Consider the following 57671-nt stretch of genomic DNA (forward strand, 5'->3'; position numbering starts at 1 on the left):
TTCCTCTGTTGTAGGTTGCATGTTGATGCGTGATTGGGACTGGTGCGGGTGCCCTGAATCCAAATGCTGGTCAGGGCCCAAAGCAGTCCGGCCCCTCCACCAAGAGATGGTGGAGGGGCCGGACGTTAAGACAAGTGTTGCAGGCGCGTTACCGGCGGCGGTCGGTGTCGACGACGTCGACCCTGACCTGCTCGCCATCTGCCAGCGCCGCCACGACCGTGCGCAGTGCACGCGCGGTGCGGCCCTGGCGTCCGATTACCCGTCCCAGGTCTTCCTGGTGAACGCGCACCTCGAGGGTATCCCCGCGGCGGTTGTTCTTGGCACTGACCTTGACGTCCTCAGGGGAGTCGACAATGCCGCGGACAAGGTGTTCGAGCGCTTCTGCCAGCAATTTACTCAGCCTCGGTGGTCTCTGCTTCAGCCTCGGCGGGGGCTTCCGATGCCTTGGCCTTCTTGGTGATGGCTTCCGGGATGATCACGGAACCCTTCTCCGGAGCAACGAATGCTTCCTTGTCGGCCTTGGTCTTCAGGGTGCCTTCCTGGCCCGGCAGACCCTTGAACTTCTGCCAGTCACCGGTGATCTTGAGGATCGCAGCAACCTGCTCCGACGGCTGCGCGCCGACGGACAACCAGTACTGTGCACGCTCGGAGTTGACCTCGATGTACGAGGGCTCCTCGGTGGGGTGGTACTTGCCGATCTCTTCGATGGCACGGCCATCACGCTTGGTGCGCGAGTCGGCAACAACGATGCGGTAGTACGGTGCGCGCATCTTACCGAAGCGCTTAAGGCGAATCTTTACGGCCACTTTTGTGGTCACTCCTGTTTCTGAAACGGGGTTGAACCCGCGTTCTGCACCCGTGGGGCGGGCCGTACTTGGGGGTTCGAAAAGGACAGGATCCGGACGCGGAGAGAGGGGCCACGCAGATCGAGTACCTGTTTATTGTGCCAGATCGTCCGCGTTATTTCGACTTGACATGCGGACGGACTCTTATTGCAGGCTAGGAAGACCAGACGTAGAGGCCGGTCCTGCTGTTTTCGTCCACGGTGCCGGCGAGTTCCGCCAGTTGCTGGACGTACTTCCGGGCCTCCGAAGCACCGAACGGCATGTCGTCCTCGGCCGCCCAGCGCTCGGCCACGTCGTCCAAAACGTTGCCCTCGCCCTCGGATTCATAGGTGAGGAGCTCAGCCAGCGCCCGGACCATCGCCGCGGGCACGCCGAGCAGGGAGTCGCTGGCCACGTCCACCATGGCCAGCTCGTAGTCCGCGCCCGCGGCATGCACCGCGGCGCCGGCGAAGTCGCCGAGCTGTTCGATCTCAAAATCACTGATGCCCGCAATCCGGATGCCGTCTCCGGCAGCGGCGCCGCCTTCCAGCGCCGCTGCGCGCTTGAGGGCGTCATTGTGGGTGGCAACAAACACTTCGGTGAAGGCCATGGATTCGTCCTCATTCCGTCGGCGGCGCATGCCCCGGCAGCGCCGGGGCTCTTCGAATGCCAGCCTAACCCAACCGGGTTCGCCGGGCTTATCGAACGGCGACGCGGAGCCGGTTCCGCCAGGGATCCTCGAAGCGGAGCTCGGCGCCGGTGTGGTGGGATTCGACGCCGGCGATCCTGAGGCGGTCGGCGAGGGCGCCGACGTCGTCGCCCGAGGGAACCTCGATCAGGACCTCGCCGAGACCGAGAGTGTCGCGGCGCGGCCCGGCGCCGCGGCTGTTCCAGACGTTCATGGCCATGTGGTGGTGGTAGCCGCCGGCCGACACGAAGAGGGCCTGGCCGTGCCAGCCCGCCGTCTTTTCGAACCCCAGGGTTCCGACGTAGAAATCATGGGCGGACTGCACGTCACCCACCTGCAGGTGGACGTGCCCCACCTCCGCGTCGGCGCCGCGCTGGCCTGCCACGGATTCCTGGGTGAGGTGGTCCTGCAGGTACTTCTGCGGCGGCAGCGCCACGTTGTCCATGACGACATTCTTGCCATCCCAGGACCAGGCCTCGCGCGGGCGGTCCCAGTAGAGTTCGATCCCGTTGCCTTCCGGATCGGTGAAATAGAACGCCTCACTCACGAGGTGGTCAGCGCTTCCCACAAAGGACTGCGGCTCGTACCGGGCCGCGCTGGCAATGGTGGCGGCAAGGGAGGACTGGTCCTCGAACAGGAGTGCGGTGTGGAAGAGGCCGGCCTCGCCGCTGCCAGGGATGTTGAGGCCCGGAGCGGGAGCGAGGTGCACCAGCGGCGTCGCCAGCCGGCCGAGGTAGAGGCCGCCGTCCTGCTCGGCGACGACGTCGAGGCCGAGGGCGCGCTGGTAGTAGTCGGTCATGACCTTCATGTCGCCCACCTTGAGCATGACGGTGCCCATGGTGAGGTCGGCAGGAAGCAAGTCCTGGCTGCTGTCTGCTGCTGTCATTGAATACTCCCGAAATGTCCGGACCACCGGATTTCGGTAGCCTCTACATCTCTAAATTACTTGAAGCTTCAATTTATTCCTAACGGACAATCCTGCCGCGCAGAATCACATGGCTGAGGTTTCGGATGGTCTCCGGCACGGCGCGCGGGTCCTCGCGGCAGACCACCACGTCGGCGTCCGCGCCCTCCGCCACGCCCTCGGCTCCCAGCCAGCGGCGCGCCCGCCAGCACGCCGCGTCCAGTGCCGCCGCTGCCGGCAGCCCGGCGGCGTGAAGTTCAAGGATTTCGTCCGCAATGCGTCCGTGCCGAATCACGCTGCCGGCATCAGTTCCCGCGTAGATTTCGACGCCGGCCTCGTAGGCTTCCAGGACACGCTCGCGGCGCCGGGCCCACAGTGCGCGCATGTGCCCGGCATACTCCGGGAACTTCGGCTCCGCCTGGGCCGCAATGTCGGGGAAGGTGGCGATATTGATGAGGGTGGGCACGATGGGCACCCGCTGCTCGACGAACCGGGGAATGTGCCTGGGCAGCAGCCCCGTGGCGTGCTCAATGCAGTCGATGCCGGCGTCGAGCATGTCATCCAGGGCGTCCTCGCCAAAGCAGTGCGCCGTGACCCTGGCCCCCTCGTCGTGGGCTGCCCGGACGGCGTCCCGCACGGCCGCGGCAGGGAAGGAAGGCGCGAGGTCGCCGGCGGCCCGGTCGATCCAGTCCCCCACCAGCTTGACCCAGCCGTCCCCTTCCCTCGCCTGCTTGCGTACCGCCTCCACCAGCCCCTCCGGTTCAACTTCGACGGCGAAGTTCCGAAGGTAGCGGCGGGACCGGGCAACGTGCCGGCCGGCCCGGATGATCCGCGGCGCATCAGGCCGCTGCTGCAGCCAGCGGGTGTCGCTGACGACCCCCGCGTCCCGCACCAGCAGGGTTCCGGCGTTGCGGTCCGTCATGGCCTGGTCATACGCCACGTCATCCTCAACGGCCCCCTCCGGGCCCAGCCCGATATGGCAGTGCGCATCCACGAACCCGGGCAGCACCCAGCCCTCCAGGACGGCGTCCGGCCGCTGGGCCGGCCGGCTGAACGTCAGTTTCCCGTCCACGGCCCAGAGCCCGCGGCGTTCCTCATCCGCTGCTGTGAGCACGGGTCCGCTGAATTCGATGATGTGAGCCATGGCACCAGCTTAATTGGCCGGCTCCAGCCTAATTGGCCCCCTGCACCCCCTCCTTCACAGATGGACAGGCACAAACCGGGCTGTGGTAGCTTCGTCTAACGACCACACGGGGGCCCCTGCAGGGGCTGAGATCAGGCTGGCGCAGCCTGCGACCGTTGAACCTGTCCGGGTAATGCCGGCGAAGGAAGTGAGCAGTAAATTGAGTACCCAGAAATCACAGCTGAGCCCTGCCCAAAATGAAGCGGCCCAAAATGACGCGGCCCAAGACGACACCGTCGCCGTCACGCAGTCGCTGAAATCCCATTCTCTGGCCTATCTGGAGGGCGACGGCCTGCGGGTTCCGGTAACGGAAATCGCCTTGGAGCCCTCACCGAACGGCGAGCAGAACGAGCCGCTGCGCGTTTACCGCACGGCGGGTCCGGGCAGCGACCCGGTGGTGGGCCTGGCACCGTTCCGTGCGGAATGGATTGAGGCGCGGGCGGACACGGAAACGTACGGCGGTCGTGAGCGCAACCTGCTCGACGACGGCAAGTCAGCCGTGCGCCGCGGCGCGGCTTCCGCCGAATGGAAGGGCGCCAGGCCGGTGCCCCGCCGTGCGGCGGACGGCAAGACGGTGACGCAGATGCACTATGCGCGCCAGGGTGTCATCACGCCCGAAATGCGCTTCGTGGCCCTCCGCGAGAACTGCGACGTGGAGCTGGTCCGCAGCGAACTCGCCGCCGGACGGGCCATCATCCCCAGCAACATCAACCACCCTGAATCCGAGCCGATGATCATCGGCAAGGCGTTCCTGGTGAAGATCAACGCCAACATCGGCAACTCGGCCGTCACCAGCTCCATCGCGGAGGAGGTGGACAAGCTGCAGTGGGCCACCCAGTGGGGCGCGGACACCGTGATGGACTTGTCCACGGGCGATGACATCCACACCACGCGCGAGTGGATCATCCGCAACTCCCCCGTGCCGATCGGCACGGTGCCGATCTACCAGGCGCTGGAAAAGGTCAACGGCGAAGCGAACGCGCTGACGTGGGAGATCTTCCGTGACACCGTCATCGAACAGTGCGAGCAGGGTGTGGACTACATGACCATCCACGCCGGCGTGCTGCTGCGGTACGTGCCCCTCACGGCGAACCGCGTCACCGGCATCGTCTCCCGCGGCGGTTCGATCATGGCCGGCTGGTGCCTGGCACACCACCAGGAAAACTTCCTCTACACCCACTTTGACGAGCTCTGCGAGATCTTCGCGAAGTACGACGTCACCTTCTCGCTGGGTGACGGCCTGCGGCCGGGCGCGACGGCGGATGCCAACGACGCGGCGCAGTTCGCCGAACTGGACACCCTGGCCGAGCTGACCCAGCGGGCCTGGGAGTTCGACGTGCAGGTGATGGTGGAGGGGCCGGGCCACATTCCTTTCCACCTGGTGCGTGAGAACGTGGAGCGCCAGCAGGAACTCTGCAAGGGTGCTCCCTTCTACACACTGGGCCCGCTGGTCACGGATGTGGCACCGGGCTACGACCACATCACCTCGGCCATCGGCGCCACGGAAATCGCCCGCTACGGCACGGCCATGCTCTGCTACGTCACCCCCAAGGAACACCTGGGCCTGCCCAACAAGGACGACGTGAAGACCGGCGTCATCACGTACAAGATCGCCGCCCACGCCGCCGACCTTGCCAAGGGGCACCCCGGCGCAAACGAGCGGGACGATGCGCTGTCCAAGGCCCGGTTCGAGTTCCGCTGGCGCGACCAGTTCGCGCTGTCGCTCGACCCGGTGACGGCCGAGTCCTTCCACGACGAGACGCTCCCGGCGGAACCCGCCAAGACGGCTCACTTCTGCTCGATGTGCGGACCCAAGTTCTGCTCCATGCGGATCAGCCAGGACATCCGGAACGAGTACGGCTCAGCCGAAGCGCAGGCCGCCCTCGCGGAGATGGCCGAGGGCATGCGCGAGAAGAGCGAGGAGTTCCTCGCTGCCGGTGGGAAGGTGTACCTTCCGGAGCTGCGGCTTCCCGAGTCAACCCGCAAGTAATTCTTCTAAGAGGCTCTCGGCGTCTGGCGCCGGCTGACCTCTGCGATGAATGACCTGATGTAGCGGTCACCTTCCGGTGAGTCGTGGGGCCGGTGCCCTCCCGCAGCAATGTGGTGGAGGGCACCGGTTTCGCGCAGGTAGCCGGCGATCTCCTCGTACAGCGGCTCCCAGCCGCCGGTGAGGACCAGGGTGGGCACGCCCGGCACGATCTGCAGCGGTGCCTGCCACGGCGGTGCCTGCAGGCGCAGCCGCCTGGCAGCGCGTTTCGCCTCGGGGGTACTGGGCTCCGGGGTGTCCGCGGCGAACGCGCGGCGTAAAAACTCACGCTCGTAGTCGTCGTCGCCGAGCTGGTGCCGGACCTCGAACAGCGGCTCCATCAGCGCCCGGTGTGCGGCGGTCGCCGGCAATTCGGCGGTGAGCGACAGGCAGGCCGGCTCCACGAGCGTCAGCGAGAAGACCAGGTCCGGGCGTTCGACGGCGGCCATCATCGCGGCGATCGCGCCCTGCGAATGCGCCACCACGTGGCCCCCGGCGGCTCCCCGGCCGTCGTCGGCCAGGGAACGCAGCACGATGCGGGCATCCTCGGCAAAGTCGGACTCCAGCGGCTCTGCCTCGGCGTCAAAGCCGTGGCGCCGCAGAAACAGGGCGTCGTACTGCAGGGCCATGCCGTGCTGGCGCGGCCACGCCGCGGAGCCGAAGGTACCGGCACCGTGGACGAAGACTACCCGCTGCTTATACATGACCCAACCTTATGGCAGCGGTCTGACATCGGCGCCGGCCGACATGACCGTGCGCCCTATTTGCCGCCCAGGAACTTGTCGAAGCCCTTGGGAAGGTTCAGCTCGGACGGATCGAAATCGCCCGACTGCTGGCCGAAGGCAGCTCCGGTGGGCACTGCCTTGGTCCCGGCGGCCCGCCTGGCCTCCGCTTCGCGAAGCTCCTGCGCCGCCTTGGCGGGGTTGCCGGAGCGGGCCTTCTTCTTGGGCGCGTTCTTGCCGCCCTTGCGGGCACCGCCTGCCCCCATGCCCGGCATGCCGGGCATTCCCGGCATCCCGCCGCCCTGGGCCATCTTCTTCATCATCTTCTGGGCCTGGGCGAAGCGCTCAAGCAGCCCGTTGACCTCGGACACGTGCACGCCCGAGCCGCGGGCGATGCGGGCCCGGCGGGAACCATTGATGATCTTGGGCGCCACGCGCTCGTGCGGAGTCATCGAGCGGACAATGGCCTCCACCCGGTCGATCTCGCGCTCGTCGAACTGCTCCAGCTGCTGCCGGATGTTCTGCGCACCGGGCATCATCATGAGCATCTTCTTCATGGAGCCCATTTTGCGGATCTGCTGCATCTGGGCGAGGAAGTCGTCCAGGGTGAAGTCCTCCTGGTCGGCGAACTTCTTCGCCATCCGGGCGGCTTCTTCCTTGTCCCAGGACTTCTCGGCCTGCTCAATCAGGGAGAGGACGTCACCCATGTCCAGGATGCGCGAGGCCATCCGGTCCGGGTGGAACAGTTCGAAGTCGTCCAGGCTCTCACCGGTCGAGGCGAACATCACTGGCTTGCCAGTGACCGACGAAACGGACAGCGCGGCACCGCCGCGGGCATCGCCGTCGAGCTTTGACAGCACGATACCCGTGAAGTTCACGCCTTCATCGAATGCCGTGGCCGTGTTAACGGCATCCTGGCCGATCATCGAGTCGATGACGAAGAGGACTTCGTTGGGCACGATGGCCCGGCGGATCTGGCGCGCCTGCTCCATCATGTCGGCGTCAACACCAAGACGTCCGGCGGTGTCCACGATCACGACGTCGTGCAGCTTCTGGCGTGCTTCTTCGACGCCGGCCCGTGCCACGGCGACGGGGTCGCCGGCCGGGTGCTCGAGTTCGGAGGTGGCACCCGGGTGCGGCGCGAAGACGGGAACGCCGGCACGCTTGCCCACAACCTGCAGCTGCGTCACGGCGTTGGGGCGCTGGAGGTCGCAGGCGACGAGGATGGGGCTATGTCCCTGCGCCTTCATCCACTTGGCGAGCTTGCCGGCAAGGGTGGTCTTGCCGGCGCCCTGGAGGCCGGCGAGCATGATGACGGTGGGGCCGGTCTTGGCCATCCGGATCCGGCGGGTCTCGCCGCCGAGGATTTCAACGAGCTCCTCGTTGACGATCTTCACGATCTGCTGGCTGGGGTTCAGCGCCCCGGAAACCTCGGCGCCGAGTGCCCGCTCACGAACCCGCCCGGTGAACTCGCGGACTACCGGCACGGCAACATCCGCGTCCAGCAGGGCGCGCCGGATCTCGCGGACCGTGGCGTCGACATCTGCCTCGGTGAGGCGGCCCTTGCCGCGGAGGTTCTTGAAGGTTGCTGTCAACCGGTCAGAGAGTGAATTGAACACGCGCCGTGCACTTCTTTCAGTGGATGTACGGGACTCGACTATCTAGGGTATCAAGTCAGCCTTGCAGGTGGCATGCTGGCAGGGTGACGGGCCAAACGACTGTGAAGACTCTGCTCATCCTCGGCGCCTCCGGCGATCTCACCGGCCGGCTCCTCCTCCCGGGCCTTGCCAGGCTGGTGGCCACAGGGCGAGCCGGCGGCCTGAAGCTTGTGGGGGCGGGTTCGGATCCATGGTCACCGGAACAGTGGCAGGAACGTGTGCACACAGCCTTTGAGTCCGCCGCCCAGGCGTCGGACGACGCCGGCAAGGACGCGCTGGCGGCCATGGAAAAGTCCACGGAGTACCACCAGGCCGACGTCACCGCGGACGGCCCGCTCGCGCAGCTCCTGGCCAACCTTGAGGGGCCCGTTGCCGTCTACTTCGCCCTGCCGCCGCAGGTGAGCCAGAAGGCCTGCGAAATCCTGCGCCCGGACCAGGTCCCCGCCGGCACCCGCCTCGTCATGGAGAAACCCTTCGGCTCCGGCGAGGAATCGGCGCGTGAACTCAACCGGACTCTGCTGACGCTGGTCCCGGAGGACCACATCCACCGGGTGGACCACTTCCTGGGCAAGGCCACCGTCCTGAACATCCTGGGCCTGCGGTTCGCGAACAACTTCCTGGAACCGGTCTGGAACCGCCACCACATCGCCAAGGTGGAGATCATCTTCGAGGAGGACCTGGCCCTGGAGGGGCGCGCCCGCTACTACGATTCCGCTGGCGCACTGCGCGACATGATCCAGAGCCACCTGCTGCAGATCATGGCACTGCTGGCCATCGAGCCGCCGGCAACCATCGGCGAGCGCGACCTACGCGATGCCATTGCCGCCGTGCTGCGGGCCAGCAGCATCAAGCCGCCCTACACGGACAGTACGCGGCGGGCGCGCTACCTGGCGGGAAGCCTCGGCGGGAAGGACGTCCCCGATTACGCCGCGGAGGAGGGTGTGGACCCGGACAGGAAAACCGAAACCCTGGCCGAGGTGCGGGTGGACATCGACAACTGGCGCTGGAAGGGCGTGCCGTTCATCCTGCGCTCCGGCAAGGCCCTGGGGACCAAGCGCAAGGAGGCGGTGGTCACCTTCCGGCCGGTCCCGCACCTGCCCGCCGGCTTCACGGGCAGGGACACTCCGAACACGCTCCGGATCGGGTTCGGCCCGGACACCCTGGAACTCGACGTCGATGTCAACGGGCCGGGGGACATCTTCAGCCTGGACCGGGCCGCGCTTGTGGCCGAGCTCAACGCCTCCGAACTGCTGCCCTACGGCGAAGTCCTGGAAGGCGTCCTGGCCGGGGATCCCCTGCTGTCCGTCCGGGGCGACACCGCCGAGGAATGCTGGCGGATCGTCGAGCCGGTGCTGGCGGCCTGGGCGGCAGACAGGGTTCCGCTGGAGGAATACCGGGCGGGCTCGGCCGGACCGGCTTAAAACGCAAGGGAGGGCCGGTCACCGTTGCAAGGTGACCGGCCCTCCCGTGGCGTTGGGCTGGTGGGCGGTGCTAGATGGCGGCTACGCCGCGTTCACCCGTCCGCACCCGCACTGCTTCGAAGACATCGACCGTCCAGACCTTGCCGTCACCGGCGCGGCCCGTGTTGGAGCTGGCGATGATGACATCCAGGATGTCGTCAGCCTGTTCGTCCGTAGCGAGTACCTCGACGCGGATCTTGGGCAGCAGGTCCACGTTGTACTCGGCGCCGCGGTAGACCTCGGTGTAGCCGCGCTGCCGGCCGTAACCGCTGGCCGCGCTGACCGTCAGGCCCTGGACCCCGTAGGCCTCCAGGCCTTCGCGGATCGATTCGAGCTTCTCCGGACGAACGATTGCTGTGATCAGTTTCATGCCCCCACGCTTTCCTTACCTGTTGCTTCTTCTGCCTTCTTGCCATCCGCGCCTGCCGGAACCGTGTCCGTGCCGCTGGTCTGGCCGCCGGCGGCCGGGACCTTGCCGGTGATCAGTTCGTGCAGGGGGTGGAAGCTGCCGCCGTGGCCGGCGACGCCGAACTCGTAGGCGGTCTCTGCATGCAGGCTCAGGTCCACGCCCACCACTTCCTGCTCCTGGGAAACCCGGAAGCCCATCGTCTTGTGGATGGTCAGGGCGATGATCGTGGTCAGGATCGCGGAGTAGGCGATGGAGATGCCGGCTGCCGCCAGCTGCGCCCAAAGCTGCGTGAAACCGCCGCCGTAGAACAGGCCGCCGCCGACGCCGTCGGTGGGGAGGGCGATGAAGCCCAGGGCCACGGTGCCGATGATGCCGGAGACGAGGTGGACGCCGACGACGTCGAGGGAGTCATCGAAGCCCCAGCGGAACTTGAGGCCGACGGCGAGGGCGGAAGCCACACCGGCAACCACGCCGAGTCCGAGGGCGCCGACCGGGCTGACGTTTGCACAGGCCGGGGTGATGGCGACGAGGCCGGCGACCACACCGGAGGCAGCACCCAGCGAGGTGGGGTGGCCGTCACGGATGCGCTCGGTGACCAGCCAGCCGAGCATGGCGGCGGCCGGAGCAGCCAGGGTGTTGATCCAGATCAGGCCGCCCTGCTCCGCCGTGGTGGCGGCGCCGCCGTTGAAGCCGAACCAGCCGAACCACAGGATGGCCGCGCCGAGCATGACGAACGGGATGTTGTGCGGGCGGTGGTTCGGGTCCTTGCCGAAGCCCTTGCGGTTGCCGATGATGAGGACCAGGATCAGCGCGGCCACACCGGCGTTGATGTGCACCACGGTGCCGCCGGCGAAGTCGATCGCGGGGCCGAGGGCCTTGCCGATGGCGCCCTCGGGGCCGAAGAGGCCGCCGCCCCAGACCATGTAGGCCAGCGGGCAGTAGACCAGCGTGACCCAGACGGGCACGAAGACGCTCCAGGCACCGAACTTGGCGCGGTCTGCGATGGCGCCGCTGATGAGGGCAACGGTGATGATGGCGAACGTGGCCGCGTAGCCGACCTTGATGAGGCCGTCAGGGGTGGTGATGCCCTCGAGGCCGAAGGTAGCGAACGGGTTCCCGACAATCTGCAGGAATCCTTCGCCGGAGCTCATCGATGCGCCCCAGAGTACCCACACCACGCCGACCATGCCGATGGAGATGAAGCTCATCATCATCATGTTCAGTGCAGCCTTGGCGCGCGTCATGCCGCCGTAGAAAAATGCCAGACCTGGTGTCATGAACAGCACGAGTGCCGCCGCCACCATGAGCCATACGTGACCTGCGGTAAGTTCCATGGTGCACGTCCTCTCTTGATCGAATGCTGCGGAGTAATCCGCCTGCCCAACGCCTTTTGCGTCCTGGATCAAGTTTTGCCGCGGTGTGTTTCGCTGGCTGAGGATTTAGATTGCCGGTCTGTTACAACAACCTCCCTGACGTAAATGGTGCATATCCTGCTTGTTACGGTTATGTTTCAGCCGCCCCAAACGCCCGTCCCGCCCGTTTCGCAAGGATTCCCCGCAACATGTCGCCACTCCCCCGTAACCCCGCGGGCAAACTCCGTTTCCCGGCGGTCCGCCGCCCCGATGGCGCACCGCTTCCCCGTGACATTAAGGTGATGCTCGTCGCAGCCTTCCTGATAGCGCTGGGCTTCGGCCTGGTGGCTCCGGTGCTGCCGCAATTCGCCACCACGTTCGACGTCGGCGCGACGGCGGCCGCCGTCATCGTCAGCATCTTTGCGTTCATGCGGCTGCTGTTCGCCCCCGCCGGCGGAGCGCTCATCGGCAGGCTCGGCGAGCGGCCCGTCTACGTCGCGGGCCTGCTCATTGTGGCGGCGTCCACGGCGGCCTGCGCCTTTGCCCAGAACTACTGGCAGCTGCTGGTGTTCCGCGGGCTGGGCGGCGCGGGTTCGGTCATGTTCACTGTGGCATCGATGGCGCTGGTGGTCAGGCTGGCGCCGCCGGAGAGCCGCGGCCGGGTTTCGGGCGCATACGCGTCGGCGTTCCTGATCGGCAATGTCTGCGGGCCGGTCGTCGGCGGCCTGCTGGCCGGCTTCGGCCTGCGCATTCCCTTCCTGGCCTACGCCGGGGCGCTGGTCCTGGCGGCCCTCGTGGTGCAGACGCAGCTCAGCCATGTTCCCGGTTCAGCCCGCGGCCAGGCGGGCGGCGCGCCGGCCATGAAACTCGGCGAGGCCCTCGGTGACAGCGCCTACCGGGCAGCCATGCTCTCCAGCTTCGCCAATGGCTGGGCGACGTTCGGCGTGCGGATGGCCACGGTGCCGCTGTTCGCCGTCACAGCCCTGGGCTCCGGGCCGGGCGCAGCCGGCTGGGCACTGGCAGTCTTTGCCGCGGGAAACGCCCTCGCCCTGACTGTCTCGGGCAGGCTGGCGGACAGCCTGGGCAGGAAGCCGATGATGGTGGCCGGGCTCGTGGTCACCGGTGCGGCCACGGCGGGAATCGGGCTCACGCAGGGGCTGGGGTGGTTCCTGGCGGCGTCGATGCTGGCGGGCGTGGGCGCGGGCATGCTCAACCCGGCGCAGCAGGCGGCGGTGGCCGATGTGATCGGCCGCGAACGCTCCGGCGGGCCTGTGCTGGCGGCTTTCCAGATGACATCCGACATCGGCGCCATCCTCGGACCGGTGCTCGTTGGCCTGCTGGCGGACCGGTTTGGTTACGGCTGGGCGTTCGGCGCGACGGGCGCCGTGCTGCTCGTCGCCGCCCTGGGCTGGCTGGCCGCTCGGGAGCCGGTGCAGAAGCAGCCAGCCTAGCCTGCCCTCAGTTCAGCAGGGCGTCGACAAAACCCTCGGTCTCGAACGGTGCGAGGTCGTCCGCGCCCTCACCGAGGCCGATGAGCTTCACGGGCACGCCGAGGCTCTTCTGGATGGCGACGACGATGCCCCCCTTGGCGGTGCCGTCCAGCTTGGTCAGAACGATGCCGGTGATGTTGACGACTTCGGCGAAGACCCGCGCCTGGTTCAGGCCGTTCTGGCCGGTGGTGGCGTCGAGGACCAGGAGGACCTCATCCACCTCTGCCAGCTTTTCCACGACGCGCTTGACCTTGCCGAGCTCATCCATCAGGCCGGTCTTGTTCTGCAGGCGGCCGGCGGTGTCGATCATCACGACGTCGACCTCCTGCTCGATGCCGGCCTTGACCGCCTCATAGGCCACGGACGCCGGGTCGGCGCCGTCGATGTCGGACTTAACCGTGGGAACCCCCACGCGCTGTCCCCAGGTGGCCAGCTGCTCGGAGGCGGCGGCACGGAAGGTGTCCGCGGCACCGAGCAGCACGTCCTTGTCCTCCGCGACCAGGACACGGGCCAGCTTGCCCACGGTGGTGGTCTTGCCCACGCCGTTGACGCCGACCACCATCATCACGGCGGGCCGGTCCGCGTGCCGGTCGATCCGCAGGCTCCGGTCCATGGAGGGGTCCACGATCTTGATGAGCTCTTCCCGGAGCAGGGCCTTGACGTGTTCGGGGTCGCGGGTGCCAAGGACCTTCACACGTTCGCGGAGCGCGTCCACCAGCTGCATGGTGGGTTCCGTGCCAAGATCGGCCAGGAGGAGCGTTTCCTCCACCTCATCCCAGACGTTCTCATCGATCTTGTCGCTGGAGAGCAGTGCCAGCAGTCCCTTGCCGAGGACATTGTTGGACTTGACCAGGCGTTCCCGGAGGCGGGTGAGCCGTCCGGCCACGGGCAGCGGGGTCTCTACCGGGATGGTCTCCAGGCCGGCGGCGTCATCAGGGACCCCGGCTTCCAGGCCTTCAAGGTCGACGGCGTCCGGAGCCTGGCGGTCGGCAGGCGCCGCCGGTGCGGCCGGGCGGTCCTCGAGGAGGGTCCCTCCGCCTGCGCGGGGCTCAACGGGATCGTTGGCGTCCCGGGTGCCGGGGTACTGCGTGCCGGATTTCCGGGCCTTCATGAGGACGGGGATCAGTCCGCCGATGACCACCAGGGCAGCAAGAATGGGCAGAAGAACGGGGAGGATGTCATTCACACCCCTAGCTTCTCACAAGCAGCAGGAGCTGCTTAGACGTCCGCTCCCAGCCGCTGACTGATGACCGTGGACACGCCGTCGCCGCGCATTGTCACGCCATAAAGCGCGTCGGCCACCTCCATGGTCCGCTTCTGGTGCGTGATCACGATCAGCTGGCTGGATTCCCGGAGCTCTTCAAAGATCGTAATGAGCCTGCCCAGGTTGGTGTCGTCAAGGGCCGCTTCAACCTCGTCCATGACGTAGAACGGCGACGGCCGGGCCTTGAAGATCGCCACCAGCAGGGCCACCGCGGTCAGGGACCGCTCGCCGCCGGACAGCAGTGACAGCCGTTTGATCTTCTTGCCTGCGGGCCGGGCCTCCACCTCGATGCCGGTGGTGAGCATGTCCGTGGGGTCGGTCAGGACCAGTCTGCCCTCGCCGCCGGGGAACAGCCGGCCGAAGACCCGCACAAACTGGGCCGAGGTGTCGGCAAAGGCCTCCGAGAAGACCTTCTGAACGCGGTCATCGACTTCCTTGATGATGTCCAGCAAATCCTTGCGGCTGGCCTTCAGGTCCTCCAGCTGCGTGCTGAGGAACTGGTGGCGTTCCTCCAGCGCGGCGAACTCCTCCAGCGCCAGGGGGTTGACCTTGCCCAGGGATGAGAGGTCCCGTTCAGCCTTGCGGAGCCGCTTCTCCTGCTCCTCCCGGACGAACGGCACGCCCTCCACCACAGGCTGGCCCCCGGCGTCGACCGGCGCCCGGAGCGCGGCCCACTTGTCCGTGGAGGCGGCAGCGGGCAGGGGCACCGGCTGGTCCGGCCCGTAGTCTGCCACGAGCTGGTCCGCGGTCAGCCCCAGGTCGTCCACCGACTTCGTTTCCAGCGCCTCGATCCTGAGCCGCTGCTGGGCGCGCGCCAGCTCGTCGCGGTGCACTGAGTCGGTCAGCTCCGCCAGTTCGCGGGCCAGGGCATCGTTGGCCGTGCGGATGCCGGCAAGTTCCCGGTCGCGCTGCTCCCGGACCTGCTCGGCGTGGTCCCGCTCGCGGCCGGCCAGCTCCACGGACACGTCACTGAACCGGATCAGCTGTTCGGCAGCGGCGCCGACTGCCGCCGCCCGCTTGGCCTGGATCCTCCGGCGGCGGGCCCGTTCGGCTGCCTGCTCCCGGGCCCGGCGTTCGGAGGCGGCCGCCCGTTCCAGCGACGCGGCCCTGTTGCGGATGGCCGTCAGCTGCTCCTCGCGGCTGCGCAGCGAGAGCCGCGCTTCCATTTCGGCGGACCGCGCCTGCGAGGCGGCCAGGGCGAGTGCGTCCCGCTGCCCGCTGGACGGTTCCTCCTCCTCAGGGGCGTCCTGTGCCGCGGCGAGGCGGGCGGTCACCGCCGCCAGCGCCTCCTGCTCGGCGACGATGTTGGCCTCTGCGCGGGCCAGCGAGGCGGCCAGCCTTTCGCTTTCGCCGACGGCGCTGCGCAGGACGGAGTTGAGATGGCCCAGCCGTTCGGCCACCGCTGCCAGCCGCGCATCCGATTCGTGCAGGCGCTCCAGGGCGGCGTCCGCCCGTTCCTGCGCGTCGGCGCGGCGGGCCCCGGCGGCGGCCAGGGCGAAGCGGCACTGTTCCAGCGCGGCGGTGACCGCCGCCAGGCGGGACGCGGCGTCGTCGACGGCGGCCTGCACCTCGAGCAGTGAGGGCGCCTTCGCGGACCCGCCGGTGACGGTCCAGGCGGAGAACACGTCGCCGGCAAGCGTCACGGCGGTGAGGCCGGGATGCCCGGCGACGAGGTCCGCGGCAGCGTCGTGGTCCTCGACGACGGCGGTGGCGGCAAGCAGTGTTCGCACGGCTGCCGCCGTGGCTCCGGAGGCCGCCACCAGGTCCGCCGCCGGGCGGGCGCCGGGCGGCAGGGCTGCACCCGCGGCGGCGGAAGGGGCAGCGGCGGAAGGGACAGCGGCGGGAGGGCCGTCGGCTTCCGCGGCCTCGAGCAGCAGCGTGGCCCGGCCGGCGTCGTCGTCCCGAAGGAGGCGCACCAGTTCCGCGGCCGTCCCGGCGTCCCGCACCACGATGGCGTCCGAGGCGCTGCCCAGGGCGGCGGCAACGGCCGCCTCGTAGCCCGGTTCAACAGTCAGGGCCGTGGCGAGGGGGCCAACTGTCCCGGCCACGCCGGCGCCGAGGACATGCTCGGAGCCGTCCTTGCGGTTGAGGCCCAGCTGAAGGGCCTCGTGCCGTGCCTTCAGCGCGTCCCGTTCGCGGACGGCATCGCGTTCCGTGCTTTTCAGGGCATCGATTTCCGCGAGGATGCCGTCGAGAGACGCGCTGGCGTCCTCGTATTCGGCGTCGAGGGTTTCCTCGCCGTCCTCGACGCCTGCCACCTGCGATTCGAGCGCCGTGAACTCGGACTGGGCATGCCGGCGCCGCTCGTCGCCGGCGGCCAGGGATTCACGCAGCCTTCCCACTTCCGCCTGGGCCGATTCCACCTTGGACCGCGCCGCACCCACCTGGCCGGCCAGCCGTGCCAGGCCCTCACGCCGGTCGGCGGCTGCGCGCAGCGCGGCAGTGAGCCGCTTCTCCTCGGCAGCGGCGGCGTCCTCGGCAGCTGATTTGGCGGCAGTTGCGGCTTCCAGCGTGGCGCGACCGTCGAGGATGTCCTGTTCCAGGTCCGCCTGCTCGCCGCGCACCCGTGCGGCCTGGCGCTCCAGCTGCTCGGGATCCCGGCCGGGCTCCGGCGCGGGATCCGCAGAGCCAAGCAGGCGGCAGCGTTCCTGGGCCAGGGAGGCCAGGGAACGCAGGCGCTCCCGTCCGGCGGACAGCTGGTACCAGGTGTCCCGGGCTGCGTTCAGCCGCGGAGTGGCCTCCGCCGCGAGATGCTCCAGGGCAGCCTGCCGCCGGCGTCCCTCCTCAAGCTGGGTTTCGACGACGGTGCGCCGCGCCTTGAGCGCGGACTCGTCGGCGATGTCCTGGGCCAGGGTGTTTTGGAGCTGGACCAGGTCATCGGCCAGCAGCCTGGCGCGGGCATCCCGGACCTCGAACTGGACGGTCTGTGCGCGCCGGGCCACCTCTGCCTGTTTGCCCAGCGGTGTGAGCTGCCGCCGGATTTCCGCGGTCAGGTCGCTGAGCCGCTGGAGGTTGGCCTGCATCGCCTCCAGTTTGCGGACGGTCTTCTCCTTGCGCCGCCGGTGCTTGAGGATGCCGGCGGCTTCCTCAATGAAGCCCCGGCGGTCCTCGGCAGTGGCGTGCAGGACCCGGTCCAGCTGTCCCTGCCCCACGATGACGTGCATTTCGCGGCCGAGCCCGGAGTCGGAAAGAAGTTCCTGGATGTCCAGGAGCCGGCACGCCGAGCCGTTGATGGCGTACTCGGAACCGCCGGTACGGAACAGCGTCCGCGAAATGGTGACTTCGCTGTACTCGATCGGCAGGGCGCCGTCGGCGTTGTCTATGGTGAGCGAGACGTGTGCGCGGCCCAGCGGCGGGCGGCCGGAGGTGCCGGCAAAGATGACGTCTTCCATCTTGCCGCCGCGGAGGGTCTTGGCGCCCTGCTCCCCCATGACCCAGGCCAGGGCGTCCACCACATTGGACTTGCCCGAGCCGTTGGGCCCGACGACCGCTGTCACGCCGGGCTCAAAGTCGAACGTCGTAGCCGACGCAAACGACTTGAAGCCCCGTACGGTCAGACTTTTGAGGTGCAAGGTTTTTCAGATCTCCATAGGTGGCGGCAGCGGCTGCTTGTCCACCAAATCTAGCGGCAAGGAGGCCGGGAACCCCGGATTTGCGGCCTTGGCGGCCCTCCGGAACTCCGTGGCAATGGTCACCAGCGGCCGTTGCGCGGCCGCGGCTGGCAGACAGGGCAGGTGTAGGAGGAACGGTTCATGAACTGCTCGCGCTTCATGATGCTGCGGATCCCCGCGGCCGCACAGCGCGGGCATTCCTCACCCTCCCGGCCGTAGGCGTTGAGGGACCGTTCAAAGTAACCGGAGGCCCCGTTGACGTTGACGTACAGGGAATCGAAGCTGGTGCCCCCGGCGGCCAGGGCATCGGTCATCACATCGCGGGCAGCCGCGAGGACGCGCTCGGCGTCGGCCCGCCGGAGGGTGTCGGTGGGCCGCGCATAGTGCAGCTTTGCCCGCCACAAGGCCTCGTCCGCGTAGATGTTGCCGATCCCGGAGACAAGCCCCTGGTCCAGCAGCGCGCGCTTCAACCCGGTCTTCCGCTTCCGGAGGCGGCGGTAGAAAGTGTCGAAGGAAAAATGCGGATCCAGGGGATCGCGCGCGATGTGCGAGGCTTCCTCGGCGATGACCGGCACCGGGTCCTCAGCGCTCCCGCCGGGCCCGCCGTCGTCTGTGGGGACGAGCGTGGTGACGAACAGGCCACCGAAGATCCGCTGGTCCACGAAGCGCAGCTGCTCCGGCATGTTTCCCGCCGGGCTCAGCCGCAGCCGGACCTTCAGGTGTTTTTCGTCGGGGACAGAGCCGTCCTGCATCAGGAGCTGCCCGCTCATGCCAAGGTGGGCCATGAGAGCGACGCCGGGAAGCCCTGTACCGCTGTCGGTGGTGGTGCGTGGCGCACCGTCCTCCTGCAGCGGCATCCAGAGGAACTTGCCGCGGCGGACGACGTCGAGGACTTTGGCCCCCTCAAGGTTCCCGGTGAAATCCTCGGGGCCCAGGGCATGCCTGCGCACGGATCTCGGGTCCACCACGTCGACGCCGGTGATGGTCCGGCCGCGGACCCAGTTGACCAGGCCGCGGCGGACCACCTCGACTTCGGGAAGTTCAGGCACGGGCGCTTAGCTGCCCGCGGCGGAATCCGATGGGGCCGAAAGCTTCCGCCAGGCATCCGCGGCGGCTTCCTGCTCGGCTTCCTTCTTGGAGTGGCCGGAGCCCTTTCCGCAGGCAGTTCCGCCGATCTGAAGTTCGGCGACGAACGTGCGCGCGTGGTCCGGACCGGAGCCCTCGACGGCGTAATAGATGCTGCCCAGCTGCCGGCTGGCCGCCAGCTCCTGGATGCTGGTTTTCCAGTCCGTGCCGGCACCAAGGGCAGCCGCGTCCTGCAGGAGCGGCCCGATGAGGCGCATCACCAGCTGGCGGGCGGTCTCGATGTCGTTGGACACATAGGTGGCACCGATGAGGGCTTCCATGGTGTCCGCCAGAATCGAGGCCTTGTTCTTGCCTTCGGTGAGCTTCTCGCCCTGGCCGAGGTAGATGTACTCCCCGATGCCCAGGCTGCGGCCGATGCCCGCGAGGGCCCGCGTGCTCACCACGGCCGACCGGCGTTTGGCCAGGTCGCCCTCGGGAAGCGTGGGGTTGTCGCGGTACAGCGCATCGGTCACGGAGAAGCCCAGGATGGAGTCGCCCAGGAATTCAAGGCGCTCGTTGGTGGGTATGCCGCCGTTTTCGTAGGCGTACGAACGGTGTGTCAGAGCAAGACGAAGCGTCCCGGCGTCAATGAAGACACCGAGACGCTTCAGAAGCTCTTCAGTTGAAGACATCCTGATCAGCTTGGAGGCCGATTAGACGTCCGCGACCTTGCGGCCCTTGTACTCAAGGAACAGCGCAGTGCCAGCCGAGTCGGTGACAACCTTTGCCTGGTGCGGCAGGCTGTAGGTGACCTGGCCGTTCTCGACGGTCTTCACCAGGTGGGGCGCGGTTGCCTTCCACTGGGAACGGCGGGCGCGGGTATTCGAGCGAGACATTTTCCGCTTGGGAACAGCCACGGCTAACTCATTTCTCTCTAGAAAAACACTTACAAATCAATTTTGCCGGTCAGGCTTAGCCAGATCAGCCAGGGCAGCCCAGCGAGGATCTACGACCTCGTGGTGGTGCCCCGGATCGTCTTCCAGGCGCGCCCCGCATTCGGAGCACAGACCCTGGCAGTCTTCCCGGCACACCGGCTGGAACGGCAGCGCGGTCACGACTGCGTCCCGCAACACCGGCTCAAGATCGATCAGATCGTGCTCGACTCGACGTTGCTCTTCATCGTCTTCCTCGTCAGAAGGCAGGGCGCCTTCGTAGAAGAAAAGTTCTTGCACATTGACCTCAAGGTCATACGCAAGGGGATCCAGGCATCGGCCGCACTCACCTTTTACTTCGGCGAGGGCGGTTCCTGATACCAGAATTCCTTCGTGTACGGCCTCAAGCCTCAGGTCGAGCTCGATATCCGAGCCTTCCTGAACGCCAATGAGCGCCACGCCAAGATCACCCGGCGCGGGTACATGTTCCGTCAGTGAACGCATGCTCCCCGGGCTGCGCCCGAGGTCCTTGACGTCAAACATCAAGGGCGAACTTGCATCTCGCTTAATGAGAACTCCTGTTGAACATATGACCGACGTACCATCTTAGCCTGAACTCCCTGACGGACTCAAACCGGATGCCACGCCGGGGCACGCGGCCGGCGTGCGCCGGAAACGTACCGGACAAGCGTACCCCCTGAAAGGCTGGCCGGCCGAAGGCGCGCCCGCAAGCCGGCGTTTCAGCCGCCCGCCAGGAGCCGCTTCAGCACAGACCTCGGAACGTACTCGGAGACACTGCCGCCCAGGGTGGCAACTTCCTTGATCAGCGTGGAGGAGAGGTGAAGGTAGTGCGCCTCCGCCGGGAGGAACACGGTCTCCACTCCGCTCAGCTGGCGGTTCATGGTGGCCATGGGTAGTTCGTAGTCAAAGTCCGACGACGACCGCAGCCCCTTCACGATGGCGGACACGCCGCGCTGCCGGCAGTACTCCGCCAGCAGTCCCTCTCCCACCGGCTCCACCACGATGCCGCGGAGCGAGGCCAGAGTCTCCCTGGCCATCTCAATCCGTTCCTCCAGCGGAAACCGGTACTTCTTGGCATAGTTGGTGGACACGGCGACGATCACTTCGTCAAACAGGCTCGCGGCTCGGGCGATGACCTCGAGGTGTCCATTGTGGATGGGGTCGAAGGAGCCTGGGCATACGGCGCGTCTCATGCTCCGAACCTACCGTATCCGCGGGCCGGGATACCATGACTGGGGCACCGGCCGCGAACGCGCCCGCGGCTGAAAAGAGTGCCGAACAGACAGGCAGGAAACCAATGACACAAGCACTTCCGGCGCCCTGGCAGCGTGCGGCCACCGGGGCGAACCTGCTGGTGGGTGACGGCGCGCTGGGCGTGACGATCTTCGAGGAGATGACCACGCTGGCCATGCAGACCGGCGCCATCAATCTGGGCCAGGGATTCCCCGACGAGGACGGCCCCGCGGAAATCAAGGCGGCCGCCCAGGCGGCGATCGCGGAAGGTTCCAACCAGTACGCGCCCGGCAAGGGGATCCCCCAGCTCCGCAAGGCCGTGTCCGCACACCAGAACCGGTTCTACGGACTGGAACCGGACCCGGACTCAGAGGTCATCATCACCACCGGCGCCACCGAGGCCATCGCCGCGTCCCTGCTCGCCCTGGTGGGCCCCGGCGATGAGGTCCTGACGTTCGAGCCGTTCTACGACTCCTACGGCGCCATCATCGGGCTTTCCGGCGCCACGCATGTCACCGCCCCGCTGCCCGCCCCCGATTTCCTGCCCGACTCCGCGGCCCTGGAAGCGGCGTTCACCGGCCGCACCAAGGTGGTGCTGCTGAACAACCCGCACAACCCGACCGGCGCGGTGTTCCCGCGCGGGGTGCTTCAGCGCGTCGTCGACCTCGCCCGGAAGCATGACGCGATCATCATCACCGACGAGGTCTACGAACACCTCACATTCGGTGTCCGCCATATTCCGGTGGCCACACTGCCGGGCGCAGCCGACAGGACCATCACCATCTCCTCGGCAGGGAAGACCTTCTCCTTCACCGGCTGGAAGATCGGCTGGCTGAGCGGCCCGGAGCACCTCGTTGCGGCGGTACGGACGGTGAAGCAGTTCCTCACCTACAGTTCCGGCACCCCGTTCCAAAGCGCAATCGCAACCGCGCTGGCGCTGCCCGACGGGTTCTATGAGGACATCGCCGCAACGCTGCGGAAAAAGCGCGACATCCTCAGCGAGGGGCTGCGCGCGGCCGGCCTGAAGGTGTTCACGCCCGACGGCACCTACTTCGTCAACGTGGACACCTCGCCGCTGGGCATCCGCGACTCGGTGGACCTGGCCCGGCGCCTGCCCGGGCTGGTGGGCGTGGCTGCGATTCCAGTGCCGGTGTTCTGCCACCCCGAGGGCGCGGAGCGGACCCGCAGCCTGCTGCGGTTCGCATTCTGCAAGCGCGTTGAGGTCCTCGAGGAAGCGGCCGCCCGGCTGGCGACCCTCCAGGACAGGCTCTGATCATGGCCGGATCCCGGGCATCGCGCTTCCTGCGCGCCACCGGCCAGCACGCAGTCATAGAACCGGACACGTACACGGACGGCGGGTTCGTGCTGAGCATCGGCGGGGCCGAGCAGTCACACGTGGACCTGGCCGATCCTGAGGACATCTTCTACGAGTACCTGCGCCGCATCGGCCACGTCGTGGATCTCGCCGCCCCGTGGGGTGAACCCATCCGCGCGCTGCACCTGGGCGCCGGCGCCCTGACCCTTGCCCGGTACATCCAGGCCACCCGCCCCGGCTCCGTGCAGTATGCCGTGGAACTGGAGCGGGAACTGCTGGACTTCGTACTGGAGCGGCTGCCGCTTCCGGACGGTACAGACCTGCACATCATCATCGGTGACGCCCGCGCCTCCCTGGCGGAGCTGCCCGCGGACCTGCGTTTCGACGTCGTTATCCTTGACATCTTCTCCGGGCCGGAGGCGCCCGGGCATATCGCCTGCACGGAGTTCTACCAGGAGGCCGCGGCACTGCTCTCCGAACGGGGCGTGCTGATCGTGAATGTCGGCGACGAGCCTGGCCTGACGCTCGTCCGGAGCCAGGTGGCGGCGCTGCGGAGGGCAATGACGGACGTCGCGGCCTGCGCCGAAACCGGCATGTTCACCGGAAAGTATCCGGGCAACATCATCCTTGCCGGCACCCAGAAGCCATGGCCGCCAGAGTGGACCGCCGCTTTGACAGCACGCGGGCCCCATCCGGCGAAGGTCCTGGCCGGCGTGGAGCTGGACGGGTTGTCAGACTGGAACTAGTCCCCGGCTTCCAGCGCGAGGTCCACATCCTGGCCGCTGGACGGTTCGGCGTACCAGAGCCGTGTCTCGCCGTATTTCTTCTCGGCGAAGCGCTCCAGGCCGTCCGGCCACCCGGGTTCGGTGGCGCGCGAGGACCGTTCGACCACCACCACCGCGCCGTCGTTGAGGTGCGGCGCAAGCTTTTCCAGGACGGACGCCAGCGCCGGCTCACCGAGGGGGTAAGGCGGGTCGAGGAAGGCGACGTCCCATGTGATGTCCCCGGCCGTCCGTTCGAGGAATGACTCGACTTTGGAACGGTGCACGGTGACGGCCTTGCGGCGCAGGACCCCGTTGATGAGGTCGGCATTCCGCTGGCAAACGGCGCTGGCCTTCGCGTCAAACTCCACGAGGTCCACGGTTGCCGCTCCCCTGCTTGCGCTTTCGACGCCGAGGGCACCGGATCCCGCGTACAGGTCCAGGACGCGGGCGCCGCCGAGCACGTTGAACGCGTCCAGCCGGGAAAACAGGGCCTCCTTGACGCGGTCCGTGGTGGGACGCGTCAAGGAACCCGGAACGTTGGCCAGCGGGGTTCCGCCCGCGGCGCCGGCAACGATCCTGCTCATGCCCCATTCCCCGACTGTGGCCGTCCGAATCGCAGGGTGTTGGTGCTAGCCGCGTTCAAGGAACGCCTCCTTCTCGGGATTCAGGTACTCGTCAATGGCCTCGGCAAGCGCCGCATGTCCGGTCAGCGCAGGGTCAGCGGCGACGATCTTCTGGGCGTCCTGCCGGGCCCGGGCAATAATGTCCTCGTGTTCCAGCACGCGGAGCAGCTTCAGCGTGGACCGGCCCCCTGACTGCGAGGCGCCGAGGATGTCACCCTCGCGGCGCAGCTTCAGGTCCTCCTGGGAAAGTTCGAACCCGTCGGTGGTGGCTGCCACGGCGTCGAGCCGGCGCCGGCTGGGGTGGCCCGGTTCGAGAGTGGTCACGAGCAGGCACGTCCCCGGCAGGCCGCCACGGCCCACGCGCCCGCGGAGCTGGTGCAGCTGGGAGATGCCGAAACGGTCGGCGTCCAGGATGACCATCAGGGTTGCGTTGTGCACGTCCACGCCCACCTCGATCACGGTGGTGGATACCAGCAGCTTGGTCTGGTTGGCGGTGAAGGAGGCCATGGTCTCGGACTTCAGCGCCGGGTCCTGGCGCCCGTGGAGCGGGGCCAGCGGCACTCCGGCCAGGGCCGGCACCTCCTTGAGGTGCTCGACGACGGCGGTCACCGAGGCCAGTTCGCGTGCCGCACCGTTTCCCTCCAGTTCCCCGGGATCAGGTTCCGCTTCACCGGGAGTGAAGTCGCCGTCGTCGTCCGCCCCGATCTTGGGGCACACGACGTACACCTGGTGGCCGGACTCGATCTCCTCACGGGAGCGGGACCAGATGCGGCCGGCCCAGGCGGGGTTCTCCGCGAGGCCCACCACGTGTGTGGTGATGGGTGCCCGGCCGGCCGGCAGCTCGTCAAGCACGGACGTTTCGAGGTCGCCGAACACCGTCATGGCCACGGTCCTGGGAATCGGGGTGGCGGTCATGACCAGCAGGTGCGGGGGCTTGCTGGCCTTGGCACGCAGGGCGTCGCGCTGTTCCACTCCGAAGCGGTGCTGCTCGTCCACCACGATGAGGCCCAGATCAAAGAACGTGACGTTGTCGCTCAACAGCGCGTGCGTGCCGATGACAATCCCGGCCGTTCCCGAAGCGGCGTCGAGCAGCGCCTGCTTGCGCGCGGCAGTCGGCATGGAACCGGTGAGCAGGCTGACCTGCACAGAGTTCCCGCCCAGCCCGCCCAGCAGTCCGTCGCGGGCCAGCGGACCGAGCGTACGCCGGATCGAGTCATAGTGCTGCGCCGCCAGGACTTCCGTGGGGGCCAGCAGCGCAGCCTGTCCCCCGGCGTCCACAACCTGGAGCATCGCCCGCAGCGCCACAATGGTTTTGCCGGAGCCGACCTCACCCTGCAGCAGCCGGTTCATGGGCCCGTCCTGCGACAGCTCCTGCGAGAGGGTCTTGCCGACGGCGGACTGGCCTGCGGTCAGGGTGAACGGCAGCTGGCGGTCGAAGGCTGCGAGCAGTCCATCCGGCACGGGACGCCGGGCTGTGGCCTCCTCTGCGGAAAGCTGGGCACGGCGGCGGGCCAGTGCGGACTGGAGGACCAGTGCCTCCTGGTAGCGGAAGCGCTCCCTGGCCTTGCGCCAATCCTGCGCGTTCTCCGGGGCGTGGATGAGCCGGTAGGCCTCCGGCACCGGAAGGAATTTTTCACGTGCGGAGATGGCTGCCGGCAACGGGTCGGGCAAAGCGTTCAGGTCCGCGGTTTCCAGCAGGGTTTTCACGACATTCTGGATGGACCAGCTGGTGAGATGTGCGGTGGCCGGGTAAACCGGGATGGGCATGGCAGCGAGCTGCTCCGGGTCCATCCCGGGGATATCCGGGTCCGCATCCAGCAGGTGGTAGTTCGGGTTGGTGAGTCCCAGCGAACCTTGAAAGCGCGTCACTTTCCCGGAGAACATTGCCCGCCGGCCGGGCTGGAGCTCGGTAAAGGGGCGGTGGCCGTTGAAGAAGCTGATTTTCAGCGTGCCGGCTCCGGCGTCGTCGGTAACCACGACGTCGGTGATGAAGCCCTTCCGTTTCTGCATTTGCCGCTTGCTGCCGGAGACGACGCGGGCGATGAGCGTGACTTCCTCGTCGAACGGGAGTTCGCTGATGCGCGTCAGTTCACCGCGGTTGAGGTACTTCCGCGGAAAGTGGTTGAGCAGGCCGCCCACCGTGGTGATGCCCAGGTGTTTCTCGATCGGACCCGCGGAGCGTTTGCCGACCCGGCGCTCCAGGCCGAGTTCCATTTCGACGTTCATCGTCCCTCTGCGCCCACTTCTCCTGACGGATCCCGGGGCAGGGCGAGCTCGCTGACGGACACGTCCGCCGGTTCACCCAGCGACCTGATCATCGCCAGGGCGGGGCCGGAATCCGGAACGTGCACGTGGACCCGCCAGCGGTACCGGCCTTCGGCGTCGGCGGAAGGACCCACCTGGCTCATGATCACGGAGTCCCCGAGTTCATCCAGGCGCTGCCGGAGGGTGGCCGCGTCCAGGGGCGAGAGGCTGATGGTGCACATGACCTCCACGCCGTCGTCGTCCGGCATGTCGGTGTGGATGTGCGGATCCTGCAGGTCGTACCCGTGCAGGCCGTCCAGCAGTTCGTTCCGGAGTTCCTCCCCGAGGACAGCGGATCGCAGGCAGTCGAGGATCAGCAGCATGCCCACGCCGCCGGCATCCACCACGTGCGCGGCCTGCAGCGCATCAAGCTGTCCCTCGGTGCGGACCACGGCCTCAAGCGCAGCCTCCACGGCCGCGTCCAGGACCAGGCCCAGCGCATGGTTGCTGTCGTTGCCGTTGTGGCCGGCGTCAATGGCGGCCGCTGCACGGCCCGCCGCCTCCATGACAGAAAGCATGGTGCCGGGGACGGGGTCGCTCAGCGCGGACCAGGCCCTGATCTGTGCCCGGTTGAGGGCTGCGGCGAGCAGCGACGAGGTGAGGCGGGCATGACCGGCCAGTGGTTCGGCCGCGGCGCAAAGGAATACGGAGAACAGCGTGCCGGAGTTTCCTTTGGCCTGTTCCATTGCCGCCTGGCCGGCGTGCGCCAGGACGGCACCCACGTCATTGAGCTGGAGGCCTGCACCTTCCGGGGCGGCCTCCTGCAGCGCCCGGGATGCGGCACGGACTGTGAGGTACAGGTTGGTTCCGGTGTCGCCGTCGGCTACCGGGAAGATATTGATGGCATTAAGGCGGTCGCTGTGGTTGCCCAGCGCGGTTTCGGCCTTGCCCAACCACCGCTTCATCGCTTGCGCGTTCGCGGCAACCTTAGTCTGCAAAGTGATCCCATCCCACGGAGTCAGCGGGCCGTCCCGCGATCGTCACGCCCGGCGCCTTCTCCGCGCCGCAGGCCTGTACTGAGCCTATCCCAGTAAACCCGGGCGGCACCTGCATGCCCGCCGGGAATGTGGCCAGGAGTCCGTGGTCCTCCCCGCCGCCGAGCACCCAGGCGTGGGGGTCGGCCCCCAGCAGCGTGGCCGCCGGGCGGAGGGGCTGGACGAGGCGGTCCAGTTGCCGCGGATCGAGATCCAGCAGAACGTTGCTGGCCACCGCCAGCCTGGTTCCGTCCCGCATCAAACCGTCCGAGATGTCCATCATTGCCGTGGCGCCGGATGTGCGCGCCAGCGGCCCGGCCTCCAGGGGCGGCTCCGGCCGGCACTGAAGCTCAAGCAGCGACAGCAGCTCCGGTGCAAGCGAACCCACCGGGTGCCTGGATTCGAGCAGCGCCAGCCCGGCGGCAGCCCAGCCTGCCCGGCCGGCAATGGCCACGGTGTCGCCGGCGCGGGCACCGGACCGGAGGACGGCTTCCCCGCCGCCGAGCGTGCCGAGGACCGCAACGGTGACCGACAGCTCGCGGCCGCGGCCGAGGTCGCCGCCGGCAACAGAGCACGAGCCCGCCCCCAGCTTGCTGATGGCGGCCGTGAGTCCGTCCGCCAGGTCCTCGACCCATGCCACCGGGGTGTCCGGCGGCATGGTCAGGCTGACCACCATGGATGTTGCCGTCGCGCCCATCGCGTTGATGTCGCTGAGGTTCTGCGCCGCCGCCTTCCAGCCGACGTCATATCCGGTGGTCCGGTAGCCGTTGTTCCACTCAAGCCGGAAATCCTGGTCCTGGACCTGGGTGTCGATGCTGATGACCGTCCTGCCGTCCGGCACCGCAATGATGGCGGCGTCATCGCCGGGTCCGAGGACCACGGCGGCACTGTGCAGGGCGCTGAGTTCAAGGCGCGGGAAAATCCGGGTCAGAAGCTCCGCTTCGGACAGTTGGGCAACAGTCAATGGTGTTTCGGGCACGCCACTACGCTACCGCCACGGGCAGACAAACTTGGCTGGCGCGTGGGCTGCCTGCTGAACGATAGGCTTGAAGGATGCATTTTCCGTCTGCCCAGAGACCCGTACGGAAACCTGCCCGGAAGCCCGTCCGCAGGCTGAGCGCGGCAGCGGCCGCCGTCGTGACTGGACTGGCGCTGGGTGGCTGTTCACCCGCCGTCGACGTTGCCCCGGCAGCCGATGCGGCCAATCCGGCCTGCGCCCCGATGATGGTAGCCCTTCCGGATGCCATCGGCGACGCCCGCCTGCGCAAGACGAACAGCCAGGCCACCGCCGCCTGGGGCGACCCGTCGCAGGTGATCCTGCGGTGCGGGGTCAACGTTCCGGGCCCCACCACGGACCGCTGCGTGAGCGTCAACGACGTCGACTGGGTCATCAAGGAGGGTAACCCGGTCTGGACGCTGACCACCTACGGCCGGGAGCCTGCCACGGAGATCCTGATGGATCCGAACAAGATCAGCTCAGCCACCGTCCTGGCCGACCTGTCCGGCGCGGCCGCGAAGATCAAGGCCAGCCGGAAGTGCGTGGGCCAGGCCGACCTGCAGAACCTGCCCACCAGCAAGTAGGCAGGTCCCCCGGAACGCTAGCGCAGACCGGTCTTGCGGTTCAGTGCCAGGTGGATCAGCTCGTCGATCAGTTCCGGATAGGACAGGCCGGTGGCCGCCCACATCTGCGGGTACATGCTCTTCGGCGTGAAGCCGGGCATGGTGTTGATCTCGTTGATGATGAGGTCGCCGTCCGGCGTGTAGAAGAAGTCGACCCTGCTCAGGCCTTCCGCCCCGACCGCCTCAAACGCCACGGCGGCAAGCTCCCGTACGCGGCTAATCGCTTCCTCGGGCATGTCCGCGGGGCAGCTCAGGGCTGCCGCATCATCCACGTACTTGGCCTGGAAGTCGTAGAACTCGTGCTGGTCGCCGCCCACCGAGATCTCGCCCGGCAGGGATGTGCGCGGCGCATCGGCGCCGCGGCCCTCGAGCACGGCACATTCGATTTCCCGGCCCACAATGCCGGCTTCGATCACCAGTTTGGGATCATGCTCGCGGGCCGCCTCGATGGCGGCGTCCAGACCGTCCAGCGAGTCCACCTTGGAGATGCCCATCGAGGATCCCGCGCGGGCGGGCTTGACGAACACCGGGAAGCCCAGCAGGTCAACCTGCTTGCGGACGGATTCGGGGTCGTTGCGCCACTGCCGGTCAGTCACCGCGATGTAGGGCCCAACCTTCAGTCCGGCGGCCTCGAAGACCACCTTCATGAAGTGCTTGTCCATGCCCACCGCCGACGCCAGCACGCCGGCACCCACGTAACGGGTGTCGGAGAGCTCCAGGAGCCCCTGGATGGTGCCGTCCTCACCGAATGGGCCATGGAGCAGCGGGAACACCACATCCACGGTGCCAAGTTCCTGCGGGACCTCGTTGGGGGCGGTCACGATGAGCTGGTGCTCTCCGCCGATCTCGGTGAGGGTCACCGTCTGGGCCGACGGCGCGACCTCCGGAAGCGACGTCGTCGACAGGGACCACTGTGCCGTGTCCCCGGACGCGAGGACCCACTGGCCGGACTTGGCAATGCCGATGGGCACGACGTCGTACTTGTTCCGGTCGATGGCGCCCAGGACACCGGCCGCGGTGACGCAGCTGACGGCGTGTTCGCTGGAGCGGCCACCGAAAAGGACGGCCACCCGCGGCCTGGTTGGGGCTGTGTTGCTTTGGTTGATCTTGTCCGCTGCGGTCAAGTTTTCTTCCGACACTGTCAGTAATCGCCTTCGGCTTTAAGTTCCCGGGACAGCAGCACCGGCCCGAGTTGGTCAACGGACAATTTTCCGGCGAGGACCGCGACGACGGCCGCCGTGATGGGCATTTCGACGCCGACCTTGCCGGCCAGTTCGTGGACGGCCGGCCCGGACTTGATGCCTTCGGCTGTCTGGGTCATTTTCTGGGCGACCTCGTCCAGCGTGAGCCCCTGTCCCAGCAGCCGGCCGGCGGTGTGGTTCCGGGACAGCGGCGACGAGCACGTGGCCACCAGGTCCCCGAGTCCGGCCAGCCCCGCCATGGTGTGCGCCTTGCCGCCGAGGGCCAGCGCCAGCCGGGAGGTTTCGGCCAGCCCGCGGGTAATGACGGAAGCCTTGGTGTTGTCCCCCATCTGCTTTCCTTCGCAGATGCCGACGGCCAGTGCGATGACGTTCTTGACGATTCCGCCGATCTCGACGCCGACGATGTCAGAGGTGGTGTAGGGACGGAAATACGGGGCGGTGCAGCTTCTGGCGATCCAGCCGGCGACGGCGGAGTCCGGGCAGGCAACGACCGAGGCCGTGGGCTCCTCGCGGGCGATCTCCATGGCAAGGTTTGGACCGGATACGACGGCGATGCGATCGGCGGGGATGTCCAGCTCCTCGGCGATGACCTCGCTCATCCGCGCGTCAGATCCCAGCTCGAGCCCCTTCATCAGGGACACCACGAGGGCATCGGGCCCGATCAGGGGCTTCCACTTCCGCAGCTGGAGGCGCAGCGACTGCGCGGGAACGGCAAGGACCACCAGGTCGGCTCCCGACAGGACGTCCTCCACGTCGGCGGCGGCGGTGATGCTCGGCGGAAGCTCGACGTCGGCCAGGTACTGGGGGTTGCGGTGGTTGCCGTTGATCTCGGCCACCACCTCCGCCCGGCGGCCCCAGATCCGGATGCGGCGGTCGACGCCGGAAGCTGTGGCGGCGTCGGCGAGGATTTTCGCGAAGGTGGTCCCCCATGAACCGGCGCCCAGGACTGCCACGGACACGGCAGAGCCGGGCCGGGCCGATACAGGCGTCATTTCCCGCCCCGCTCGACGTCGCGGCCGTGCTTCGTCTGGTTGTGGGCGCTCGGGTCCCAGCGCCGGGCCGGCGGGTGTTCCCCGCGGAGTTCGGCGAGGAGTCCGGTCACGGCATCCATGATCACGTCGGTCGCTTCCGCCAGCGTGGCCTTGTCCCGGGAACGGCCCGCGAACCGGGAGAGGTCTACGGGGTCGCCGATCAGGATCCTGGACGTCTTGCGCGGGAACAGGTGGAACCGCTTGGCATAGCGGGGAAAGAGCTCGTGCGCGCCCCAGTGCGCCATCGGCACCACCGGGATGCCGGTCTCCAGGGCCAGCCGGGCGGCGCCGGTGTGCCCCTTCATGGGCCACAGGCCCGGGTCACGGGTCAGCGTTCCCTCGGGGTAGATGATGATCGCCCCGCCCTCGGCCACAACCTCCTGGGCGAGCTGCAGCGAGCGGTTAGCACCCGCCGTCGAGCGTTCCACCGGAATCTGCTTGGTGGCGTGCAGCACGGCACCCACGACGGGAATCTTGAAGAGGCCGGACTTCGCCAGGAAGTGCGGGGCGCGCTTCTGGCTGTACAGCATGTGCCCGATGACCAGGGGGTCGATCTCGGTGCAGTGGTTGGGCACGGCGATGAAGCCACCCGCGGGAAGCTTGTCCGTGCCCTCCCATTTTTTGTTCATGATCAGGTTCAGGACCGGCCGGACAATGCCGGCGATAATCACGAACGTTATGTGGCTCTTGGCCGATTCCTTCACCGGGCCCCCGCTACTTTGCCGACGAGATGTCGAAGTCGGCGCCGAGCCCTGCCAGCTTCTCGGTGAACCGCTCGTAGCCGCGGTTGATGATGTCGATACCCGTCACGCGGGAGGTGCCCGTGGCGGCCAGTGCGGCGATCAGGTGACTGAAGCCGCCGCGGAGGTCCGGCACGTCGATGTCGGTTCCCTTGAGCTGCGTCGGACCCGAGATGACCGCCGAATGCAGGAAGTTCCGCTGCCCGAAGCGGCACGGCACGCTGCCCAGGCATTCCCGGTGCACCTGAATGCTGGCGCCCATGCGGATGAGGGCGTCGGTGAAGCCGAACCGGTTCTCGTAGACGGTCTCATGCACGATGGACACGCCCTCGGCCTGGGTCAGGGCCACCACGAGGGGCTGCTGCCAGTCGGTCATGAATCCCGGGTGGACGTCCGTTTCCAGGACGAGCGGGCTGAGCTTGCCGCCACGGTGGTAGAAGCGGATGCCGTCCTCGCCGATGTCCATGCCGCCGCCCACCTTGCGGAAGGTGTTCAGGAAAGTCATCATGTCCCGCTGCGAGGCGCCTTCGACGAAGATGTCGCCGCGCGTCACCAGCGCCGCGGATGCCCAGGACGCCGACTCGTTGCGGTCCGAAAGTGCACGGTGGTTGTAGCCGCCCAGGTCCCGGACGCCTTCGATGCGGATGGTCCGGTCCGTCTGGACGCTGATGATGGCACCCATCTTCTGGAGCACGGCGATGAGGTCGATGATTTCGGGCTCGGTGGCGGCACCGGAGAGTTCGGTGATGCCTTCGGCGCGCGTTGCGCTCAGGAGGACCTGCTCCGTAGCACCGACGGAGGGGTACGGCAGGGAGATCTTGGCTCCGTGCAGCCCCTTGGGCGCGGAAATGTGGATGCCGCCCGGGCGCTTCTCGACGACGGCGCCGAACTGCCGCAGCACGTCCAGGTGGTAGTCGATGGGGCGGTCGCCGATCTTGCAGCCGCCCAGGTCCGGGATGAAGGCCTCGCCGATCGCGTGGATCAGCGGGCCGCACAGCAGGATGGGGATCCGGGAGTCGCCGGCGTGCGCGTCGATGGCCGTGCTGGGCGCCGTCTTGGCCGCCTTGGGGTCCAGGGTCAGGTCGCCGGTGACGGGGTCCTTGTCGACGGTCACGCCGTGCAGCTGGAGCAGGCTGGTGACCACCTCGACGTCCTTGATTTCCGGGACGTTCCGCAGCACGGAGGGCTCGTTGCCCAGAAGTGCCGCCACCATGGCCTTGGGTACAAGGTTCTTGGCACCGCGGACGCTGACACGGCCAGTTAGCGGGACGCCTCCGCGGATTGTCAGAACACTACTCATTTACCGGTTTCCTCACGACTACTCGCCCCCCAAATCCTTACAAAGGCACCAGCTAAGCATATGAGTTCGCGTTACCGAACCGAAATACTGCCGCGGGTGTGTGGGCCCTGGCGCCCGAATGGCGGGCAACGGAAAGGCCCGCCATGGCTGTGCACGGCGGGCCTTCCAGTGATGCTTTTTACGTTTCCGGTCAGGAGGTTCTGGCCGGCAGCGTGAGGGGCTTGAAGGACGGCCGCGTTGCTTCGTAGGCCGTGATGTCCTCCTCGTGCTGCAGGGTCAGCCCGATGTCATCGAGGCCCTCGAGCAGGCGCCAGCGCGTGTAGTCGTCGATCTCAAAGGGTGCCACCACGTTGCCGCAGATGACGGTCTTGGAGACGAGGTCAACGGCCACCTCGGTGCCCGGAGCGTTTTCGAGCGTCTTCCAGATGAGCTCGATGTCATCCTGGGCAACCTGCGCGGCCAGGAGTCCCTGCTTGCCCGAGTTGCCGCGGAAGATATCGGCGAACCGGGAGGAGAGCACGGCACGGAAGCCGTAGTCCTTCAGGGCCCAGACTGCGTGTTCGCGGGAGGAGCCGGTGCCGAAGTCGGGGCCGGCAACCAGCACGGACCCGGCGTTGAAGGGCTCCTGGTTCAGAATGAAGGAAGCATCCTTGCGCCAGGCGGAAAACAGCGCGTCTTCAAAGCCGGTGCGCGTGATGCGCTTGAGGTACACGGCAGGGATGATCTGGTCCGTGTCGACGTTGCTCTGGCGCAGCGGGACGCCGATACCGGTGTGGGTAGTGAACTTTTCCATGGCGTCTTCCTAGGCGGCGTCGGTGGTGAGGGCTGCGGATTCCGGTGCCGGGTCGAGGTCCGACGGCGAGCTCAGCGTTCCGCGGACGGCCGTGGCGGCTGCGACGACCGGAGAAACGAGGTGCGTGCGTCCGCCCTTGCCCTGCCGGCCTTCGAAGTTCCGGTTGGAGGTGGAAGCACACCGCTCCCCCGGCTCCAGCTGGTCCGGGTTCATGCCCAGGCACATGGAGCAGCCGGCGAAGCGCCATTCGGCACCGAAGTCCTTGAAGACCTTGTCCAGGCCCTCGGCCTCAGCCTCCAGGCGTACCCGTGCCGAACCCGGAACCACCAGCATCCGGACCTTCGGGTCCTTCTCGCGGCCGCGGATGATGTCCGCTGCGGCCCGCAGGTCCTCGATGCGGGAGTTGGTGCAGGATCCCAGGAAGACGGTGTCCACGCGGATGTCCTTCATGGGCGTTCCGGCTTCCAGGCCCATGTACTGCAGGGCGCGTTCCGCGGCGGCCTTGGCGTTCTCGTCGCCGAAGTCCTCCGGGGACGGCACATTGGCCGAGAGCGAGACGCCCTGGCCCGGGTTGGTGCCCCAGGTGACGAACGGCTCGAGCGTGTTGGCATCCAGGTCCACCTGGACGTCGAAGACGGCGTCGTCGTCGGTGCGCAGGGTGTTCCAGTACTCGACGGCGGCGTCCCAGTCGGCGCCCGCCGGTGCGTGCGGCCGACCGTTCATGTAGGCGTAGGTGGTCTCGTCAGGAGCCACCATGCCGGCGCGGGCGCCTGCTTCGATGGACATGTTGCAGATGGTCATCCGGGCGTCCATGGACAGGGCGCGGATGGCCGAGCCACGGTATTCCAGGACGTAGCCCTGTCCGCCGCCGGTGCCAATCTTGGCGATGACAGCGAGGATAATGTCCTTGGCGGTCACACCGGGGCGCAGCGTGCCCTCGACGTTGATGGCCATGGTCTTGAACGGCTTGAGGGACAGTGTCTGGGTGGCCATGACGTGCTCCACCTCGGAGGTGCCGATGCCCATGGCCAGCGCGCCGAATGCGCCGTGGGTGGAGGTGTGCGAGTCGCCGCACACCACGGTCATGCCGGGCTGGGTGAGCCCCAGCTGCGGGCCCACGACATGCACGATGCCCTGCTCGGCGTCACCGAGGGAGTGCAGGCGGACGCCGAACTCCCCGCAGTTGTTGCGCAGGGTCTGGATCTGGGTCCGGCTGGTCAGGTCGGCAATCGGCTTGTCGATGTCCAGCGTCGGGGTGTTGTGGTCCTCGGTGGCGATGGTGAGGTCCGGGCGGCGCAGCTTGCGGCCGGCCAGTCGGAGACCTTCGAATGCCTGCGGGGAAGTCACCTCATGGACGAGGTGCAGGTCGATGTACAGAAGGTCCGGCTGGGCGTTGGCGCCTTCGCCGTCGCCTTTGCGCACCACGTGCGCGTCCCAGACTTTCTCGGCCAATGTTTTGGCCATGGCCATCTCCCTTCGATGCTGTTTGCTGTTGGATCCACTGAAACAGCAGAGCCGTGTAATAAGCCAGTCCAATGATTTGCATCTCAGATAATGAGACGGCAATATCAATACATGGACAATTCTAGTGGAGTCGGTGTCATTGATAAAGCAGCCCAGGTGCTCGACGCACTGGAGGCCGGACCCACCACTCTTGCGCAGCTCGTCGCTGCCACGGGACTGGCGCGGCCCACGGTGCACAGGCTTGCGCTGGCGCTGGTCCACCACCGCCTGGTGAGCCGCGACATCCAAGGGCGCTTCGTCCTCGGCAGCCGGCTCGTTGAGCTTGCCTCCGCTGCCGGCGAGGACAGGCTGATCGCGTCAGCGGGACCGGTCCTTATGCAGCTTCGCGACGCCACCGGCGAAAGTGCCCAGATCTTCCGCCGCCAGGGCGACTGGCGCGTCTGCGTTGCCTCCGCCGAACGGCCCATTGGCCTCCGTGACACCATTCCGGTGGGAACCCAGCTGTCCATGAAGGCCGGATCCGCCGCCCAGGTGCTGCTCGCCTGGGAAGACCACGACCGGCTGCTGGAAGGCCTGCAGTCGGCGCGCTTCACGCCCACCGTTTTGGCGGGAGTACGACGGCGGGGCTGGGGCCAGAGCCTCGGCGAACGTGAGCCGGGCGTCGCTTCCGTCTCGGCACCGGTGCGCGGCCCCTCCGGCCGCGTCATCGCCGCCGTTTCCATCTCGGGCCCCATCGAACGGCTCACCCGACAGCCCGGACGGCTGCACGCGGAAGTCGTGTGCAATGCGGCCCGCGTCCTGACGGAAGCCCTCCGCAAGAACAACGACTAGCGTCCCGGCGCGTTCAACTCAGTAGCAGCTTAGGGCGTTCTCAAGGCTGGGAACGCCCTGATCCGGGCCATAGGTTTTGTCCCGGGCCGGATCCAAAAAAGTTTTTTAGATCCGTCTCCTATTGGGCTCTGAGCGGCCCTTTATTGTCGTACCCCCTTGGCAGACTGTGTGCATGGAGGTTCTCGGGGATTCAGCACTGACAGCGGAGGCGCCGCAAGGCGACTTTCTGCGTGCTGCCGCGGTTCCCGAAGCCCTTGTTCCGGACGCAGTTTTCCCCGGCGACGGGGTTCCCTTCGACGATGATTCTGACGCCATGTATCCGGAGGACCCTTTCCCCGGTGGAGAGTATCCCGACGGCAATTTCCGGGAGGATCCTTTTCCCGAGCTCCTTTATAGGGACGAGCTGTTCGCGGCCGACTCGAGTGCCGACGGTGCTGCCGCAAGTGCGGGCGCGCCTGGGCTGAGTGTCATTGACAGGGGCGGTCCGGCAACAATCCTCGTGCGGGCCGATCTCACCGCCGACGGTCCCGGGCTGATCGACCAGATCCGGGCGGGCGAGAACATCAAGGCCATGATCGCCGGGCAACAGGCCCGGCTAGCCGTCGCGCTCGAAGCAAGACAGCGGCGGGAACAAGCCGAACTCGAAGCCGGGACCAGCCCAGGGCAGGCCCACCGCAGCACCCTGGCGGCCGAGGACCTCGGCAGGAAACGCCCCCAAGAACACACGACCGGCGTGGCCGAACAGATCGCCCTGGCCCGGGGCGAGTCCCCGCACCGCGGCGGCCGGCTGCTCGGCATGGCCAAAGCCCTGGTCACCGAGATGCCGCACGCCCTCGGTGCGCTGGATACCGGCCAGCTCAATGAAGAAAAGGCCATGTATGTCGTGAAGGAAACGGCCTGCCTGACCGTCGAAGACCGGGCCGCGGTCGACGAGGAACTCGCCGCCGACACCGGGACCTTCGACGGGGTCGGGACCCGCGGGGTCATCGCCGCCGTCAAAGCCGCCGCCACCCGACGGGATCCGCGCTCCATCACCCAACGATCCAGCCACGCCGCCTCCGAACGGTCCGTGAGCCTGCGCCCGGCCCCCGACTGCATGACCTACCTGACAGCACTGCTGCCCGCCCACCAAGGCGTCGCCCTCTACACGGCCCTCACCCGGCAGGCCGACGCCCTCCGCTCCGCCGGCGATCCGCGGTCCCGGAACCAGGCCATGGCCGACACCCTCGTCGAAAGGACCACCGGCACCCCCGGCGGCATCACCGACATCGAGGTCAACCTCGTCATGACCGACCGCACCCTCCTCCAAGGCGACAGCGAACCCGCACGCCTCACCGGCTACGGCATCGTCCCCGCAGGATGGGCACGGAACCTCCTCAACCCCGAACAGGCACAGGAAACCGCGCACCAGGAAGCCGCCGCAAAAGACGCGGTCAAGGACCTGAAAATCTGGCTCCGGCGGCTCTACACCGCCCCGGACACCGGCGACCTCGTCGCCATGGACTCCCGGCGCCGACTCTTCCCGCCACCACTGCGCCGCTTCATCCAGGTCAGGGACGACACGTGCCGGACCCCGTACTGCGACGCCCCCATCCGCCACCACGACCACATCATCCCCTGGCACAACAACGGCCCAACATCCCTCGCCAACGGCGCCGGACTCTGCGAAGCCTGCAACCACATCAAAGAACTCCCCGGCTGGAAAACACAACCCAGACCAGGACCAAGACACACCATCGAAATCACCACCCCCACCGGCCACACCTACCGCTCAACCGCACCACCACTACCCGGGACCAGGCTGGGTGAATCTGGGCTGGGTGAAACCAGCCCCTCGGGAACCGGCGATAGGGGCACTCAGCAGTCCCAACAGCCTGGCCCAGCGCCGTAAAGGCAGTCCCGGGCAATCAGACGGCAAGGCGCTATCGGGCAGTAGTGTGGGCGCATGACCAGCTACGCAGTGTTCCTCCGCGGCATCAACGTGGGCGGCATCACCATCAAGATGGCGGACCTCAAGGAAGCCCTGAAGGCGGGACCGTTCACCGGCGTGAAGACGCTGCTGGCCAGCGGCAACGTGGTGCTGGCCAGCGACCTGAGTCCTGCCGCCGTCAAGAAAGAGTTCGAGACAATGCTGCGGAAGAGCTTCGGCTACGACGCCTGGGTGGTGGTGCTCACCTTGGAACGGGTGGCAGAGCTCGTTGCTGCGTGCCGCTACCCGGCCGACGACAAAACCACGCACACCTATCTCACCCTGGCCTCCGACAAGGCGGCATTGGACGAGCTGTTCGCTGCAGGGAAAGCCCTGGACAGCGTGGAGCAGGAGCGGCTTGGCCCTGAAGCCCTGGCCTGGCTTGCGCCCGCCGGCGGGACCCTCGAGAGCCCGTTCAGCAAGCTGACTGCCAAGGCGAAGTACAAAGCTTCCACCACCACCCGAAACCTCCGCACCATGATCAAGGTGCGGGACGCTGCTGCAGCCTTGGAGGAAGCAGCCAGCTGACACGAAGGCGAGCTAGCCGGCGGCAACCCGTAGCGCCGCATTAAACGCCTCAAGCCGGCGGATCTCGGCCTCCACGGGTTCCACCACTAGCCGTCCCGCAACCTCTGCCACGGCCGCGTTGAGCCGCTTCCTGGCCCCGGCGCCCCGGCGCCTCGCCACTCCGGCGGAAATGAATTTCGCCGTCACGGCAAGCAGGATCCCCAGCGCGGCTCCGCCTGCAATCATCAGGGTGGGCACCGGCCAGCCTTCCACCCGCGGCACCTGCGGGACGGGCAGCTGCAGATAGCCGAGGCCTGCCAGCACACCCAGCCAGCCCAAGCCGGCCACGGCTGCGAGCAGCGCCAGCCATTGGATGACGTTGAAGGCGCCCCACCACCAAGACTTGCGGCTGGCCCCGAGGTCCGCCCCGGCGATGGCCTGGTCAAGAGCGTCCGGCAGACGGTCCCTGCCCGTCCGGGCCGCCGCGCGGATAGAGGCGCGCCAAGGGCCGGGGGCACCGTCACTGGCGGCGTCGGCAAACATGCGGACGGCAGCATCGCTCCGCGCGCGCTCCGGAGCGCCCGCGGGCGGCAGTGATGTCCTGTTCACCTCGGCACTGGCGTTGCGGCGCAGGTTGAGCCGGCGGAGCGGATCGGGCCTGAAGCGGACAAGCCACCGCGTCACCGGCCAGCCCGTGCGCCGGGTGGACTCTATCCGATAGGACGAGGACACCGCATCGGCCACCAGCGGCACGTTGGCCGCGTCTGCCAGTTCAGCAGCGAGCCGCGCTGCGGTTCCGCCCTTCACTCCCGCAGCCTCCCCGCGGCCGGAGGCTTCCTGCAGCTGGGCCGCAGCCTTGGTCACGTCCGCGGACAACCGGAGGGACAGTGCCTCCCGCTGCGACACCACGCGGCGGATGGCCGCCCGGACAGCGTCAACGCCTGCTCCGGTCAAGGCAGAGGCAGCCAGGACCTGCACCTTGCCCAGCCCGTCGCGGGCCAGGATCCCCTTAAGCGAATCCAGCACTGGCACAACGTCGGCCGCCGGCAGCCTGTCAACCTGGTTTAGCACCACCAGCGTGACGGCACCGTGTGATGCCAGCGGAGCCAGGAAGCCGTTGTGAACGGCGGCATCGGCATACTTTTGCGGATCCAGGACCCAGACCAGGACGTCCACCATCCCCACCAGCCGCTGCACGATCTCGCGGTTCGCGGTGCGGGTGGAATCGAAGTCCGGCATGTCCAGCAGAATCAGCCCGGTATCCTGGTCGGCGAACCCGTCCACCGCATCTGCGTGGTGGCGGGCATGCACGTCCAGCCAGTCGAGCAGCGGCTCGCTGCCCTCGGCACCCCAGACACTCGCCAAAGGTTCGGATGTGGTGGGCCGGCGCGCCGCCGCCGTCGCGATCTCAGCGCCGTTCACGGCGTTGAACAGGGTGGATTTGCCGCTTCCGGTCGCCCCGAAAAAGCCCACCACCGTGTGGTCGGCTGAGAGCGCCCGCCGCGACCGGGCACGTTCCAGCACCCGGAGAACGTCCTCGAGCGCGGCGTCGGGCAGCACGCCCAGGGCCAGCTCACGGGCCTCGCCCAAAGCTTCGAGACGGCCTTGGAGCCGTGTCTCTTCCTTCGCCCTCCCCCGGCGGTTCACGTGGCGTCAGCCAACCGCGTCAGCGCCCGTGCATGTTCGGCGAGTTCGACGGCGGTGTTCCCGGCGTCCGCGTCCAGCCGCCCCAAAAAGCGTTCCTGCTCCGCCGCCAGCAGGTTACGGCACCTCCGGCTCAGGTCGTCGCGGGCGGTGCGTGCGAGCCGGCGCACGGCGTCTTCGCCGAAGACGGCCTCCAGCAGTTTCTGCCCCACGACGGCGGTGCCTCCTGCGACGCCGATCTCCAGGCCTGTCAGCCCGGCGGTCATGGAGAAAACCACGATCATCAGGGCGGCGCCCAGGCCGTTGATGCCGAAGGACAGCCACCGCGCCTGGGTCCTCTTGTCCTGCCCTTCGGTCCTGATCAGTTCCATGAGGCCGGCCTGCCAGTCGCGTATTTCCGCCGCCGCCAGTTCCCCAAAGCCGGAACTTGTTCCCGAGAGGTCGTCCGTGCCCAGAAGCTGCCGGCCCGCCGGATCCGAGCGCCAGCGCTGGTCTGCGTCCTCCGCCGCCTTGGCAGCCTCATCCAGGATGACGGCTTGGAGGCCTGTTTCAATTGCGGTTTCCACTTTCACTGCCGGTGCCGGCTCGCCCCGGAAGAATGCGCCCAACCGGTCGCGGAACCTCCCGACGTTCTGCTCCAGGCTGCGGAAGAACTCGCCCGTTCCCACGAAGTCCTGCCAGCGGGCCAGGACCTCGCCACGCAGCAGGGCACCGTCCTTGGTGGCGTCAATGATCCGGGTGCCGGCGTCCTGGTAGGCGGCCCGCACGTGGTCACCCAGCACCGTGGCCGCACGGCCCTGCTCCGTGGCGGCGTCGGCGATGCGCCCCACGCGCTGGCCCAGCTCCCGCACCGCGCCATGCAGCGTCCGCCGCGCAATGTCAGCGCGGGCTGCCGCATCCTTGGCAAGGGCGCGCAGCCAGGCCTTCAGAGGCTGCACGGTGTCCGCCGGAAGCATGCCGTCGCTGCCAAGCGGGACTTCGGGGATAACAAAGAGCCTGGCGGCGCCAAGGCCCTCCCGTGCCAGCATGCTGCGCAGGTCCTCGCTCACTTCCGCTTCTGCAGCCGGTGGCACACGGTCCAGGACGACCGCCACCATGATGTCCCGCGACGCCGCGTTCAGCAGCAGCTTCCACGGGACGGCGTCAGCGTACCGGTTGGCGGTGGTCACGAATATCCAGAGGTCGGCGGCCGCCAGCAACTGCCCGGCGAGCCTGCGGTTCCCGTCAGAGATGGAGTCAACGTCCGGAGCATCAAGCAGTGCAATTCCTTCGGGCACCGCTGGGTCGCCTGCGAGAACCAATGACGACACGGGAGCAGCGTCCGACGGCACGCCCCCGCGGCCGCCAGGCTCAGGCGCGGCGGGGGCCGGGACAGCCTCCCGAATGACCGTTCCGCGGATCCGGCTAAGGCCGGGCAGTACCCGCTGGTCGTCGAACCAGGAAGCTTCCGCGGGATGGTGCAGCAGGATGGGCTGGCGGGTGGTGGGCCGGATGGCACCCGCGCGTGTTACGGGATGCCCCACGAGCGCGTTCACCAGAGTCGACTTGCCGGCGCCCGTCGAGCCGCCGACGACGGCAAGCAGCGGAGCGTCCAGGCTGCGGTAGCGGGGCAGGATGTAGTCATCGAGCTGGGCCACGGAATTTCGGATCTCCAGCCGGGCCTGGTCGGCCGCCGGCAGCGCCAACGGCAACGAGACGGCTGCCAGATCGCGGCGGACTTCCTCCAGGAGGTGCACGCCGGCAGGCTGCGTTTCCATTTCCTGGCCGCTGGTTGGCGGGATCCGGTGGGAGGTCACAGCCTCATCATGCCAGTTCAGATGTGTTTTCGGACCGAACACCCGAGAACAGGCCTGTACAAATTCAGGCAAAAGAAAACCGGCCCCGGGCTGTTGCCCGGGGCCGGTTACTTGTGACCCCAGCGGGATTCGAACCCGCGTTACCGCCGTGAGAGGGCGGCGTACTAGGCCGCTATACGATGGGGCCGCGTACTTTTCCGATCAGCGTTTCCGCCGATCAAGCCAAGATAGTGTTTCACACATTTGGCTTTGTTCCAAATCGATGATTTTCGATTTGCAACACCTGGAATTCTTCGGAAAATCCGGAGAAATCCAGAGCTGGGATACCAGGACTCGAACCTAGAATGACGGTACCAGAAACCGTAGTGTTGCCAATTACACCATATCCCATTGGCACTTTCGGGCCGGTCGAAAGTCTTTATCTTTCGCTCCGTGCCCCTCAGCACGAGTAATTACTCTACCCGAGACTTTTGCGCCGCACAAATCGGCGGGACGTTACCTGCGCCACACTTTCAGAGCGCCCCAAGCGGGAGCAGGCAACGGACCCAGCCGACTAGCTGGAGCCGGCCGGCAGTGCCAGGAGTTCCAGCAGGGAGGCGACCTCCTGCCCCTGGAAACCAGGAGCCTGCTCCCCGCCGCGGTTCAGCCAGATGCCCAGCAGACCGGCCGCCGTGGAGCCCTCAGCGTCCAGGAGCCGGTTGTCGCCGATGTACAGCGTGGTGGCAGGAGTACTGCCGATCAGCCGGACTCCCTCAAGATAGATGGCGGGGTCCGGCTTGGGGACTCCCACCGTGTCGGTTCCCACGAGGAACCGGATCCGTTCCAGGCCGGCGCTGTCCAGCTTCACCCGCTGGTAGTCGTGCACGTTGTTGCTCACGGCACCATAGGGAATGCCGGCCTGGTCCAGGGCGTCCAGAAGCGGCAGAACGTCCTCAAAGGCCCGCACATAGCTGGGCTGCAGCCGCGCATAGGTGCTGAGCCAGCTGTGCGCTTCCTCCCCCTCGCCCATTTCGACGCCGAAGTGGCCCAGGGCCGCGCGGCCCCGGAGCAGCCGCTGCTCGTTGAAGGTCAGCTCGCCGGCGAGGTAGCGGTCATAGTAGTGGGTCGTCTCGTGCGTGAAGATCCGCCCCACCCTGTCCCACCCGGCCTGGTCCAGGCCGGGCAGGAGGTGTTCGCTGGCGTCCCGCAGCGCCGTGGTCATGGCGTAGGCAAGATCCACCAGGGTGTCGTCAATGTCGAACAGGACACCGCTGACAGCCCCGAGGCCACGGGACAGGACGGCGGTTTCCACTGCGGGGTGTGACATCAGCCGCGGAAAGCGCGCAGGCGCGCCAGGGACGATTCCTTGCCCAGGATGACCATGGACTCAAAGAGCGGCGGCGAGACCCGGCGGCCGGAGATCGCGGTGCGCACGGGACCGAACGCGAGCCGGGGCTTGATCCCCAGATCCTCCACCAGAGCCTGCTTCAGCGCGGACTGGATGTTCTCTGCGTTCCAGTCACCGATGGGTTCGAGGGCTGCCAGCGCCGCATCAAGGACCTCGGTGACGTTCTCCGGCAGGCCCTTGCGGGCGTCGGCGGCGATGTCGATCTGGTCGTCGGACTTGAACAGGAACGCCAGCATCTCCGGCGCCTCGCCGAGCAGGGTGATCCGTTCCTGGACGAGCGGTGCCGCTTCCGTCAGGATCTCCTCCTGGCGGTCGGTAAGGATCTCGCCCACCAGGCCCTCGTGGCGCAGGTACGGGACCAGCCTTTCGCGGAAGACCGCAGGGTCCAGGAGCCGGACATGGGTTCCGTTGATTGCTTCGGCCTTCTTGAGGTCGAAACGGGCCGGGTTGGCCAGGACGTCGTGAATGTCGAAGTTCTTGACCAGCTGGTCCACCGTGAAGATGTCCTCGTCCGCGCTCAGGGACCAGCCGAGCAGGGACAGGTAGTTCAGCAGGCCCTCGGGGATGAAGCCGCGTTCCCGGTGCAGGAACAGGCTCGATTCCGGATCGCGCTTGGAGAGCTTCTTGTTGCCCTGGCCCATGACGTACGGCAGGTGGCCGAACTCCGGCATGTATTCGGCGACGCCCACCGCATACAGTGCTCGGTAGAGGGCGATCTGCCGCGGCGTGGAGCTGAGCAGGTCTTCGCCGCGGAGAACGTGGGTGATCCCCATGAGGGCGTCGTCCACCGGGTTGACCAGGGTGTACAGCGGGGCGCCGTTGGCACGCACCACTGCGAAGTCCGGGACGGAGCCGGCCTTGAAGGTGATCTCGCCGCGGACCAGGTCCGTGAACGTGATGTCCTCGTCCGGCATCCGCAGCCGCAGCACCGCTTCGCGGCCCTCGGCCTTGAACGCGGCAATCTGGTCGTCGCTGAGGTCGCGGTCAAAACCGTCGTAGCCCAGCTTCGGGTCGCGTCCGGCGGCCCGGTGGCGTGCTTCGATTTCGTCCGGCGTCGAGTAGGACTCATAGATGTGGCCGCCTGCCCGGAGCTTGGCGATGACGTCCTGGTACAGGTCGCTGCGCTGTGACTGGCGGTAGGGCTCGTGCGGGCCGCCCACCTCGACGCCCTCGTCCCAGTCAATGCCGAGCCACTTCAGGGCATCCAGCAGCTGGTGGTAGCTTTCCTCGCTGTCACGTGCCGAGTCGGTGTCCTCGATGCGGAAGATCATCTTGCCGCCGGTGTGGCGGGCGTAGGCCCAGTTGAACAGCGCCGTGCGGATCAGCCCGACGTGCGGGGTACCCGTGGGTGACGGGCAGAAGCGGACTCGGACGGGCGTTTCGGCGGTGACGGCAGGAATGGCAGCAGGAGCGGCGGAGGGGGTAGTCATAGTGGTACCAACTTTACCAACCAGGCACCCCCTGCGCCGTCCCTGCCTAGGTACGCCTAAGTACGCCTACCGGCGGACGACGGGGTTCGACAAGCGGCCGATGCCCTCGATCTCCACTTCGTACCGGTCGCCGGCCTGGACAAGCCCGACGCCTGCCGGCGTACCGGTCATGATGACGTCGCCGGGCAGCAGGGTGAACGCGCTGGAGACGATGGAGACCAGTTCGCGGACGCCGCGGATCATCTGGGCGGTGCTGCCGTCCTGGCGAAGCTCACCGTTGAGCCGGCCCTTGATGGACAGGTCCTCCGGATCGAGTTCGGTTTCGATCCACGGTCCGAGGGGCGCGGAGGTGTCGAAGCCCTTGGCGCGGGCCCACTGAAGGTCTGTCTTTTGGACGTCGCGGGCGGTGAGGTCGTTGCCGCAGGTGTACCCGAAGATGACGTCGTCGGCACGTTCCTCCGGCACGTCCTTGCAGATGCGGCCGATGACGACACACAGCTCAGCCTCGAAGGAGACCTCCTCCGAGAACTCCGGGAGAACAACAGGATCATTCGGGCCAACCACGGACGTGTTGGGCTTCAGGAACAGCAGCGGCTGCTGCGGCACCTCATTGCCGAGCTCGTGGGCGTGCTCCACAAAGTTCCGCCCCACGCCGATCACCTTGCTGCGGGGAATGATGGGCGCCAGCAGGCGGACATCCTCCAGCTTGTGCCGCACGGAGGTGCGTTCCACGCCGTTGAAGAACGGGTCGCCGTTGATGACAGTGATTTCCTCACTGCCGGGCTGGCCTTCAACAACGCCGTAAAGGGGATCAGAATCGACTACAAACCGGGCAATACGCATGGCTCCAAGCCTACAGTCTTAGCCCCTCTCACCCAGGTAGCGGAGGTAATGCAGCTGAGCCGCGACGGAATTCTCGGCGGCGCGCCGGACGGAAGGGTCGACGTCGGCATAGACAACGGCGGTGACCTCACCTACGGCGGCGTCCGGGCCGAGGCCGGCGAGGGCGGTGCGGATCTGGGCCAGGCGGTCCAGGCGGTGGTCCCGGTAGGCGCGGACCACAGCGTCGAGGGCGGGCAGGACCGGTCCGTGGGCGGGCAGCACCGTGGCCGGCCCCAGCCGTTCCAGCCGGTCGAGTGACGCGAGGTAGTCGGCCAGGGTGCCGTCCGGGTGGTCAAGCACGGTGGTCCCCCGGCCCAGGATGGTGTCGCCGGTCAGCACGGATCCGGCGGGCCCGTCGAGGGGCAGGTGGAAGCAGACGGAGTCGGAGGTGTGCCCTGGCGTGGAAACCACCCGGATCTCGGTGCCGCCGGCGGCGATCGTCTCGCCCGCCTGCAGCAGGTTGCCCCCATGGCAGTGCTCGCGGGCGGCTGCCCGGACTGGCGCGCCGGTGATCTCCGCCAGGCGGGCCGAGCCCGCCGTGTGGTCGGCGTGCCGGTGCGTGACCAGGATGAGTTCCACCGGACCCGCACCGGCCAGTGCCTGAAGGTGCGTCTCGTCCAGCGGACCCGGATCAACCACCACCACCGCCCCGTGGCCGGGTTCGGCGACGACGTAGGAGTTGGTCCCCTCCAGGCTCATCGGGCCAGGATTGGGCGCGAGCCGGAAACGCGTCAGCCGGCTGCTTTCAGTAAATGCAGTGGTGATGTCCTGATTCACAGGATTCATTCTGTCATCCGGGACCGCCGGATACAGCCGGGCAAACAGCAAGCAGAACGACAGCGGGTGGCCGCCGGGCTGCCAAAACAGCCCGGCGGGCCACCCGCCGTCGTTCTCTTTAGTAAATCTATAAGGCTCAGGCGAGCCGGGTCAGCCAGCCGTGGGTGTCCGCGACCGCGCCGGTCTGGATGCCGAGCAGCTGCTTGCGGATGGCCATGGTGGTCTCGCCGGCCTTGGCATTCTCCGAGCCGATGAATTCCGTGGCATCCTTCAGGACGCCGATGGGCGTGATGACCGCGGCGGTCCCGCAAGCAAACACCTCGGCGATATCACCGGAGGCCACGCCGTCACGCCATTCATCCAGGGTGATCTTCCGCTCGGTGACCTCACGGCCCATGTCCTTGGCAACCTGGATGATGGACGAGCGGGTCACGCCCTCGAGGATGGTGCCGCTCAGCGCGGGCGTCACCAGCGAGCCGTCCTTCAGAACGAAGAAGACGTTCATGCCGCCCAGCTCCTCAACGGCGTCGTCATTGAAGTGGTCCAGGAACAGCACCTGCTTGCAGCCGTTGGCCTCGGCTTCCTGCTGCGCGATGAGCGAGGCGGCATAGTTGCCGCCGCACTTCGCAGCACCCGTGCCGCCGCGGCCTGCGCGGGCGTATTCGCGGGAGATCCAGATGGAGATCGGCTTCAGTTCGCCACCGAAGTAGTTGCCGGCCGGCGAGGCGATGACGCGGAACGACACCTCACGGGCTGCCCGCACACCAAGGAAGGCCTCGGTGGCGATCATGAACGGGCGCAGGTACAGGGCCTCGCCATCGCCGGACGGGACCCATTCCTTGTCCGCCGCGACGAGTTCGCGGATGGCGCCGAGGAAGTATTCAGCCGGGATCTCCGGAAGCGCCAGGCGGCGGGCGGACTTGTTCATCCGCGCGGCATTGGCCTCCGGCCGGAAGCTCCAGATGGAGCCGTCAGCGTGACGGTAGGCCTTCAGTCCTTCGAAGATTTCCTGCCCGTAATGCAGCACCGCTGCGGAGGGGTCCAGCATGATGGGCCCGTACGCCTCGATCCGCGCATCATGCCATCCGCCCTGGCCGCTGGCGTCGACCGTGTAGTCAACAATCGCAGTGTGGTCGGTGAAGTGGTCGCCAAAGCCTGGGTTTGCCAGGATGGCTGCACGCTCTTCAGCAGACTTCGGGGTGGCCGAAGGCTGCTGGGTGAATTCGACGCCATGGGCAGTCTGAGTCATGGTTCCTCCACGGTCGGCTGCCTGGCGTCTGAATGTGGTTCAGCGTCGGACCACGGCAGCGATTGGTAATTCAGGTCAAGCTTACGCCTGGTGGCGGAGGCTAAACGGCCGCCGCAATGGCGTCGCCAATGGCGCTGGTGCTGCGCACTTCGCCGTTGCGGCTTTCGACGTCGGCCACTACCGCGGACTCGATCCGGCGGGCTGCATCGGAGTAGCCCAGGTGGTCCAGCAGGAGGGCTGCGGACAGGATTGCAGCGGTGGGGTCCGCCTTCTGCTGGCCGGCGATGTCCGGCGCGGAACCGTGGACGGGTTCGAACATGGACGGGGCCGTGCGGTCCATGTTGATGTTGCCCGAGGCCGCCAGGCCGATACCGCCGGTGACGGCGGCGGCGAGGTCGGTGATGATGTCGCCAAACAGGTTGTCGGTGACGATCACGTCGAAGCGGGCGGGGTCGGTGACCATGAAGATGGTGGCGGCATCGATGTGCAGGTAGTCGTGGGTGACCTCGGGGAATTCCTTGGCCACGGCCTCGACCGTGCGCTTCCACAGGTGGCCGGCAAAGACCAGCACGTTGTGCTTGTGGACCAGGGTCAGCTTCTTGCGGGGGCGCTCGTTGGCCCGGCGGAACGCATCCCGGACAACGCGCTCCACGCCGTGGGCCGTGTTCAGGGAAACCTCGGTGGCCACCTCGTGCGGTGTGCCGCCGCGCAGGGTACCGCCGTTGCCCACGTAGGGACCTTCGGTGCCTTCCCGGACCACGATGAAATCGATGTTGCCCGGTTCGGCCAGCGGGCTGCCCACCGTGCCGTATAGCCGGGAGGGGCGCAGGTTGACGTAGTGGTCCAGGCTGAAGCGCAGCTTGAGGAGCAGCTCGCGTTCGATGAGCCCGGAAGGGATGCGGGTATCGCCGGGCGCCGCACCAATGGCGCCGAAGAGGATGGCATCGCGCGTCTTCAGGTCCTCGAGGACAGCGTCGGGCAGCGTTTCGCCGGTCTCAAGCCAGTGCCGGGCACCGAGCTCGTAGTGGGTCTGGTCCAGGGTGACACCCTCGGCGGCCACGACCTTTTCGAGAACCTTCAGGGCTTCGGCGGTGACCTCCGGGCCAATGCCGTCGCCCGGGATGACAGCAAGATTGATGGTAGATGCGCTCATGTTTTCAGGGTAGCCAAGCCATCCACATTCTGGTCAAAGCGTCTCAGCATCCGGTCATGGGACCTAGGCGTCCGCGGGCTCCTCGTACTTCGGGAACACCGGCGCGGGGGCGGGCAGATCGGTGCCCGCGGCGATCGGCGTTGCGATGGCGGGGAACTCCCGGGCCTCGCCTTCCGGCTGGCCGAGGTACCCCAGCAGTGCGGCGGCGGCCGTGGGCATGACCGGCTGGGCGAGGATCGACACGATGCGCAGCACTTCGAGGGTCACGTACAGCACCGTCTGCATGCGTTCGACGTCGGTCTTCCGCAGCACCCACGGTGCCTGCTCGGCGAAGTATGCGTTGGTGTCCCCCAGCACCGTCCAGATCGCCTCGAGGGCGCGGCTGAACTCCTGCTTTTCGAAAGCCGTGCGTGCCTGCTCCAGGAGGGCGTTGGCCTGGCCCAGGATTGCCGTGTCGGCATCGGTGAACGCGCCCGGCACAGGGACCCGGCCCTCGCAGTTCTTGGCCACCATGGACAGTGAGCGCTGCGCCAGGTTTCCGAAGTTGTTCGCCAGGTCGGAGTTCATCCGGCCCACGATGGCCTCGTGGTTGTAGCTGCCGTCGGCGCCGAACGGAACCTCGCGCAGGAAGAAGAACCGGACCTGGTCCAGTCCGTACTGCGCCACGAAGTCCTCCGGGGCGACCACGTTGCCCAGGGACTTGGACATCTTGACGCCGTTGTTGTGCAGGAAGCCGTGGATCATGATGCGCTTCGGCAATTCGAGGCCTGCACTCATGAGGAAGGCGGGCCAGTAGATGGCGTGGAAGCGCGAAATGTCCTTGCCGATGACGTGGACGTCCGCCGGCCAGTAGCGTTTGAACGACTCCGATTCGACGTCCGGGTAACCGGCGCCGGTGAGGTAGTTGGTCAGTGCGTCGACCCACACGTACATGACGTGCTTTTCGTCCCCGGGGACGGGCACGCCCCAGTCGAACGTGGTGCGGCTGATGGACAGGTCCTCGAGGCCGCGCCGAACGAAGCTGATGACCTCGTTGAACCGCGACTGCGGTGCGCCGAACTCCGGCTGCGCCTCGTACAGGGCCAGCAGCTTGTCCTGGTAGGCGGACAGGCGGAAGAAGTAGCTTTCCTCGGCGGTCCAGGTCACCGGGGTGTCGGTCTCCTTGGTGTACCGGGCGCCGTCCTCCTTGACCACGGTGTCGTCCTCACCGTAATAGGCCTCGTCCCGCACGGAGTACCAGCCCTCGTACTTGGACAGGTAGATGTCCCCGTTGGCTTCCATCTTCTTCCAGATGGCCTGCGAAGCGGTGTAGTGGTCAGCGTCCGTGGTGCGGATGAACCGGTCGTAGCTGATGCCGAGGGCCGCGTGGGCGGCCTTGTAGATTTCGGCGTTCCGGTCCACCAGTTCCTTGGGCGTGACGCCTTCCTTCTCGGCGGTCTGCGCGATCTTGAGCCCGTGCTCGTCGGTGCCGGTCAGGAACTTCACGTCGTAGCCGTCGAGCCGCTTGAACCGGGCCATTGCATCCGTGGCGATGTACTCGTAGGCGTGGCCGATGTGCGGCACGCCGTTCGGGTAGGTGATGGCCGTAGTGATGTAGAACGGGCTCTTGTCTGAGGAAGTCACGGGCAGAACGTTACCTTTATTGCGGAGGAATGGATCTAGATCAGTTCGGTCAGCGTATCGCTCAGCCGCACCAGTTCGTGGTCATGTGACGCCACGAGGACGGCAATCCCGTCGGACGTCGTGTCCTTCAGGATGCTGATGATGCGGTTGGCGGAGGCCCGGTCCAGGCTTGCCGTGGGCTCGTCAACCACCAGGACGCGGGTCCCCAGGATCAGGGCTCGGGCGATGGCGACGCGCTGGCGCTCACCGCCGGAAAGCTGCTCGGGGCGGTGCCGCATGCGCCGTCCCAGGCCCACGAGGTCCAGCAGGTCCTTGGCCATCTCGCGCCGCTGCTCCACCTCGCCGTCCGGAACCGCCGGGAGGAGCACGTTTTCGAGCGCGCTCATGCCGTCGATCAGGGCGCCGCCCTGGTCGACGTAACCGATCAGGGCCCGGCGGCGGTCGGCGATCTCGTCGTCGGACATGGTTTCCAGGGAGTCTCCCTCCCACAGCACCCGGCCCGACGTCGGCAGGGTCAGGCCCGCTCCGACGGTCAGGATGCTGGTCTTGCCCGAGCCGCTTCGGCCAGCCACGCAGTGCATCTCCCCCGCGTTCAGGGTGAGGTCAAAGCCTTCCACGACGCTGACGGCTTCGGAACCGTTCTTGCCCCCGCCGTAGCGGATGGTGATGTTGCTCAGCTCCAGCGGAGTGGCGTGGTCGGCTTCCTTGACGATGGTGTTGGCCCGGGTCTGGACCGGGGTTTCAGCCTCTTTGTTCCCGCGCACGCGGCGAAGGTTCAGGTCGTTACTCATTTGACCACTTTCGTTGCAATCGGAATCCAGCAGAGAACAGCCACGAGTCCGGCCACAGCGGCCCACAGCGCGGCGTAGGGGGCAAGTACAAGGCCGATGCCCAGGGCGCCGAGAATGCCCAGCGGCACGGCAACCGCACCCACCAGGGCGTTTTCAAAGAACCGGACCTGGCCCAGCATGTCGGGGTTCCAGCCCATCGCCTGCAGCGTGCCGAGGTACCGCCGCTTGGCCTTCAGCTCGAAGCGCCCGGTCACCAGGGTCAGCAGGAGCCCCACTGCCACCCCGGACAAGCCAAGGACGATGCTCGGCAGGGCAACGCTGGCGGCAGCCAGGCCGCTGAGGGCGCTGGCGCCGGCGGCACGCGGAATGTCGATCAGCAGGGCGATCAGGCCGCCGACGGCCGAGGCGAACACGCCTACGGCAACGGCCAGCGAAATGGCGTTGAAGCGGTGCGTGCTCAGCTGCCGGTTCGCGAAAGTCAGCGGCGAGTCGACGGCGATGAGCTTTTCGTCGTGCTGCGGCTCCTGGTCGACCACCTCGCGGTGGCGCAGCTGCTGGGCGGCGAAGAAGGCCGCGCCCAGGTACAGCGCCAGCACGGATGCCGAGACGATGGCGGTGGCGATGTTCCAGCTCAGGAGGCTGAGCACGACGCCGGCCACGGCCAGCAGCCCGGCACCGACCGCGAACTCCTCCAGCACCCAGGACCGGATCCGGCGCTGGGTCCAGCCCATGGCCCGCAGAGTGCCGGCCTCGCTGCGGCGCAGCCGCACGTAGCTGACAGTCGAGGCGCCGGTCAGCAGCGCGGCACCGCACAGCGTAAGGAACAGCAGCGTCAGGTTGGTCGCCGTCAGCGAGCCGGCCACGGCGTCAGCCGCGTCCTGCCTCACCCACGACTGCTGCACCGTTCCGAGCGCGGACTCCTTGCCGGCGTCGTCCTTGGAGTAGCCGGGAACGAAGATGTTGGCGTCCTCCCGGGCAGAACCGGCCACGACGGTGGCTTCCAGTCCCATGTCCCGGATCTCCGCGGCGAGCTTGTCCACCTCAGGCTGGACCTGCTTCCAGCTGCCGGCGGCGCTGGCGCGGACGCGCACGGCGTCGATGACGGAGGCGTTCTTCTCGTAGCCGCGGGCCGCTGCCAGGCCGTAGTAGTCGGTGATCGCGCCGGCGGACTGGCTGACGAGACCGGTGGCGCTCAGGGAAGGCTTGAGCGCGGACTCTGCAACGTCCTTGCCCTGCGCGTCTTTGGTCAGCGTCATGGGCGTGGGGTCGTACCCGCCGAGCGGGAGGCGGTTGACGTCGCCGGCCGCTGACTGGACTGCGGAGGGATCGAAGGTGCCGTAAACCATGGCGAGCGGGGTGGCCAGCTTCTTGCCCGTTTCGAGGTTCTCCCGGTAGGAGCGCTCGTCCACGGGGTTGCGCTGGGTCTGGTCCACGGCCTCGCCGGTGGCGCTCTTCTCAGGCAGCCGGTTCACGGTGACCCACTCACCCGGGGTGGCGGTCTTGTCCTGCGCACCATTGCCCGCGGTGGAGCCGTCCTGGTACTTGGGGGCGGCGGCGAAGTTGGTGCTCCAGGTGGCGGGGCTGTAGAGGCCGCGGCTGAAGTTCGCCGAGTTGCCGAGCAGCTTGGAGTAGTCCGTGGACCCGGGCCAGGACAGCGCGAACGGCGACTTGGAGACGAAGGGCAGGTAGTCCTTGTCCAGGGAGCGCTCCGCCGTGCCGACTTCCTTGACCACGTTTCCGGAGTCGTCGATCTCTTCGATCTTGACGGAGTACTTCAGGTCAACCGAGGTGCCGGAGCGGACGATCAGCGGGATCGCCTGGGAATCCTCGGTGAGCTGGCCGTTGCGCTTGGCCTGCTGGTACTGCGTCATGATGGGAGCCCAGTACTTGAGCTTCACACCGAGGAAGTCAGGTCCCTCCTCGAGTTCCTTCATGCCGATGCCGGTGGTGAAGAGGCTCTCCAGGTGCTGGCCCACTGCCTCGGCACTGCGGGCGTCGGCCGGCGGTGCCTTTTCCAGCGGCGCCAGGAAGTCACCGGCGCTGCCCAGCAGGGCGCGCTCGGAAACGGGGTCGACGGCGACCACGGACTCGGTGACTTCCGGAGCCATGGGCAGGGCAACAGAGAGGTTGAAGAGGTTGTGCTCCGATCCGCCGGCCGGGGCCGGGAACTTGATCCCGGTCTCGCCCTCGGGTCCGGCGATCTGGATGCTGCTGCCGCCCTCCACCTGCTGCTCCACGAGCTTGCCCTTGCCGAGCGTGCCCTCGGCGGTGGACTTGAACAGGGTGTGTTCGGACGATCCGTCGGAGCTCGTGGCACTGGCCGTCAGGCGGTACTTCTTGGGGGCGTCGCTGAGCACGGACTGGGCTGCCGGCCATTTGCTGGGGTCGGTGCCGCCGGGCTGGCCGGCGGTTGCCGTGCCGACCAGGCCCGCGTTGAAGCCCAGGTAGTCCATGGCCTCCAGCCGCGGGGTCTCGAGGTTCTGCGTCACGCGCGAGACCAGGCTGATGGGGGCGGCAACAGAAGTGCCGGAGAGGTCCCGGATCTTCTGCAGCTGGTCGAAGCTGATGCCGCCCTGGCCCGTGGCGATCTCGGGCTGCATGAGCGTTCCGTCCGAGCCGGCCTTGGCCTGGACCAGTATGTCGTAGAGCCCGCGCGAGTTCTGGTCCACGGTCCTGTTCAGCGCTGCCTGCGACTGGGTCTGGACGAGGACGGACAGGCACATGGCGAAGATGAGTATGGCAGCGGTCAGCAGCAGCACTTTGCTTCTGATGAACCTCTGGACGGCGTTCATTGGGCTCCCTGAAACCTGGATTGCGTGCGCACGCCACGGTGACCGCAGATAGATGACCGCAGAAAGTGGAGGTGTCCCTTGCGGGCGTGCAAAAAGTATTGGCCGGCCTGCCGGCTGGATCCTTAAATTCGAACCTAGCCATTGTACGCAGACCGGCCAATCATACTTGGCCGGGGTGAATTCCAGGGGACGTGGAGTTCACCCCGCGTTTAGGACCCTGGTCCGGAGGGACCAGTTCTTCGGGGACTAGTCCTCGAGGTCCACTTCGCGCACCATCTCGGCACCGATGCCGGCCTTGATGGCGTCCAGGACCTGCTGCGGGACGGAGCTGTCGATGGTGAGCAGCGCCAGGACCTGGCCGCCCTCCGCGTTCCGTGCCACCTGCATGCCGCCGATGTTGATGTTGTTCATGCCCAGGATGTGCCCGATGGTGCCGATGACGCCGGGACGGTCGGCGTAGGAAACCACCACGAGGTGCTCGCTGATGGGGATCTCGACGTCATAGCCGTTCACGCCGACGAGCTTCTGGACCTGCTTGGGACCGGTCAGGGTGCCGGCCACCGAGATCTGCGCACCGTCGCTCAGGGCGCCGCGCAGGGTCAGGACGTTGCGGTAGTCCTCGGCCTCAGGGGTGGTGATGAGGCGGACGTTGATGCCGCGCTGCTCGGCGATCACCGGGGCGTTGACGTAGGACACCTGCTCGGTGACGACATCGGCGAAGATCCCCTTGAGCGCGGCCAGCTCCAGGACCTTGACATCAAGCGCGGCGATCTCGCCGGCGACCTCGACGTCGATCTGGGTCACGGAGGCATGGGTCAGTGCTGTGAAGATGCGGCCCAGCTTCTCGATCAGCGGGATGCCCGGGCGGACATCGGGGGCGATCACGCCGCCGGCGACGTTCACGGCGTCCGGAACCAGTTCCCCGGCAAGGGCAAGGCGGACGGACTTCGCGACGGAGACGCCGGCCTTTTCCTGTGCCTCGTCGGTGGACGCGCCCAGGTGCGGGGTGACCACCACGTTGTCCAGCTTGAAGAACGGCAGGTCGGTGCTGGGCTCCTGGACGAAGACGTCCACCGCGGCGCCGGCGATCTGGCGGTCCTGCAGGGCGGTGTACAGGGCTTCCTCGTCCACGAGGCCGCCGCGGGCCACGTTGATGACGTAGGCCGTCTCCTTCATCTTCTTGAAGGCGTCGGCACCGAGCATGCCGACCGTTTCCGGCGTCTTGGGCATGTGGATGGTGATGAAGTCGGACTGCGCCAGCAGCTCGTCGAGGGTGACGAGCTTCACGCCGAGCTGCGCGGCGCGGGCGGAGGTGATGTAGGGGTCGAACGCGAGGATCTCGGTGTCAAAGCCCTGCAGGCGGGCGGCGACCAGGGCACCGATGCGGCCCAGGCCGATGATGCCGATCTTCTTCTCGAACAGTTCGATGCCGGTGTACTTCGAACGCTTCCATTCGCCGTCCTTCAGGGCGGCACTGGCCTGCGGGATGTGACGGGCCAGGCTCAGGATGTGGCCGACGGTCAGCTCTGCGGCGGACACGATGTTCGACGTCGGGGCGTTGACCACCATGACGCCGGCCTGGGTGGCGGCCTTGATGTCAACATTGTCCAGGCCGACGCCGGCACGGGCGATGACCTTCAGGTTCTTCGCGGCGGCGATGGCCTCTGCGTCCACCTTGGTGGCGGAGCGGACCAGGATGGCGTCAACGTCCTCAATGGCAGAGAGCAGCTGGGAACGATCGGCGCCGTCGGTCTGGCGGATTTCAAAGTCCGGGCCAAGGGCCTCGATGGTGGCGGGCGAAAGTTCTTCGGCGAGCAATACTACGGGTTTTGACACAGCTGATCCTCTGCGTTGAAGTCCTGGGGGTAAATAAAGTCTAGGCGTACGGAAAGGCCGGGCTCACATTGTTAAGTGTGAACCCGGCCTCACTGTCGCACTGAAAGGGTGCAGCCTTAGCGGGCTGCGGAGCCTTCGACGTAGTCCTGGTCCTGCTGCTGCCAGGAGAACAGGGAGCGCAGTTCGCGGCCAACGCCCTCGATCGGGTGGGACTCAGCCTTGGCGCGCAGTTCCTTGAACTCGACGGCGCCGTTGTCCTGGTCTTCGATGAAGCGCTTGGCGAAGGCACCGGACTGGACGTCCGCGAGGACGGCCTTCATGTTTTCCTTCACCTCGGGGGTGATGACGCGCGGGCCGGAGACGTAGTCGCCGTACTCTGCGGTGTCGGAGACGCTCCAGCGCTGCTTGGCGATGCCGCCTTCCCACATGAGGTCAACGATGAGCTTGAGCTCGTGCAGCACCTCGAAGTAGGCGATCTGCGGCTGGTAGCCGGCTTCGGTCAGGGTCTCGAAGCCGTACTGGACCAGCTGGGACACGCCGCCGCACAGGACAGCCTGCTCGCCGAAGAGGTCGGTTTCGGTCTCTTCGGTGAAGGTGGTCTTGATGACGCCGGCGCGGGTGCCGCCGATGGCCTTGGCGTAGGACTTGGCCAGGTCCCAGGCGGAACCGGAGGCGTCCTGCTCCACGGCGATGATGTCCGGGATGCCGCGGCCGGCTTCGAACTCGCGGCGGACCGTGTGGCCCGGAGCCTTCGGGGCGATCAGGATGACGTCAACGCCCTCCGGGGCCTCGATGTAGCCGAAGCGGATGTTGAAGCCGTGCGCGAAGGCGAGGGCCTTGCCCGGGGTCAGCTTGTCCTTGATGGAGTCGTTGAAGATCGAGCGCTGGTGCTGGTCCGGTGCCAGGATCATGATGACGTCGGCCCATTCGGCGGCGTCGGCAACGTTCTTGACCTGGAAGCCTGCGTCCTCGGCCTTGGCGATCGACTTCGAGCCTTCCTTGAGCGCGATGACAACCTCGACGCCGGAATCGCGCAGGTTCTGCGCGTGGGCGTGGCCCTGGGAGCCATAGCCGACAATGGCTACCTTGCGGCCCTGGATGATCGACAGGTCTGCGTCGTCGTCGTAAAACATTTCAGTCACTTGCGTAACTCCTCTTGAGTGGATTTTTTGTAGATAGATGGTGCTGCGTTTGCAGGCGCTGCGCTCCGGCTAGGCGGAGCGGAGCGCCCGATCACTCATGGAGCGGGATCCCCGTCCAACGGCCAAGGTGCCGGACTGCACAATTTCGCGGATACCGAACGGCTCGAGCACTGAAAGCAGTGCCGTGAGCTTTTCGGGATGGCCGGTTGCTTCAATGACCACCGAGTCTGTGGAGACGTCGACCACTGAAGCACGGAACAGGTCTGCAGCCTGGGTCACCTGCAGACGAGTTGCGGCATCCGCACGTACCTTGACCAGGATGTGGTCGCGCTGTACGGAAGATTCGGAAGTCAGTTCAACAATCTTGATCACGTTGACCAGCTTGTTCAACTGCTTGGTGACCTGTTCGATCAGGTCACCGTCGGCGTCGACGACGACGGTCATCCGGGAGATGCCCGGAACTTCCGTCGGGCCGACGGCCAGGGAATTGATGTTGAAGGCGCGGCGGGCGAAAAGGCTGGCCACGCGGGTCAGCACACCGGGCTTGTCTTCGACCAGAACGGACAGTGTGTGGCGGCTCATGATCAGTCCTCCTCTTCCCATTCCGGGGTCATGTTGCGGGCAACCTGGATCTGGTCGTTGCTGACTCCGGCGGGCACCATCGGCCACACCATGGAGTCTGGGCTGACCACGAAGTCGATGACCACGGGGCGGTCATTGATCTCCAGCGCCTTCTGGATTGTTGCGTCGATGTCCTCGTCCCGTTCGCACCGGAAGGACGCGCAGCCGTAGGCCTCGCCGAGCTTGACGAAGTCCGGGATCCGGATGGTCTCGTGGCCGGTGTTCAGGTCCGTGTTGGAGTAGCGGCCCTCATAGAAGAGGGTCTGCCA

The 57671-nt window shown here is 67.1% G+C and carries 50 protein-coding genes, 2 tRNA genes and 1 riboswitch (1 of these 53 running past the window's edge); of the genes, 9 read left to right on the forward strand and 43 right to left on the reverse strand.

Translation table 11 applies throughout. The annotated features are described in order from the left end of the window. Nucleotides 1-148: 148 nt before the first annotated feature. The 5 genes from ACFRAH_RS04955 to ACFRAH_RS04975 all read right to left on the reverse strand — a co-directional run bounded on the left by ACFRAH_RS04955 (nt 149) and on the right by ACFRAH_RS04975 (nt 3560). Nucleotides 149-391 (reverse strand): RNA-binding protein, encoded by a 243-nt coding sequence (locus tag ACFRAH_RS04955; RefSeq protein ID WP_076802241.1) that lies wholly within the window; start codon nt 389-391, stop codon nt 149-151. A 1-nt stretch (nt 392) separates the two neighbouring features. Next, complete coding sequence (gene rpsP / locus ACFRAH_RS04960) at nt 393-806, reverse strand: 30S ribosomal protein S16 (RefSeq protein ID WP_102972220.1); 414 nt, start codon at nt 804-806, stop codon at nt 393-395. Between the two features lie 193 nt (nt 807-999). After that, nucleotides 1000-1434, reverse strand: coding sequence for a hypothetical protein (locus tag ACFRAH_RS04965; RefSeq protein WP_377989812.1), 435 nt, complete (start codon nt 1432-1434; stop codon nt 1000-1002). A gap of 88 nt (nt 1435-1522) precedes the next feature. Then, nucleotides 1523-2398 carry a VOC family protein gene (locus tag ACFRAH_RS04970; RefSeq protein WP_377989813.1) on the reverse strand — a complete coding sequence of 292 codons (876 nt, stop codon included), beginning with the start codon at nt 2396-2398 and terminating at the stop codon, nt 1523-1525. A gap of 79 nt (nt 2399-2477) precedes the next feature. Continuing rightward, nucleotides 2478-3560: an amidohydrolase family protein gene (locus ACFRAH_RS04975; protein ID WP_377989814.1), complete on the reverse strand. Its 1083-nt coding sequence runs from the start codon at nt 3558-3560 to the stop codon at nt 2478-2480. A gap of 96 nt (nt 3561-3656) precedes the next feature. Beyond that, a riboswitch (TPP riboswitch) is annotated at nt 3657-3764 on the forward strand. Here ACFRAH_RS04975 and thiC point away from each other — a divergent pair. Next, nucleotides 3760-5589, forward strand: a complete 1830-nt coding sequence (thiC, locus tag ACFRAH_RS04980) for a phosphomethylpyrimidine synthase ThiC (protein ID WP_377989815.1) — start codon at nt 3760-3762, stop codon at nt 5587-5589. It overlaps the preceding riboswitch by 5 nt. 5 nt (nt 5590-5594) lie before the next feature. Here the strand turns inward: thiC and ACFRAH_RS04985 are convergent, their stop codons facing one another. Together ACFRAH_RS04985 and ffh are read right to left on the reverse strand one after the other, a co-directional pair. Further along, entirely contained in the window at nt 5595-6329 is a 735-nt protein-coding gene (locus tag ACFRAH_RS04985) for an alpha/beta fold hydrolase (protein ID WP_377989816.1), read from the reverse strand. A 56-nt stretch (nt 6330-6385) separates the two neighbouring features. Further along, nucleotides 6386-7966 carry a signal recognition particle protein gene (ffh, locus tag ACFRAH_RS04990; protein WP_377989817.1) on the reverse strand — a complete coding sequence of 527 codons (1581 nt, stop codon included), beginning with the start codon at nt 7964-7966 and terminating at the stop codon, nt 6386-6388. An 83-nt stretch (nt 7967-8049) separates the two neighbouring features. Here ffh and ACFRAH_RS04995 point away from each other — a divergent pair, with 83 nt between their 5' ends. Continuing rightward, a complete protein-coding gene (locus tag ACFRAH_RS04995; RefSeq protein ID WP_377989818.1) occupies nt 8050-9426 on the forward strand; it encodes a glucose-6-phosphate dehydrogenase in 1377 nt (458 codons plus the stop codon). A gap of 70 nt (nt 9427-9496) precedes the next feature. On the opposite strand, the gene ACFRAH_RS05000 is transcribed toward ACFRAH_RS04995, so the two are convergent. Together ACFRAH_RS05000 and ACFRAH_RS05005 are read right to left on the reverse strand one after the other, a co-directional pair. Further along, nucleotides 9497-9835: a P-II family nitrogen regulator gene (locus tag ACFRAH_RS05000; RefSeq protein ID WP_003806050.1), complete on the reverse strand. Its 339-nt coding sequence runs from the start codon at nt 9833-9835 to the stop codon at nt 9497-9499. Further along, nucleotides 9832-11208 carry an ammonium transporter gene (locus tag ACFRAH_RS05005; protein WP_377989819.1) on the reverse strand — a complete coding sequence of 459 codons (1377 nt, stop codon included), beginning with the start codon at nt 11206-11208 and terminating at the stop codon, nt 9832-9834. The genes ACFRAH_RS05000 and ACFRAH_RS05005 overlap by 4 nt, the downstream gene beginning before the upstream one ends. A 227-nt stretch (nt 11209-11435) precedes the next feature. Here ACFRAH_RS05005 and ACFRAH_RS05010 point away from each other — a divergent pair, with 227 nt between their 5' ends. Further along, the gene (locus ACFRAH_RS05010) at nt 11436-12677 is read left to right on the forward strand and encodes an MFS transporter (RefSeq protein WP_377989820.1); all 1242 of its coding nucleotides are present in this window, start codon (nt 11436-11438) and stop codon (nt 12675-12677) included. A 7-nt stretch (nt 12678-12684) separates the two neighbouring features. On the opposite strand, the gene ftsY is transcribed toward ACFRAH_RS05010, so the two are convergent. The 7 genes from ftsY to coaD form a co-directional block, all read right to left on the reverse strand. After that, nucleotides 12685-13902 (reverse strand): signal recognition particle-docking protein FtsY, encoded by a 1218-nt coding sequence (gene ftsY, locus ACFRAH_RS05015; protein ID WP_377989821.1) that lies wholly within the window; start codon nt 13900-13902, stop codon nt 12685-12687. A 32-nt stretch (nt 13903-13934) separates the two neighbouring features. Further along, entirely contained in the window at nt 13935-17552 is a 3618-nt protein-coding gene (smc, locus tag ACFRAH_RS05020; protein WP_377989822.1) for a chromosome segregation protein SMC, read from the reverse strand. A gap of 119 nt (nt 17553-17671) precedes the next feature. Further along, entirely contained in the window at nt 17672-18640 is a 969-nt protein-coding gene (gene mutM, locus ACFRAH_RS05025; RefSeq protein ID WP_377989823.1) for a bifunctional DNA-formamidopyrimidine glycosylase/DNA-(apurinic or apyrimidinic site) lyase, read from the reverse strand. 6 nt (nt 18641-18646) lie between these two features. Next, the gene (gene rnc, locus ACFRAH_RS05030; RefSeq protein WP_377989824.1) at nt 18647-19348 is read right to left on the reverse strand and encodes a ribonuclease III; all 702 of its coding nucleotides are present in this window, start codon (nt 19346-19348) and stop codon (nt 18647-18649) included. A gap of 21 nt (nt 19349-19369) precedes the next feature. After that, nucleotides 19370-19573: a 50S ribosomal protein L32 gene (gene rpmF / locus ACFRAH_RS05035; RefSeq protein WP_009356569.1), complete on the reverse strand. Its 204-nt coding sequence runs from the start codon at nt 19571-19573 to the stop codon at nt 19370-19372. 36 nt (nt 19574-19609) lie between these two features. Beyond that, the gene (locus ACFRAH_RS05040; RefSeq protein ID WP_377989825.1) at nt 19610-20134 is read right to left on the reverse strand and encodes a YceD family protein; all 525 of its coding nucleotides are present in this window, start codon (nt 20132-20134) and stop codon (nt 19610-19612) included. Between the two features lie 194 nt (nt 20135-20328). Next, nucleotides 20329-20802, reverse strand: coding sequence for a pantetheine-phosphate adenylyltransferase (gene coaD / locus ACFRAH_RS05045; RefSeq protein WP_377989826.1), 474 nt, complete (start codon nt 20800-20802; stop codon nt 20329-20331). Between the two features lie 104 nt (nt 20803-20906). On the opposite strand from coaD, the gene ACFRAH_RS05050 reads away from it, so the two are divergent. Together ACFRAH_RS05050 and ACFRAH_RS05055 are read left to right on the forward strand one after the other, a co-directional pair. Further along, nucleotides 20907-22115 (forward strand): aminotransferase class I/II-fold pyridoxal phosphate-dependent enzyme, encoded by a 1209-nt coding sequence (locus ACFRAH_RS05050; RefSeq protein ID WP_377989827.1) that lies wholly within the window; start codon nt 20907-20909, stop codon nt 22113-22115. A gap of 2 nt (nt 22116-22117) precedes the next feature. Continuing rightward, on the forward strand, nt 22118-22903 hold the full coding sequence (locus tag ACFRAH_RS05055) for a spermidine synthase (protein WP_377989828.1): 786 nt from the start codon (nt 22118-22120) through the stop codon (nt 22901-22903). On the opposite strand, the gene rsmD is transcribed toward ACFRAH_RS05055, so the two are convergent. The 4 genes from rsmD to ACFRAH_RS05075 are packed head-to-tail and all read right to left on the reverse strand — an operon-like array spanning nt 22900 to nt 27801. Further along, the gene (gene rsmD, locus ACFRAH_RS05060; protein WP_377989829.1) at nt 22900-23505 is read right to left on the reverse strand and encodes a 16S rRNA (guanine(966)-N(2))-methyltransferase RsmD; all 606 of its coding nucleotides are present in this window, start codon (nt 23503-23505) and stop codon (nt 22900-22902) included. The two genes, ACFRAH_RS05055 and rsmD, sit on opposite strands and share 4 nt — an antisense overlap. 45 nt (nt 23506-23550) lie before the next feature. Further along, on the reverse strand, nt 23551-25770 hold the full coding sequence (locus ACFRAH_RS05065; protein WP_377989830.1) for an ATP-dependent DNA helicase RecG: 2220 nt from the start codon (nt 25768-25770) through the stop codon (nt 23551-23553). Continuing rightward, the gene (locus ACFRAH_RS05070; protein ID WP_377989831.1) at nt 25767-26753 is read right to left on the reverse strand and encodes a DAK2 domain-containing protein; all 987 of its coding nucleotides are present in this window, start codon (nt 26751-26753) and stop codon (nt 25767-25769) included. The genes ACFRAH_RS05065 and ACFRAH_RS05070 overlap by 4 nt, the downstream gene beginning before the upstream one ends. Nucleotides 26754-26775: 22 nt before the next feature. Next, nucleotides 26776-27801: a thiamine-phosphate kinase gene (locus tag ACFRAH_RS05075; RefSeq protein WP_377989832.1), complete on the reverse strand. Its 1026-nt coding sequence runs from the start codon at nt 27799-27801 to the stop codon at nt 26776-26778. A 74-nt stretch (nt 27802-27875) separates the two neighbouring features. Here ACFRAH_RS05075 and ACFRAH_RS05080 point away from each other — a divergent pair, with 74 nt between their 5' ends. After that, nucleotides 27876-28403 carry a DUF3515 family protein gene (locus ACFRAH_RS05080; RefSeq protein ID WP_377989833.1) on the forward strand — a complete coding sequence of 176 codons (528 nt, stop codon included), beginning with the start codon at nt 27876-27878 and terminating at the stop codon, nt 28401-28403. Between the two features lie 17 nt (nt 28404-28420). Here the strand turns inward: ACFRAH_RS05080 and ACFRAH_RS05085 are convergent, their stop codons facing one another. From ACFRAH_RS05085 to leuC, 6 genes are all read right to left on the reverse strand, one after another. After that, a complete protein-coding gene (locus ACFRAH_RS05085) occupies nt 28421-29566 on the reverse strand; it encodes a D-alanine--D-alanine ligase family protein (protein ID WP_377989834.1) in 1146 nt (381 codons plus the stop codon). A gap of 17 nt (nt 29567-29583) precedes the next feature. Beyond that, entirely contained in the window at nt 29584-30636 is a 1053-nt protein-coding gene (locus ACFRAH_RS05090) for an NAD(P)H-dependent glycerol-3-phosphate dehydrogenase (protein ID WP_377989835.1), read from the reverse strand. After that, entirely contained in the window at nt 30633-31379 is a 747-nt protein-coding gene (locus ACFRAH_RS05095) for a lysophospholipid acyltransferase family protein (protein WP_377989836.1), read from the reverse strand. The genes ACFRAH_RS05090 and ACFRAH_RS05095 overlap by 4 nt, the downstream gene beginning before the upstream one ends. 10 nt (nt 31380-31389) lie before the next feature. Next, nucleotides 31390-32715, reverse strand: a complete 1326-nt coding sequence (murA, locus tag ACFRAH_RS05100) for a UDP-N-acetylglucosamine 1-carboxyvinyltransferase (protein ID WP_331574854.1) — start codon at nt 32713-32715, stop codon at nt 31390-31392. A gap of 190 nt (nt 32716-32905) precedes the next feature. Then, entirely contained in the window at nt 32906-33508 is a 603-nt protein-coding gene (gene leuD, locus ACFRAH_RS05105) for a 3-isopropylmalate dehydratase small subunit (RefSeq protein ID WP_377989837.1), read from the reverse strand. Nucleotides 33509-33517: 9 nt separating this feature from the next. Beyond that, nucleotides 33518-34972, reverse strand: coding sequence for a 3-isopropylmalate dehydratase large subunit (leuC, locus tag ACFRAH_RS05110; RefSeq protein ID WP_377989838.1), 1455 nt, complete (start codon nt 34970-34972; stop codon nt 33518-33520). Nucleotides 34973-35083: 111 nt separating this feature from the next. On the opposite strand from leuC, the gene ACFRAH_RS05115 reads away from it, so the two are divergent. The 3 genes from ACFRAH_RS05115 to ACFRAH_RS05125 all read left to right on the forward strand — a co-directional run bounded on the left by ACFRAH_RS05115 (nt 35084) and on the right by ACFRAH_RS05125 (nt 38300). Further along, nucleotides 35084-35803: an IclR family transcriptional regulator gene (locus ACFRAH_RS05115; RefSeq protein WP_043420062.1), complete on the forward strand. Its 720-nt coding sequence runs from the start codon at nt 35084-35086 to the stop codon at nt 35801-35803. Nucleotides 35804-35975: 172 nt separating this feature from the next. Next, entirely contained in the window at nt 35976-37694 is a 1719-nt protein-coding gene (locus ACFRAH_RS05120; protein WP_377989839.1) for an HNH endonuclease, read from the forward strand. Nucleotides 37695-37748: 54 nt separating this feature from the next. Continuing rightward, complete coding sequence (locus ACFRAH_RS05125) at nt 37749-38300, forward strand: DUF1697 domain-containing protein (protein ID WP_377989840.1); 552 nt, start codon at nt 37749-37751, stop codon at nt 38298-38300. Nucleotides 38301-38312: 12 nt separating this feature from the next. Here the strand turns inward: ACFRAH_RS05125 and ACFRAH_RS05130 are convergent, their stop codons facing one another. From ACFRAH_RS05130 to ACFRAH_RS05210, 17 genes are all read right to left on the reverse strand, one after another. Further along, nucleotides 38313-39926 carry a GTPase gene (locus ACFRAH_RS05130; RefSeq protein ID WP_377989841.1) on the reverse strand — a complete coding sequence of 538 codons (1614 nt, stop codon included), beginning with the start codon at nt 39924-39926 and terminating at the stop codon, nt 38313-38315. Further along, complete coding sequence (locus ACFRAH_RS05135) at nt 39923-41680, reverse strand: dynamin family protein (protein WP_377990044.1); 1758 nt, start codon at nt 41678-41680, stop codon at nt 39923-39925. The genes ACFRAH_RS05130 and ACFRAH_RS05135 overlap by 4 nt, the downstream gene beginning before the upstream one ends. A 153-nt stretch (nt 41681-41833) precedes the next feature. Then, nucleotides 41834-41906, reverse strand: a tRNA-Glu gene (locus ACFRAH_RS05140). Nucleotides 41907-42037: 131 nt separating this feature from the next. Further along, nucleotides 42038-42109: transfer RNA gene (locus ACFRAH_RS05145), tRNA-Gln, on the reverse strand. A 163-nt stretch (nt 42110-42272) separates the two neighbouring features. Beyond that, complete coding sequence (locus ACFRAH_RS05150; RefSeq protein ID WP_377989842.1) at nt 42273-43025, reverse strand: HAD family hydrolase; 753 nt, start codon at nt 43023-43025, stop codon at nt 42273-42275. Then, nucleotides 43025-44536 carry a glutamate--tRNA ligase gene (gene gltX / locus ACFRAH_RS05155; protein ID WP_377989843.1) on the reverse strand — a complete coding sequence of 504 codons (1512 nt, stop codon included), beginning with the start codon at nt 44534-44536 and terminating at the stop codon, nt 43025-43027. The genes ACFRAH_RS05150 and gltX overlap by 1 nt, the downstream gene beginning before the upstream one ends. A 66-nt stretch (nt 44537-44602) precedes the next feature. Next, nucleotides 44603-45379, reverse strand: a complete 777-nt coding sequence (locus ACFRAH_RS05160; RefSeq protein WP_377989844.1) for a fumarylacetoacetate hydrolase family protein — start codon at nt 45377-45379, stop codon at nt 44603-44605. 18 nt (nt 45380-45397) lie between these two features. After that, a complete protein-coding gene (locus ACFRAH_RS05165) occupies nt 45398-46204 on the reverse strand; it encodes an MBL fold metallo-hydrolase (protein WP_377989845.1) in 807 nt (268 codons plus the stop codon). Between the two features lie 127 nt (nt 46205-46331). Continuing rightward, nucleotides 46332-47444, reverse strand: coding sequence for a branched-chain amino acid aminotransferase (locus ACFRAH_RS05170; RefSeq protein ID WP_377989846.1), 1113 nt, complete (start codon nt 47442-47444; stop codon nt 46332-46334). Between the two features lie 100 nt (nt 47445-47544). Continuing rightward, nucleotides 47545-48597, reverse strand: a complete 1053-nt coding sequence (locus ACFRAH_RS05175; RefSeq protein WP_377989847.1) for a 3-isopropylmalate dehydrogenase — start codon at nt 48595-48597, stop codon at nt 47545-47547. 63 nt (nt 48598-48660) lie between these two features. Continuing rightward, nucleotides 48661-50220 carry a methionine--tRNA ligase gene (gene metG, locus ACFRAH_RS05180; protein WP_377989848.1) on the reverse strand — a complete coding sequence of 520 codons (1560 nt, stop codon included), beginning with the start codon at nt 50218-50220 and terminating at the stop codon, nt 48661-48663. A 35-nt stretch (nt 50221-50255) separates the two neighbouring features. After that, complete coding sequence (locus tag ACFRAH_RS05185) at nt 50256-51011, reverse strand: ABC transporter ATP-binding protein (protein WP_377989849.1); 756 nt, start codon at nt 51009-51011, stop codon at nt 50256-50258. Then, the gene (locus ACFRAH_RS05190) at nt 51008-53803 is read right to left on the reverse strand and encodes an ABC transporter permease (protein ID WP_377989850.1); all 2796 of its coding nucleotides are present in this window, start codon (nt 53801-53803) and stop codon (nt 51008-51010) included. The genes ACFRAH_RS05185 and ACFRAH_RS05190 overlap by 4 nt, the downstream gene beginning before the upstream one ends. A 246-nt stretch (nt 53804-54049) precedes the next feature. Further along, nucleotides 54050-55639: a phosphoglycerate dehydrogenase gene (gene serA, locus ACFRAH_RS05195; protein ID WP_377989851.1), complete on the reverse strand. Its 1590-nt coding sequence runs from the start codon at nt 55637-55639 to the stop codon at nt 54050-54052. A 116-nt stretch (nt 55640-55755) separates the two neighbouring features. Then, nucleotides 55756-56781, reverse strand: a complete 1026-nt coding sequence (gene ilvC, locus ACFRAH_RS05200) for a ketol-acid reductoisomerase (protein ID WP_377989852.1) — start codon at nt 56779-56781, stop codon at nt 55756-55758. A 69-nt stretch (nt 56782-56850) separates the two neighbouring features. Continuing rightward, nucleotides 56851-57363: an acetolactate synthase small subunit gene (ilvN, locus tag ACFRAH_RS05205; RefSeq protein WP_003801493.1), complete on the reverse strand. Its 513-nt coding sequence runs from the start codon at nt 57361-57363 to the stop codon at nt 56851-56853. 2 nt (nt 57364-57365) lie between these two features. Continuing rightward, on the reverse strand, nt 57366-57671 hold the end of the coding sequence (locus ACFRAH_RS05210; RefSeq protein WP_377989853.1) for an acetolactate synthase large subunit. Its footprint extends 1596 nt past the window's final position; the window shows 306 of its 1902 coding nt (coding positions 1597-1902); the start codon falls outside the window, past its right edge — the gene reads right to left on this strand; its stop codon occupies nt 57366-57368.

It is taken from the genome of Arthrobacter sp. NPDC056727, from assembly GCF_042790555.1.
Taxonomy (GTDB): domain Bacteria; phylum Actinomycetota; class Actinomycetes; order Actinomycetales; family Micrococcaceae; genus Arthrobacter.

Coding starts and splice junctions, on each gene's coding strand:
- ACFRAH_RS04965 (WP_377989812.1), bottom strand. CDS start 1,434: ATGGCCTTCACCGAAGTGTTTGTTGCCACCCACAATGACGCCCTCAAG.
- ACFRAH_RS04970 (WP_377989813.1), bottom strand. CDS start 2,398: ATGACAGCAGCAGACAGCAGCCAGGACTTGCTTCCTGCCGACCTCACC.
- ACFRAH_RS04975 (WP_377989814.1), bottom strand. CDS start 3,560: ATGGCTCACATCATCGAATTCAGCGGACCCGTGCTCACAGCAGCGGAT.
- ACFRAH_RS04985 (WP_377989816.1), bottom strand. CDS start 6,329: ATGTATAAGCAGCGGGTAGTCTTCGTCCACGGTGCCGGTACCTTCGGC.
- ACFRAH_RS05000 (WP_003806050.1), bottom strand. CDS start 9,835: ATGAAACTGATCACAGCAATCGTTCGTCCGGAGAAGCTCGAATCGATC.
- ACFRAH_RS05005 (WP_377989819.1), bottom strand. CDS start 11,208: ATGGAACTTACCGCAGGTCACGTATGGCTCATGGTGGCGGCGGCACTC.
- ACFRAH_RS05010 (WP_377989820.1), top strand. CDS start 11,436: ATGTCGCCACTCCCCCGTAACCCCGCGGGCAAACTCCGTTTCCCGGCG.
- rnc (WP_377989824.1), bottom strand. CDS start 19,348: ATGTCTTCAACTGAAGAGCTTCTGAAGCGTCTCGGTGTCTTCATTGAC.
- coaD (WP_377989826.1), bottom strand. CDS start 20,802: ATGAGACGCGCCGTATGCCCAGGCTCCTTCGACCCCATCCACAATGGA.
- ACFRAH_RS05050 (WP_377989827.1), top strand. CDS start 20,907: ATGACACAAGCACTTCCGGCGCCCTGGCAGCGTGCGGCCACCGGGGCG.
- ACFRAH_RS05055 (WP_377989828.1), top strand. CDS start 22,118: ATGGCCGGATCCCGGGCATCGCGCTTCCTGCGCGCCACCGGCCAGCAC.
- rsmD (WP_377989829.1), bottom strand. CDS start 23,505: ATGAGCAGGATCGTTGCCGGCGCCGCGGGCGGAACCCCGCTGGCCAAC.
- ACFRAH_RS05065 (WP_377989830.1), bottom strand. CDS start 25,770: ATGAACGTCGAAATGGAACTCGGCCTGGAGCGCCGGGTCGGCAAACGC.
- ACFRAH_RS05070 (WP_377989831.1), bottom strand. CDS start 26,753: ATGAAGCGGTGGTTGGGCAAGGCCGAAACCGCGCTGGGCAACCACAGC.
- ACFRAH_RS05080 (WP_377989833.1), top strand. CDS start 27,876: ATGCATTTTCCGTCTGCCCAGAGACCCGTACGGAAACCTGCCCGGAAG.
- ACFRAH_RS05090 (WP_377989835.1), bottom strand. CDS start 30,636: ATGACGCCTGTATCGGCCCGGCCCGGCTCTGCCGTGTCCGTGGCAGTC.
- murA (WP_331574854.1), bottom strand. CDS start 32,715: ATGAGTAGTGTTCTGACAATCCGCGGAGGCGTCCCGCTAACTGGCCGT.
- leuD (WP_377989837.1), bottom strand. CDS start 33,508: ATGGAAAAGTTCACTACCCACACCGGTATCGGCGTCCCGCTGCGCCAG.
- leuC (WP_377989838.1), bottom strand. CDS start 34,972: ATGGCCAAAACATTGGCCGAGAAAGTCTGGGACGCGCACGTGGTGCGC.
- ACFRAH_RS05115 (WP_043420062.1), top strand. CDS start 35,084: ATGGACAATTCTAGTGGAGTCGGTGTCATTGATAAAGCAGCCCAGGTG.
- ACFRAH_RS05120 (WP_377989839.1), top strand. CDS start 35,976: ATGGAGGTTCTCGGGGATTCAGCACTGACAGCGGAGGCGCCGCAAGGC.
- ACFRAH_RS05125 (WP_377989840.1), top strand. CDS start 37,749: ATGACCAGCTACGCAGTGTTCCTCCGCGGCATCAACGTGGGCGGCATC.
- ACFRAH_RS05135 (WP_377990044.1), bottom strand. CDS start 41,680: ATGGAAACGCAGCCTGCCGGCGTGCACCTCCTGGAGGAAGTCCGCCGC.
- ACFRAH_RS05150 (WP_377989842.1), bottom strand. CDS start 43,025: ATGTCACACCCCGCAGTGGAAACCGCCGTCCTGTCCCGTGGCCTCGGG.
- gltX (WP_377989843.1), bottom strand. CDS start 44,536: ATGACTACCCCCTCCGCCGCTCCTGCTGCCATTCCTGCCGTCACCGCC.
- ACFRAH_RS05160 (WP_377989844.1), bottom strand. CDS start 45,379: ATGCGTATTGCCCGGTTTGTAGTCGATTCTGATCCCCTTTACGGCGTT.
- ACFRAH_RS05165 (WP_377989845.1), bottom strand. CDS start 46,204: ATGAATCCTGTGAATCAGGACATCACCACTGCATTTACTGAAAGCAGC.
- ACFRAH_RS05170 (WP_377989846.1), bottom strand. CDS start 47,444: ATGACTCAGACTGCCCATGGCGTCGAATTCACCCAGCAGCCTTCGGCC.
- ACFRAH_RS05175 (WP_377989847.1), bottom strand. CDS start 48,597: ATGAGCGCATCTACCATCAATCTTGCTGTCATCCCGGGCGACGGCATT.
- ACFRAH_RS05185 (WP_377989849.1), bottom strand. CDS start 51,011: ATGAGTAACGACCTGAACCTTCGCCGCGTGCGCGGGAACAAAGAGGCT.
- ACFRAH_RS05190 (WP_377989850.1), bottom strand. CDS start 53,803: ATGAACGCCGTCCAGAGGTTCATCAGAAGCAAAGTGCTGCTGCTGACC.
- ilvN (WP_003801493.1), bottom strand. CDS start 57,363: ATGAGCCGCCACACACTGTCCGTTCTGGTCGAAGACAAGCCCGGTGTG.